Raw genomic sequence first — 53,851 nt, 5'->3', positions numbered from 1 at the left:
CTTGGGGAAGAAGGGCACGAGACCATGACCACCGCACAGCCGGCGCCCGTGCAGGGCGCCCTCTTCGACGTCGAGACCGACCACACCGATCCGCAGATCGGTTACCGCGGGCCGACCGTTTGCCAGATCGCGCAGATCACCTACCGACAGCTGGACTACTGGACCAGGACTGGTCTGATCGAGGCCAGCGTCTCCGCGGCCGCCGGCAGCGGTTCCCAGAGGCTCTACAGCTTCCGGGACATCCTGCTGATCAAGATCATCCGCAGCCTGCTCGACGCGGGGATCTCCCTGCAGAACGTACGCAAAGCACTGACCTACCTCGTCGACCGCGGGGTGGAGGATCTGTCAGGGCTGACCCTGATGTCCGATGGGACGACCGTCTACGAGTGCCGGTCGGCCGACGAGATTGTGGATCTTCTCGCTGGCGGTCAGGGAGTGTTCGGCCTGGCCGTTCCCGGCTTGGTCGCCGAACTCGCAGGCAGTATCACTGCCTTCCCCTCACAGCGAGCCGGTGCACCCGCACCGGTCGATGAACTGGCCGCCCGACGGGCCGCCAGAGCCACCGCCTGAATCACTGGCGGTGCGCTGGTCAGAAGAACCAGCCGACCCATCCGCCAGAGATGATGTCGTTGAACAGCTGCTGACCTGCGTTGCGCTCGGCCGGGGATTGCTCGAAGCCGGCGAAGGCAGCGATGTCGAAGGCGCGGTCGATAAACCACTGTTCATAGGCCTGGTACGCGGCGACGGGGTTCATAGAGTCCTCTCGGGGTATACGTCGATGATTGTTCGGGATACTTATCGTATCCTGCCGGATACCATCACCGCACGAGTATCACTGGGCTCGACGGAACCAGTCACGCATGCCGAGGAACGGGAGAAGGTTCATCTCGTAGGAGGTTATCCACAGGCCACCGTGACAGAGCGGGCTGTGTCTGATCGCGGACGATGCCTATATACATGCTGTTCAGGCAGTTTTCCCTGACGTGGTGTCATTCCTAGACGGCCGATGACATGGTTGTGACCCCGGTGGTGTGGGGTGCATCGGTGCTTTAGACTTATCGACGGCGCGGTCAGATCGACCGCCCTCCTCACTGCTGCGTGGCCCCCTGGTGCTACCGCGCGAGAGGTCCACGCACATGTGTGGACCCGCTTAGTGGAGGGGAGGTGAACACAATGGTGCACGCTCGCGACAGTGACGATGACCACGGTGAGAGGCCCGGAGACGGAAAAGGAAAAGCCGCCGCCACAATCCCGGTATGGATTGGCGTGGCGGTCGGCTTGGTCCAAATCGTCTCCGAAGTGCTCAGCTGGTTTAACTAGCTGAACACACCAGAGCACGCTGGTGCTCGACAGCCTCCGGAGGGTCCAAGCTCTGGGGGCTGTTTTTATGATCAGAGCGACTACCGAGGGCACGGGGGTCTCCCTGACACCTATTACCCTACATCGGTTTCCGGAAATCCACATCAGTAAGAGCGTATATCAGCATGTCAGTGTATATTTTCTACTGATTGACGAGGGGCAAAGAGATGGCTGCCGCGGGGCTCGCTACCGCTAGGCCCCCTTGCCCTGGTGGTGATCTCTACCTGGTGAGCTCAGGTGGTTGCGGGAGGCCGGCTATCGCCGTCCGTCGGGGCTAGAAGGTGCTGTGGGGGTTACGTCAGGTCGCGACGATCTCTCCGTGCAGCCCGAAGGATTTCGTCGAGACGAGCCCGCAGTAGCTCAGTGTCCTCAGGGCCATCTTCTCGCTGCGGTAGCTCGCGTTGAGATGCCTGATCTATCTCTGGCGGACGCCCGTTGGCGGTGTGCTTCGCCCTACGTTCAGCGATTACTTCATCCAGGTTCTTGACCAGCTCATCGATGGTGTCGTTGTAGGCCGCGGCGGCGCCTCCGGCGGTAGTGGCGGTGGCGTCCAGGTGCTCGCTGGCTTCGACGGCGAGCCCCGTGATTTCCTCGTAGAACGACCAGATGATGTCGTCCCATCCGGTGGAAACCTCCAGGACGTCTTCCATTAAGAGGCTGAGCTCGTCGTGGACGCCGGCGGTGAAGCTCGTGAGTTCTTCACCCGTAGAGATCACTACCGGGGGGCCGGTCACAGCGACGTCGAGGTTCGTCTGACGGTGGCGGTACGCGAAGAATGCTCCGGTGGCCATGAGTGCGGCGAGCACACCCATGGTTACAGCCATTGCGGGGGTGCTGATCTGAATGATCGTGATGACGGTTAAGAGCCCTGCGCTCACGCCCATCATCTGGTGCGTCGGGAGATCAACGAAGCGAACAGGTGTGCCGCTGGTCCGTATTTCGTGGAAGAAGGACTCGGGGTTGAGTGGCTGGTCGATGCTGCCGGCCGTCGAGAGGAGTTCGGCATCACGACGGGTAACACCGAACAGGTCGAACACCTGTGGTCGGATGTGGGTGTGTCCAGATGGTGCTGTGGTGGCGATCTGCTCGATGTCGCGAGCTACCTCACGGTAATGATCGCTGGCTAACTCCTTACGGTCGCGGGAGGAGAGGTGGGGACCCTTGGCCAGGGACCGCAGTGCGTTGCGACCTGCGTCCCAGGTTTCGGACTGACGCTGATCGACCAGCTCCTTGGTGGAGTGCTCGTCAATGCTCTGAGGAATCCAGGTGATCTTGTCACCGTCGTTGGTGTTCATTGTCATGTGGATCGCTACTCTCCTCGGGCCCACTGGGCTACGGCGTCGAGTGTGCAGGTGTTGATGCTACGGGTGTTCTCGTCGATATGGTCGATGGTCCAGGACGCGCCGCGCACGATCGAGGTGATCTCGACGTCGGTGGCGATCAAGTGCTCGACGTCGAGGACGTAGACCGCGATCTCGCGCGGGTCGACCATGAGCTCGGCGGAGCTACCGTGCAGCTTCGCACGGGACTGGCAGACCGAGCGCAGGATCTTGCGGTATTCCTCGCTGAGGGCCGCATTGTCGATGATTCGGTCGCCCTCGGCGACGGGGATGTCCTCCCAGATGCTGTCGGTGGCTCGTACCGGATCTAGGTAGTCGATGCGTACGCAGTGTCGCACCGGGTAGATCGTCGCACGCCCACGGCGGCAGAGGCCGAGGGCTCTCATTCCGTCGTATCGTCCGATGTGACCGCTCGACCTGCAGGGGGCTGCGTAGAAACCGTCGCGGATCTCCTGCATGGCCATGTCGTCGGAGGTGGGGACCAGGGCGGTCGCGCCGCAAAGGTGGAGGGTGGGAATGGCGGTGGGTTCCCAAAAGACATCGCGGCGACCGCGTGCGTCCTCCACGTAGCCCAGCGGTTCTGTCACGGTGCCACGGTCAATGTGGGAGACCAGGGACTGTGCGGTCATGCCCATGCGGGCGGCCAGCTCGCGGGTGTTCGAATACTGCCTCATGATGGTTCCTCGTGTGATGTTTGGAGACGCTGTTCTAGTGACAGTCTAACAGACGATTCAATCCATGGTTGAACCGTTGCTGTGCTTGATTATTTGAGGATGTCACGCTGCGCAGTGTTGCGGATAACGATCGGTATCCGCAAGGCCTCCAGAGGAGACGGGCTGCCTGGTGGGAGCCTTGTGTAAACCCCTTGCGTAATACAATTGCGGTACCGTACTATATAGGCAAGGAGCACGAACACACGATCGACAACCCCGACCCGTGTCCGGGTGAAGCTCTAACGTGTGAGACCACACCCATTGAACCCAGGAGGTAGATCACTATGGCCACTGTTCCCAACGAAAACGTCCTTGAACGACTCGTCCAACACTCGAAGGGGGCCTATGCTCCGTGGCCGGCGCAGGTGGCGAGAGTCGCCTTGCTGTTCTCGATCATCGCCGTCGGTATGGTCGCCGGCTTATCCCTCACCGGCATGATCAGCATGTGGTGGGCGATACTGCCGGCAGTAGTGATCGTCGGCGCGGTTGTGATCAATGTGATTCCCGCCGGCACCTCTGCCACCGCACGATCCCCCCACGCATAGGAAGACATTCTCATGGCTGAAAACCCCCGCGCCAACGTCTATATCCGAGGACTGCTCGGCACCGTATTTCTCGCACTAGCAATCACCGCAATCATCGTATTCGGTGGCGCGAGTCCCTGGTTTATTGCTGTCCCCATCATCTTCTTGGTGGGAGTTACGCTCTTTGCCATGGTCGGTCCTCGTCGGGCCTTCGAATAGGGGCTCACGCGTGACATTCATCGTTGTTGCTCTCAATGCCCGACGGGAAGTAGTCCAGTGAAGGTTGGTTACGCCCGCTGCTCTACCGAGAAGCAGGATCTCCGGGCGCAGAAACAACAGCTCCAGACACTCGGAGTTGACGTAGACCGGATCTACGTCGACCACGGCTATACCGGCCGCAAACGTACCAGGCCAGGTCTCGACAACGCCTTGGCCGCGTGCCGGGCCGAAGACTTCTTGGTGGTTACGAAACTGGACCGCCTCGGCCGCTCCATCTCCGACCTCTCAGCGATCGGTGACTTTCTGACAGGAGGTGGTGTCGCGCTGCAGATAGGGTCGATGATCTACGACCCACACGACGCGGTTGGGCGGATGTTCTTCAACCAGCTCGCACTGTTCGCAGAGTTCGAGGCCGATCTGATTAGCCAGCGCACCAAAGAAGGTCTGGCTATCGCGAAGTCAGAAGGCAGAATGCCTGGTAAGCGAACTCGACTGACACCGTTTCAACAGCAGCACATGCGTGACATGCTCACTTCGGGGGATTTCTCCCAGGCGGACGTAGCTCGAACGATGGGCCTATCCCAGGCGTGGGTCTCACGACTCGCTAAAAAATGGCGTGCTGCCGGCTTGCTCGACCCTGCCCTCCCTCTACTGATCCCCGACGACGAGGAGGCCCCAGATGCTGACTGACGTCACCGATACGGCCATCCGCACAACACAGAACTGGAGTCAGCTCGCGATCCCCGGCGGGGCCGGTGAGGAGATTCGAATCGGTAACGTCGTCGCCGCCGGCGGACTGTCGACCGGCGAATACGCTCTGCTTGTCTGTCTCGCGGTTCTACTCGGCCGCCCGGAAGAAGCGCCAGGAGAATTCGCTGCTTCATACGAACAGCTTGACGCTGCCGACCAGCTCGGCATTGCGTCGGTCCTTACGGTAGTGGCGAAACAGACTCACCAGGACGAAGAGGCCGCCGCGGACATCATCCGGCGCCTCAAATGACCTATTTGATCGGCGCGGCCGCGTAGACCGTGCTGCGTGAAACCTTGGCCGCCAGAGCGACCTGCCGCCGGGGAACCCCGGCCGCTACCGCGGCACGGATCAGGTCATCACGCCGAGCGCGGACCTGTTCGATCTCCCCGGCTATCGCCTGGAGCTCCGCGAGAGCGCGTGCCCGATCATCCATCCTGGTCCTCCGTGTGTTGGTGTCCTGTCGGCCAGCCTAAAGCACGCCCCGCCGAAGGTCCACATGCTGAACATGTCCAGTTGTAAGACATGTACACTAGGCATACATATGGTGCCGCCGGGCAGTATCGACTCGCAGTACGGGGACCAGTCATGACACAACGATAGGAGCTGGAAGTGGACACGACCCTGACATCCCTCGCTGCAATGCTCGGCGACCGACTGACGCTCGACCGATCGATCGCCACCGAACTGATCATCGACCAAGTTCTCCTGCTCGACACAATGACCGGGTCGATCACCGACCCCACGGCCATTCCCATCGACCAGGGAAACACCCTGATCGCCGCAGCCGAGCTCGCCTACGAGCTCGCCGGAACGATCGCGCTGGGGGAGACCGCGACCGCCGGCACGATCACGATCGCGGCCTACGACGACCGCCACTAATCGACACCGCCTGGCGGCGGCGACAGTGAAAAGAACCTGTTTCCCGCCTGGCGGCGGGTGTGCCCTCCGACCGCCACCACCGGGCACTTCCACCCCGAGCGCAAGCGCTCGTGGCGGTGATCGACCGGACGGCTCCGCCGCCGGACTAGTTCACCCGCCGCCCATCTCGTCCTCGCTTCGCTGCGGCGAGCTGGTCGACGGGACTCGCGTTTTTCCCGAGAAGCCTTCGGCGATTGTAGGCCCGAGCCGCTACGCGCAAGGCCTTTCGCGGCATAATCCTCGCTGCGCTGCGGTTATTCCACGGTGCCTTGCACTTCGCTCTACTCGGACCATCGGCACTGCGTGCCTTCTCGGGCAAAAAACGAGGAGGAGGGCCAGGACTCCAACTGGTCACCGTCTTTCATTCCCCTCACCGTGAGGGGAGAACAGGAGCCACACCATGCACGACGAGACCATCACCATCGCCGGTATTGAGGCTTTGATCACCAGCCTGCCGGGCCTGCTGTCCTACGTGCCTGACAATCATCTCGTGTTGATCGTCCAGAGCGAGGCCGAGGACGCAAGCGTCCTGCGGGTGGGGCCGGTGGTCTCCATCGAGATCAATGAGGCCCTGAACACCTCCACTGCTCAGGCAATGGCCGCGATCATCGCTGACGCCCGCGAGTATGGCCGAACGATCATCGAGGTCAAGCCCATCGTGATCACCGACGACGTGCACCGACGCGCCCAGGCCGTCGAGTTCGTCGACGGATTCCTAGTCGGCCTGCCCATCATGCCCACGGTCCAAGCCGCTCACGTACACGCCGTGACCCCCGGGGCGGAGATCACCCAGGGCGGCAACGTCACGGGGCACGTAGGCGACTGGGCTGCCACAGCCGTAGCCGCTCAGACCGCCTACGAGGGCCGACAGATCCGCCAGTCCCAGGACCGCTGGCGGGCCGAGGGTGGCCTGGACGAGCGCGCCGACCAGAGACGCGCCTACCGTGAGCACATGGAGAACGAACGCAAGACCGACTAGTCACTAGCGCAGAGGGGCACTGGTCGAGACGACGCACTGCACCACCCGCCAGCAGCAACGAGAAAGGCCACCGTGGCAGTAGCATCACTGATCATTTCGATCATCGCCCTCGGATTCACCGGCTGGAACATGGCCTACCGGTGGCGAGCGGATCGACGAGAACGTTGGTGGGCACGCATCACCTGGGCACTCGACCGCTTCAACGCCGACAACGCCCGCCCCAGAGACCGAGAACTCGCCTGGAGTCTGTTGACGTTCTACATCACAGAGGCCCCCGTCAGCCGAGACGACGACGACCTGACCATGCTAGACGCCCTGGACACCTACCTCGCCGCCATTGAGAACGACGAGGCCAGCGCATACGATGAAGACAAACCCAAGGAGTGAGACCATCATGACCCAGAAGATCACCCCCGAAGAACAACAGCGCCGCCTACGCGAGATCGACCGCCAGGGAGCACGCAAGGCCCGCGAGGCCCTGCACAAGGTCATGAAGCGAAACGGCCACACCCCAATATCCAAGATCAAGCGCAACGCCGCCTGACCACACACCAACACCCCGGAGACCCAAGGTCTCCGGGGTGTTGTCGGCGAAAAAGCCGCCGACCAATCGACCACGGACGCCTGCCGGCGCCCGCGGACTCCCCTCAAACCCGCCTGGCGGCGGGTGTGCCCTCCGACCGCCACCACCGGGCACTTCCACCCCGAGCGCAAGCGCTCGTGGCGGTGATCGACCGGACGGCTCCGCCGCCGGACTAGTTCACCCGACGCCCATCTCGTCCTCGCTTCGCTGCGGCGAGCTGGTCGACGGGAACCTCATTTTTTTCCGAAGGAGCCTACGGCGATTATACGGCCGGTGACCCTCCACGAAAGTCTGGCGAAACACGTTTCGCCGGATTCATCCCGAAAACTTTTCCACGCGCTCGTTCCTCGCTTATTTCGCGGAAAACTTTGTCTCCTTTCTCCGGTTCCCAGACTTGCATTCCGGGCCCCCGTCCTAATCGGCACTACGTGCCTCCTTCGGCAAAAAACGAGGGGGGAGGGGCCAAGGATCGACCGGCCACCGGACATCAACCCCCTCACCATCGAGGGGAGAACAGGAGCATCAACATGACCGACAACCCCGCCGCCACCACCGTGGCCACGATCGCCGTCGACGGTCGGCGACTGGCCATCGAACAGTCCACATACACCGCCACGGGCTGTGTCGCCTTGCTCGCCTACAACGCTGTTAACGGTGAGTTCTACGGTGACATCTCCGTCAACCTGCCAGGACACCTCCCCAGCAGCCCAGCTCGATTCTTCGTCAAGGACACGACCGCTACCAGTGCCCTAGGAGTAGTTCTGCGCCGGAACAGCATCATCCAGCCAACGGGGAGGACCGCGACCTACGGGAACTTCAACAGCACTGCTGCCGAGTTCGAGATCACGACCGCCCTGTAGGCACACACCCCCGGACACTGGCACTGGTCGAGACGACGCACTGCCCCCCTCACTGAAAAGGACAGCACGCCATGGCAAACCACACCCTGCACATGTACCAGGAGCCCGACAACCAGGAAATCGTCGAAACGCTGACAGACGGTGGCATGTGGGAGTCCCTGGCAGGACACCTCACCGCCGGTGAAATCACCTGCCTGTGCATCCTGCTTCGCCGCACCGGAGCAGATGACACCGAACTGGCACAAATCTGGGAAGAATGGGAGCGCCAGGAACCCGACGCACAGGCCGAAACAGTCAACAATGCCACAGAAATTACCATGATCGACGAGGATTCATTGGCACGCATCACCCCGCCGCTCCCGCCTGTCGGAGTTATCAGGAATTACACGAAATAACCCCCGTAATTCCTTGCTACAACCGGACGCCATGGGTTAGAATGGAATTATACTAACAAGGGAAAGCAGAAACCTTGACGGTATCATTTTTCGCACAATCCCGGGATATATCCCGGGGGACCAGGAGCACATCATGACCCGCATTGCACTCACCTCAAAAGGCCGAACGGCATTGGCCTCCGACGAGGCCCGACGCTTCATCACCCCGAAAAAGGCCGCAGAACAGACCTGCCTGACCCGCCGGGACATCCACGACGCTATCGACCGTGAAGCAGTGTCGTGGGCATTCGACCGCTACGGCAACCTCGGCGTCGACGTCGAGGACATCAACCGTCTGATCCGGGAGAAGGAAGCCGACCGGCCTGCCCGCCGCCGCGCCATCGCAGTCTAACCAGCAGGTATCACCACACCCCGCGCACCATGCACGGGGAGAACAGGAGCACAACCCCATGAGCACCGCCACCAGCAGCGAGACCGGAACCCTCGCCCAGAAGATCGCCCTTCGCAGCCACGACCAGGCCAGCATCGCCGTGGCCACGGACCTCGGAGGCCCGCTGAGCTTCATCACCGACATCCTCACCACAGACGGCTTTAATCCCGCCGTCGACACCGTGCGCGTCGGCGACGCAGGCCGCAGCATCACCGCCACCTGGAGCTCCACCCACGGCGTCACCGCCGACGGTAAGACCTTCGCCATCCAGCTGGACATCACCCACGACAAGAACCGCAAGGTGTACACCGCCACCAGCAAGCTGGTGGCCTACGACGGAGCGATGATCCGCATGGTCATTGCCTTCGACCCGGAATCACCCTGGACCCCGCACAAGATCGCGGTGGAACCTGCCGCCCGCTTCAACCGAGCACGGTTCATCCGCTTCGCCACCGAAGTACTGGAATCCGTGACCGGGGGACAGTCAGCGTCGTTCCTGCACAACCTCGCCCTGGCTCCCCAGCTGGTCGGCACCAGAAACTAGCCGACACACGACGCACTGGCCGAGACGGCGCACTGCACCCACACGACCCCCAGGAGTGTCCCCTGGGGGAGAACAGGAGCACATGACACTATGGCCTACACCATCACCATCACCGACGAGATCGCGCGGAGCATCGAGGAGTACGACGCTGCCGTCACAGCCGCCGGTGACGCAGAGGAGAACGGCGACAGTTCCCGGTGGGCGGCCGCTGACGATGCCGCCCACGACCTGCTGCGCACCATCGCCAACCAGCCCCGGGCCGACGAAACCCCTGGACACCCCTTGCTCGTCGACGGCGACCACGACCAGAACAGTATCCGCCTCACCGTGACCGAGGAGACGGTCAACACCGTGCACCTGCACCCCGACCGCGCACCAGAGGGATACGACCTCACCGAGGACGCAGACGACCTGGTGACCGCAGCCGTGGCCGACGCCATCAGCTACAACCTGGGTGACACCTCCATCGTCGAACGATTCATCGACGGCCTGGACAAGGATCAGGCGTAACACCCTAGAAGCACTACCGCCTCCCGGGGGTCGGCAATAGCCCGGGCGCGTGGGGTGCCGCCGCGCCCACCCGACCTCCGGCCGGCTGCGGCCCCACCCCACGCACCGTCCGGGACGATCGCAAGCGATCGCCCCGGTGATCGACGCGGGCACGCCCGCGACAGTGTTTCCCACTGCCCACCCTCGTCCTCGCTCCGCTGCGGCGAGCTGGTCAGCGGGGATTTTCTCGTTTTGCCAAGAAGCCTTCGGCGATTGTAGGTCCGAGCCGCTACGCGCAAGGCCTTTCGCGGCATATCCTCGCTCCGCTCCGGTATTCCACGGTGCCTTGCACTTCGCTCTACTCGGACCATCGGCACTGCGTGCCTTCTCGGCAAAAAAACGAGGAGGGGATCAGGACACCACTGGTCACCGACCGTAGCCCCCGCACCACTGCAGGGGGAGAACAGGAGCCCAAGAACCATGACCACCGCAACAGCCACCCGGAGCACTGACAAGACCGCCAAGCGCCGCGAAGCCGCCGAGGCACTGCAGGCTGATCTCGTCGACCAGGTCGACCAGCTGCGCAACACCGACCAGTGGGCCCGCTACCTGGACTTCCTCCAGTCGTTCCACTCCTACAGCATCAACAACACTCTGTTGATCATGCGCCAGCTCCCCAGCGCCTCCCAGGTCACCGGCTACCGAAAGTGGCAGGCCGTCGGCCGCCAGGTGCGCAAGGGGGAAAAGGCACTGCGGATCTTCGGCTACTCCAGCAAGAAGATCACCGTCGAGGACCAGGCCACCGGCGAGGACGTCGAAAAGCGGATCACCACCTACCCGATTCTGCCGGTCTTCGACCTCTCCCAGACCGACCCCATCGAGGGCGCCGAGCCGGTCCCAGAGATCACCCACCCTCTGCAGGGCACCGACGACGCCGGAATCGGCGCCGCCGTGGCCGAGTGGCTGACCGCCCAGGGGTGGTCCGTCGAGGTCGAGGACATCACCGGTGCCGCCAACGGCTACACCCAGGGAGCCACCGGCCGCGTCGTCATCGACGCGAACCTCTCCGACGCCCAGCACGCAAAAACCATGATCCACGAGGCCGCCCACGTCATCCTGCACCACGACGACGACAAGAACCTCACCGTCGACTACGGCGGACATCGCGGAATCTGCGAGACCGAGGCCGAATCGGTGGCCTACGTCGTCGCCGGACTGCTGGGGCTGGACACCTCCGACTACTCCGTCGGCTACGTCGCCGGCTGGTCCGAGTGCGACACTGAGATGATCAAAGCCACCGCCGCCAACGTTCTACGCGGCGTCCACGTCCTCTGCGAGGCCCTGGACCCCACCGCCCAGACCGCCCAGGACTAAGCCCCCGAACACCCCCAGGCGCTGGCCGAGACGGCGAACCGCCCCGACCACCACAACCCCCGGACACACCGGGGGGAGAACAGGAGCCCAAGAACCATGACCCGGAAGAAGCCCGACAGCATCGACGAACTGTTCCCCGGCGACGGAACTGAGATCCCCAGTGACCAGGAATGGTGGCGAGCCGACAGCCTCGTCTCTGCTGAGCAGTGGCTAGCGCCTGCCGACCGCGCACCACTGCCGACCTCTAGCCCGGTGCCCGACAGCATCCGCACCAGGGCGAACAACCGAGCATGGCTGCGCTCACAACTGCGAAGGCGCTACCGGCGAGCTGGCCTCAGTCTCTAACCGCACCCACCAACCCCGTGCAGGGCTGGCGCGGTGGTCTGGGGGTGCCGCCGCGCCCACCCGAACTGCCGTTCGGGCGCGGCCCCACCCCAGACCACGACAAGGACCGGCCGGCTGCCGCCGGCCGGACTGTTCACCCCGTCGCCCATCTCATCTTCGCTACGCTGCGGTGAGCTGGGCGACGGGGACACTCGTTTTTATCCGAAGGAGCCTCCGGCGATTATACGTCCGGTGACCTTCCACGAAAGTCGTGGCGAAACACGTTTCGCCGGATTCATCCCGAAAACTTTTCCACGCGGTCGCAAGCTCCCTTATTTCGCGGAAAACTTTGTCTCCTTTCTCCGGTTCCCAGACTTGCGTTCCAGGCCCCCGGACTAATCGGCACTACGTGCCTCCTTCGGAGAAAGAACGAGGGGGGAGGGGCCAGCCAGACAAGGTGGTACCGCACACCAACCCCCTCACCGAGGGGGGAGAACAGGAGCCAGAGACCATGAGCACAACCACACTGACCACCATCACCGGGACCGTCACTCCATGCGCACCCAGCAAGCAGCCGAGGTATGCCGACGACTGCCCCAAGGTCGGTCACCGTGGCCACGACGACGCCACCGTCATCACCATCCGTGACCAGGACGGACGATTCCACGCCGTGCTGTACGTCGGCCTCGACGCCATCGGCATCTCTGATCCAGACCACGGTGTGCGTGGTGGCGACCGCCTGCGTGTCGAGGGGATCAGTGTTCCCCTGTCGCAGCTCTCACCTGCATGGTTCACGTTCTTCGAGTGCAAGAAGCTTGCCGACGTCCAGGCCATAGCTGTCGAGCTGGGGTTGGGTGAGGACGACACTGTCATCGTCTCCCACTACACCCGGTAGTCACCCAACCCCCACAGGGGGGAGGCCATCACCGCTGGGTGGGGGCGTCACCGGTGGGAGGTGGTCGAGGTTAGAGAGGTATCGGCTGGGGACGAGAGGGAAGGGGCAGCATCGAAGAACGGCCCAGTCTCCTCGGAAAGGGTGGCTGACAGTCCGGGTGGCAACGGCCATGATCAGGGCTACCGCCCCGATACCCCACACACTAACGTTGCATAATCCATTCCGGTACTCACAGTGAAACAACACCGCTGTATGTCATTACTTTCTAGCCGGTTTAGTCGGAAATGAATTGCCCAATCTTTCTTCGATTTAGTCTCGATAAACTGTTGACGGACCCTGATATGACTGCTAGAATGAATAGTATCAACAAGGGAAAAGGAGTAAGACAATGAACACCAACACCACCGCAATCACCGTCTACACCAAGCCCGCTTGCGTGCAGTGCACCGGCACCAAGAGGGCCCTCGACAAGGCAGGTGTCGCCTACAACCTGGTCGACATCACCGTCGACGACGAGGCCCGTGACTACGTCATCGAGCTGGGCCACCAGCAGGCACCGGTCGTGGTGACCGAGGATGCCCACTGGTCAGGCTTCCGCCCCGACCGCATCAAGGATCTCGCCCGCACCGCCGCGGCCGCCTGAACTACCACCGAGGAGCCAGAGCGATGATCACTACTGACACCATGTGCAGCTGCGGAACCCGAGGTTGCGCCCGAATGATCGACCCGGACGTCGACGAGGTTTCCCCTCAGATCTTCGAGCAGCTTGAAGCGCTGGAGACTGAGCGTGCGACCGCTGAGATGAACGCTGAACGCCTCGATGACGCAGATGAGGGCTGGGGTGACGGCCAGCGCGAGCGGGTCGCGAAACTCACCGCGGAGATCGACAAGCTGATGAGCGACAACCACCTGCTCGACCCGTACGCCGTCGAGTACTAGCCACACCGCCCCGCCACTAGGGACAGAACAGGAGCACCCACCATGAGCACTCTGCGAGCAGTCAACAGTCAGCCCGATGACTCCCCGGCCGCCGAGGTCACCACTCCGGATGTGGAGCTGGACAACCGGGAGGTCTACGACCCCCGCATTGACCCCGAGGCGAAACTGCTGTGTGCCCTGATGTGGTGTGACGCGCCCGCCGGCCGGATCGCCCAGGTGCTGGAGTTCCTGGCCCCCGAGGACTTCCGCCACTACGCGCACGCCAGGTTGTTCTCCCTGATCGTGGAGCAGTACCAGGCAGGTGCACCTCTGGACGGCACCTTGATCGCCTCGAAGTGCGACGCCGCCGGCGCCGAAGGCCGGGAAGGTTGGCCCGCTGGCAAAACCCCGCAGCAGTTCATCGTGGAGATCTCCTCGTTGGATGCCCGCCCGATGCAGATCACCTACCTGGCCGAGAGCATCGTCGGAGCCAGCTACCGCCGCCAGTTCCGCAGCATGGCCCTGCACCTCACCCAGGCCGCCGAGGACATGCCCGAGGCCGACCTTTTCCCCCTCATGGTGGAGCAGGGCCGTCGCCAGCGCACCGCGAAAGCCCGGCTCGATGCCTTCCGTCGCACCATCCTCGGACACGACGACCAGAACATCATCGACGGCGAGGTCATTGACGAAAACCAGAGCACTGCCGGTGAACTCACCGGAGAATAGGGGCACAACCATGACCACCAACACGATCAGGACACATGCCATGACCCAGGACATCGACCCCCATACCGAACGGAATTACCCCTGGATTCCCGACGTTCCCAGTCGCCCTCTGTCGTCGGCACTGCAGCAGAACAACAACGGCGATGAACGCACAGCGCTCTACCCGACAACGCGCCTGGCAGCCCAGTTTTTGCAGTCATCCAGCGGGGACATCCGTTCCCGCTGGGAACGGGTCGGCGAGTGGGTTGGGGAACTCGGGAAGACTATTGGTGTTGTGGGCCTGCCGATATTCGGGGGGTGGCAGGGGTGGGGACTGTTGGATGAAATTAGCAATGGGATATTCCCCCTGGCTTTTATCTTTGGCGTGGTGGCACTGGGTCCGATTGGCATGTTTCTTGGGGGCATACCCGGGTTCATCATTCGGGACCGTGCCAAGACCCAGCGTCTCGAACAGGAGGAAGCACACCTGCGCGTCGGTGAGAATGAAGCACTCTCGAAGATCTCGGATCTGGTCACCAAGAATGCCACCGGTAGCGGTGATGTGCTGTGGGACATGTGGGAAGACCTCACAGAGCTAGCCGACGAAGCCGCCGACGCCCGCCAGGACGCCGGTCCGGCACAACTGACGGTGTACAACGACAACATTGCGGGCCTGGCGAACAGGATCGCGCGGAGCGTCGAGCAACGCCAGGCCCTCAAGGTCGACGCCCAGCAGATCCAGACCGAGCTGGAGTCGAGCAGCGACACCGAACTTGCCGAACTGCTTAATGAGCGCCTTACACAGAAGAGCCAGATGTGGGATCGCCTTGCGCCCATCGACAACAAGGAGCAGGGCCGATGAGACAGACAACTCGATACACACTGGTGACCCTGGTCGCTACCACTGCGGTTGCCTTCGCCGGGTGCACGGGAACCATCATCAACCCGGTGGGTGCCACCGAATACACCCAGCCCGGGGATCTGTGCGGTGAAGGCGCCTGCGAGACCGCCACGGTCGACCGAGTCATCGACGGCGACACCCTCGACATCACCGGCACTGAAGGTGAGATCCAGCGCGTGCGCGTGCTGGGCATCGACACCCCGGAGACTGTTCACCCGGAGCGCGATGTGGAGTGCATGGGCCCGGAGGCCTCCGCCGCCACCGGGGGACTCGCGACCGCCGGTAGTGCGGTGACCATCGTCAGTGATCCCCGAGCGGACAGCGAGGATGACTACGGCCGGCGACTGGCCCACGTCGTCGCCACCGACGGGACCAACCTCGGAGAGAACCTACTGGAGCGTGGCCTGGCCACCACAACGACCTTCCCGCACTCCCTGACCGATCACTACACCGCGACCGAGGACACCGCTCGTAGTAACGCTGCGGGCATCTGGTCAGAATGCTGAAACGACGAAAGGAGAACAGATGACCTCCCAGGTTGACTACCGAAAACGCGCGAAGACTGCCTTCGAGCTCTCCTCAACGACACTGACCACCGTCCTGGTCTCTATGCTCGTCTTCCCCTATGGCGAGACATTCAGCCGGGCAGCGTGGGTAGTTGCAGTGATATTCACGCTGGCAATCATCCCCGGCGTAATGAGCTTCGTCATGATCCTGTATTTAGTGTTGACGGCGGATGGCCGCCGAATACTCGTACCGAGAGAGAGGTACTGGATCAAATTCACCCTCGTATCTCAGGTGACGGTTATCATCCTCGGAGCTGTCCTTATCCGGCACCTCGGTGACCTCGATATCTGGATAGTGGGTACTGGCTTGACCGTCTTGTTCCTGATGACTTCCTTCTGGACGAACCGCATCATTGTCCTCGACAGTGACGTCCGAGACGACACTCCCAGGAGGCGTAGATCCATGACCGACATCACCGCTATCGCCCAGGAGGACTGACCCTATGAGCGCCAACGACATTTCCGCAATCCGACGAGTGCTCACCGCGGACATCGCCCGCATGAAGATGGCCGATCAGGATGCGGCCGCGACGCGGGAGAAGCTGGCCGAGACCCAGAATGATCCTGTTGCATCGGATCGCTTGTACACCGAACTTCTCACTCACCTGGCGATCGCCAGCGAGGCCCGGCAGTCTTTCTCGGCTCGCACCGAGTTACTGCAGCACCTCGACCTCGGCGACACCACCACCGACGCGATGATCGACTCATCAGTCAACGCCCCCGGCGGTGCCGGCGGAATCAACGGTGACGGCGGATCCCCGGCTGCAGGTGCAGATCCTGACCCGGAAGTCACCCGCCCCCCTCAGAACAGCCACCCAGTCGGTGACCGCTGACGTGGAAATGGTCACTGTTCAGCTAGATGAGTGGACCCGCCTCAACGACCTCACCGCCGAGCTCAGGAAGACTGCAGAGAGCAGGGGGCGAGTGATCGACAGCTTCAAACCGACTTACCGAAAAACCCCACAGACATTCGCCCAGACCGTCACAGAAGCGGTCGCGAACATCCAGAGAAAGGCGCGTTAGACATGTCCCGCACACACCGAGAAATCGCAGACGCCCACGCGGAGTACGCAAAAGAGCTGTTGCACAATGCGCAGAATGAACAAGTAGTAGGAGTGCACGCGGCACTGGCATCGGAAGCGGCAGCAGAAGCATCCCTCGCGGTGTTCCACGAGCTCCGCGCTACCTACGTAGAGGGGAAGTAACCATGGCACAGGGAGACACCCCGATCACCGTCGTCGGAAATCTCGTCGCGGATCCCGAGCTGAGGTACACCCCCAGCGGTTCCGCCGTCGCGAACTTCCGTGTGGCGTCCACGCCGCGCCGGTTTGATTCCCAGTCGAATCAGTGGGTGGACGGCGAAGCACTGTTCCTTCAATGCAACGTGTGGCGGCAGGCGGCCGAGAACGTGGCGAACTCGCTCACCAAGGGTGACCGGGTTATTGTCACTGGTCGGCTGCGGCAGCGCTCCTTCGAGACCCGTGAGGGCGAGAAGCGCACCGTGTTCGAGGTCGAGGCCGACGAGGTCGGTCCGTCCCTGAAGTACGCCACGACCCAGGTCACCAAGACCCCCCGCCAGGGTGGGAACTTCGGTGGCCAGCAGGCCCCGCAGGGCGGCGGCCAGGCCGGCAACCAGGGAGGCTTCGGTGGTCGTAATGCGGCTTCGGACAATGACCCGTGGAACTCCGCTCCGCAGTCTGGTTTCGACGGCGGCGACGAACCGCCGTTCTGATAGGAGAGGCCACGATGACCAAAGCGAAGTTCACTAACACGAGCCTCCCTGCTGAGACAGCACAACGAGTCGATGATGCTCGCGCTGCTCTGGCACCACACTGGGGGAACCTCAGCCGTACCGAGTTCGTTAACGCCGCGGTGGAGCACTATCTTGCCGAGCTCGCAGACGACGGGTGGGACGTGGACGTGCCCGCCAGTCCGGACGCCATCGAAGCACTGGGCCGAGGGAAACTGCCGTGGCGACCACGGGCCGACTGGGCCCTGGTCGACAACACCCAGAACCCACCGGCAGTACAGCTCGCGATCGGCCGCGGACCCCGCGGTGTCGGCACCCTCCTGGTCGTCGCAGAGGTGCTGCCGTACATGGCCAGAACCAACTACGGCAGCGCGACGGAGATGCTTCGTGAAGCCGGCTACGCCGTCGACGAATCCAGAGAACAAGATTCCATGTCCGACGGACGTGACATGATACCCATACGCCCCTAGACACCCCTCACAGAAACCGAGGACACCATGCACACCATCGTTCAGATCGTCACCGTCATCACCGCCTGCGCAGGTATCGCCCTTCTCCTCTGGGGAGGCATCCGCACCAAGACCAACAGCCGGGGCACCGCCGTCGACTACATGCTCGCTGCCGCCGGCCCGAGCGTCGTCGTGCTGAGCACCGGTGTCCTCCTTCGCTACGGCCCGGCGATGGATGCCATCCAGACGATCACGTGGGTCACTCTCATCCTCGGATCAGTCTGGGGTGCAGTGAAGTTGGTCGGCATGATCCGTGCCTACGGCGCCGCGGCCGCACAGATCGCCCTCGACGACCTCCGCGGGATGTAGAAGGGAGCCACCAATGTCAGACTCAACTGTGTTCCTGCTCATCATGATCTACGGCAACCTCGCGATGCTCGCCGGCATCATCGTCGGAGTGAAGTCGCACTCATTCGTGTGGGGCTTCCTCGCCTGGCTGTTCGCGCCGCTGATTGTTCTGGTGCTGTTCTTCGGGCTCTTCGGTGGGGGGCGCACCTCCATGCCAAATCCTCAGCGATACGAGAACGACCCTTACCAGTACCACCGGCACTAACCATTAGGGGCACAGCCCCTAACACCCGCAACCCCCTAGAACAGCGTCGGCTGGTCTAGGGGGTTCTCTACTGGCCGCGCTGCATCGACATAAGCCTGCTCGTCCCACCCCAGACGAACAGCCTCACGTACATCGACAGAGCGTTGGTAGCGCCCACGCTCACCGGAATCGTGACCCGGCCGTGGGCCGCGCAGTCGACCGGCCGCGGAGGCGTACCACACGTTGGTTGCAGTGGTGGACGCGATCAGATGCTTCCCGCCGACCCGGACACACAACGGTTCGTTGCAACGGTGTTCCCCCACCATCTCAGAGTCGGTGATATCGACCCCAGAGATCCAGAGTGCAAAACGGTGGGCAGAGACCGTGAACTGCTGACCGTCAACGGTGAAGTTCACCCGCCCGTATCCGTCCGGATTGGAGATCGCACCAGTGAAGATCCAGCAACCATCATCCGGTGCTTTCACCACTTTCTTCCAGAACCTCCCGACCGCGCCCTCCGGCGGCCGAGACGGCAGGGATCGAGACATCAGCTAGGCGTAGCTCGGGGACGACTGGGAATCAGATGAACGATCCGAAGATCCGGAATCACCCTCCCGGTCCTGCGTCCCCTCAGCGGACGGTTCAGTCGACTCAGCATCCGCATCCTCAGCGCCCTCGTTGTCGACGTCTCCGTCCTCGTCGACGTCTTCGGGCCGGTACTCCTTGGCGGCCCGTAGGTAGCCCTGGAGCTCGCCCTTATTCAGGTCGAAGATCTCCATGACCTCCTCGCGAGAATCTCCACTGTCCAGAAGAGCCCGCAGGGCCTTACCAGCGGCCGCATGGACGGCATCAACCTGGTCGAGGGAAACGAAGGCCTCCTCCCTCGCCTTCGCCTTCTCCTTCAACTGTGCTTCAAGTCTGCGCTGTTCTGCCTCGCGGATCTCGAAGGACCGGCGCCGAGCTCTCTGTCGCTGCATTTGGGTAGCCATGAAACCCATCATACAGAGCCGAACCCTATGAAGACAGCGCCTAACATGTGCAAGCCCCGCGCGCTGACGAAACCACCGGCATCCCCGATCACCAGAAGCCTAGCACCACTGAACCCCCGTGTCTGTCGGACGCCACACTACCGGGTGGGACAGCCCATGAACACTCGCAACAGGACTCCATGTTTCCTGACACAGCAGCGATCACAAACAGACCAACAGATCGAGCACCAACGGCCAGACCGAAGATCAACTGCGAGCTCACGAGTACACCACGATCGAGAGACTGAACCGACGCAGTTCCTCCCTCCCAAGTCGATCGAAACTGAAGAGAAAAAGACAGGCACACCTCTGGCAGATGTATCTGCAACTTTTTGGGGATGGCTTGTCTGTGCCGCTTACCAGCGGCGATGTACGAGCGCCCAGAGGGCGCTCGCGGCAGGTCCTCTGACCGTCTACTATCAGTGACCATGATGTCGGGACACGTGCTTCACGCAGGCGAGGGATACGCCTACCTGATGCGCAGTGTCGCCACCAACGATGAGCCCACGTCGGTCAAGACCGGACTGTTCGACTACTACGAATCCCACGGCACCCCTCCCGGCACATGGTGGGGCACTGGCCTGCAGGCTCTGAACTCCGAATCAGCAGTCGCAGGAGCCACAGTCACCGAGGATCAGATGGCTGCCCTATTCGGTGAAGGCCTGCACCCGGACTCCGACGAGATGATCTCCCGCGGTGCGACGATGAAAGACGTCCAACTCGGACGAGCGTTCCCCCTGTACTCCGGCAAAGACCCCGTGGTTGCCAAGCTCAACAAAGCCGAGAAGGCAGCAGTTGCCGACCTCGGTCGTCGACTGACCAAAGACGAGCGCACCGACATCGCCGTTGCCACAGTCCGCGACGACTACCACGACGCCACCGGAGAGACCAACCCGCACCCCAAGGACGTCGCAGCGTGGGCGAACAAACGCAAACAGGACGTCAAGCAAGCCACCTCCGGCTTCGACTTCACCTTCTCCCCACCCAAGAGTGTGTCCATGCTCTGGGCCCTCGGCGACAACGAAACCCGCAAGGCGATCGAGGATATCCACCACCAGACCGTCAACCACACACTGAACTGGTTCGAGAACAACGCTCTCTACACCCGTGACAGCACACGGGGCGGCGGTGGACTGGTCCGGACATCCGGGATGCTGGCAGCACAGTTCGACCACTTCGACACCCGGGCAGGTGACCCCGACCTACACACACACGTCGCGATCGCCAACAAGGTCTACGACCCTGAGTCAGACAAGTGGAAGTCCATCGACTCCCGCTCCACTCTCCGCCACATCGTCACTGCCTCGGCACGCTACAACACCCTGCTGATGGACCAACTCTCGGCCAAGCTCGGCGTTGCCATCTCCGCTCGAGACATGGGCGAGGGCAAGCGCCCGGTCCACGAGATCGCCGGCATCCCCGAGGAGCTAATCACCGCAGGGTCAAAGCGCCGAGCCCAGGTCACCGAAGCCACCGAGAAGTTGGTCGAAGAGTACTTCGACAAGCACGGTCGGGCACCCTCCGCCAAGACCATGCACGAGCTCGCCCAGCAGGCCACACTGGCAACCCGGCCAGACAAGGCCGAGGCCCAGTCACTGGCACAGTTACGCGGTGGGTGGCGTGACGAGTTCGCCGCCGTCGTCGGCGGCCCGGAGCCCCTTGACGATCTACTAGCCGGCGTCCACGGTGAACACGCGACGACCGCCAGCCTCGACGCACGCCTTAACCTCCCCGAACCTGGTGACGAGCATTACCCTGGTGCCCTCGATGCTGTTGCCGATCAGGCCGTAGCCCTGGCCGCTGACCGACGCTCCCACTTCGCTGAACGTCACCTCGACTCCGCTGTCTCCGACATCCTGCGTGGCTACAAGACACCAGAGTCCATGAGCGTTGATGACCTTCACGATGCCGTGTACCTGCGGGCCGCACACCGTGCGGTGGAGCTCTCACCGCGTGAGGTGTGGAACCTGCCCGAAGCGATGACCCACCTCAACGGTCAGGCCATCGACCGTAACCCCGGCGACACCTACTTCACCTCACGCGCAGTCATGGCGATGGAAGACACCATCGTGGCCGCCGCAACCTCCCCGGTGGGCTTCATCGCCACCGAAGAGACCATCCAGTCTGCCATCGCCGACTACAACGCAGACTCCAAGTTCGATGTCAACGACGGCCAGGAGGCAATGATCCGCCACCTCGCCTCCTCCGGCACCCAGACCGCGGCCGCCGTCGGCCCGGCAGGTACCGGTAAGACCACCTCCATGAAGGTGCTCGCCGACATCTGGCGACGAGACGACCACAACGTCATCGCCCTGTCGACACAGCGCACCGCGGCCAAGGGCCTGGCCGACGAGATCGACGCCGACGGCTACACCCTCGACTCACTCACCCGCCCCTGGCGAGGCGAGTTCGACGGCACCGACGCCAAGGATCTCACCGGCCTGCCCGTCGCCCTCTCCCCCGGCGACATGCTCCTGGTCGATGAGGCCGGCATGGCCTCCACCGACAACCTCGCAGCCATCACCGAGATCGCCGAAGCCAGCGGGGCCGTCCTGCGCATGATCGGAGATCCCGCCCAGCTGTCCGCCGTCGGGCGCGGCGGTGCCTTCGACCACCTGTGCAAGGTCAGTGGAGCGACGGAACTCGACACCGTGGTGCGCATGGGAGCCGACAAAGAGCAGTCCGACAACACCCTCGCGCTACGTCACGGTGACACAAAGGGACTCGATCTGTACTTCGACCGAGGCTGGGTCCACGACGGCACACGAGCTGACATGCTCGACGAGGCTGTTAGCGATCACCTCGCAGACCGCGCTGCCGGACACCACGGCCTGCTGATCGCTCCCACCAACCAGGACGTCTCCGCAGCCAACCAACGCATCCGCGAAGCACTGATCGCCAACGGCACCGTATCCAACACCGACGTCACCGCCCGACTGACCGACTCCGAGGCCAGCTGTGGCGACACCATCCTCGCACGCAAGAACACCCGCTACATCGACCCGGCAAGCAACACTCGCGTCGAGGTCTCCAACGGCGAGATGTTCCGCCTGGACTGCGTCGGCCCCGACGGCTCGGTCATGGCCCACCGCCTCGACGGTAAAGGCCGCGCCGGCGAGTCGATCGTTCTTCCCAAGGACTACCTGGAGTCGCACTGCCAACTCGGCTACGCTTCCACGGTCCATCGCGCCCAGGGCGCGACCGTGGCCATCTGCCGAGCGATCATCGACGCCTTCCAGTCCCGTGAGCTCGCCTACGTCGCCACGACCCGCGGGGCCAAGCAGAACCACATCTACGCCGTCACCGACGACAAGCGCACTGCCGCCGAACTCGGCGACATCGTCGACCGTGACGGAGCCGAGGCGCACATGGCCGGCCACCGAGAGGACCTGGACGCCCGAGAACTGCTCACACACGTCCTCAACAACTCCCAGGCACCCGAATCCGCCTCCGGACTCCGGGACCGCCTGGCGGCCGAGGGAGAGTCGACAGACCGCGCCACGAAGCTGTACCGCACCGCGGCGAACAAGCTCACCGACTCCTGGGCACAGCACGCCGTCAGCGACGCCGTGGACCACCTGCCGGCACTGTTCGCCTCAGAGATCTCCGAGGCAGACCAGCACCGCATTGCCACTGCCCTGGCTGGTGCCGCCACCTCCGGCGCCGACGCCGAAACGGCTCTGCAGGAAGCCTTCGACCTTGACGGTAGTGAGCGCGACATCCCCGCGGTGATCACCCACCGGATCAAGAGCCACACCCTCGACACCGACCGTGACCACTCCCCCGTCCTGCCACCACGTTGGCTCGGCGAGGACACCCAACTGCGCATCTTCGCCGAGGACACCTCCCTACGCCTGGCAGGACTCGATGCTGGGCCTGTCGACGACATCGACGTCCTCAACCGTCAGTACGCCGAGACCTGGGTCGAACGCATCGCTGGACTCGCCGGCGACAAGGACCAGATCACCGACACCGACCGAGAACGACTGATCACCACGGCCGCGGCCGCCACCCGCTCGGGTGCCGACATCGACACCCTCCCCCCAGCCATCGGCGCACTCTACGCCGCCGGAATGAACGACGGACAGACCCTCGTCGAACTCGCGGCCACCCGCTTGGACTCCGAACGCCTATCCGGCTCGGACGACCACATCCCCGGCCCCCCAGACGGACAGGACATCGAGCTGCGCCGCAAGATCGCCGACGAACTCGGCATCACCCTCGACATCGTTGACCACGTCAACCACGTCGAGGACTCCCCCGACCCCTACGGCCTCGGGGATCTGTCCCTGCCGACCTTCGATCCCCACCAGGACAATGCGCCAGCACCGTGGGCGCAACCCGACCCGGGAAACGACCTGGGGCTGTAGGCCTCCACCCTGATTGACGGGGGGTGTCTACCGGGAGATAGCTCGTGACAGGTGCCTCATCTGTGCAGAGGTGGACTCGATGACTCTTGTCCGAAATATACTCACAGCATTTTCCAACATGTCGGCATCATCAATATTGTCAATATCGGTGGAGTGAGGAGGGAGGAGTTCATGTAATACCTCGGTGTATGATTTTAATGTCCCCCCTTTTGGTGAAACGAGACCGGCCATGCCATATCTGGAGAACTCTTCGGTCACCATTTCTTCGTATTGATATGTACCATTAACCGCTGCTTCAACATCTCTTTTTAGCTCGGCGTGAAGATTTGACAATGATCCGATCGTCTCAAGTCCTAGCGTTATCCTATCGATCAAGCTCGACATTGATCTTGTTCTTCTATTGAGTTGCCCGAATTGCTCTTCTGCGGCGATAGCAATTCTTTCTGATGATTTCTCTAGTTCTTCATTGTTAAATGTTTCTTTCATGTCCGCGATAGCGTAGTTTATTTCCGTGAGTTTATTTAACACCTCCTCCTTTCTCTTGATTTTCCTGTCTTTATCCGTTGCCCAGTAGGTTGTCATTGAACCCACAATGACACCCACCAGCGACCCTGTTGTGGGTATGATGATCTCTGCGATAGCCATGTCGGTCTCTCCTTGAGTCCTGGTAGATGTCCTACTAATGAACATAGAACGCCCTCGACGCCGAACGGAAGGCATCGAGGGCATAAACGGACAATTCGCTGTTGATCACTCCATCTCGCGACCGCCGTTCGCCGCCATGGCATCCTCCTGCTGGGGAGACTCGGCATGTTCAACCGAGTTAGTCGACCACTGTCCCTCCGACAGATCGAGGTTGGCCCCCTGGATGATCTCGTCAGTGCTCGGAATCTCCACCTTGTCGGGCACCTGCTCGCCCCACCCCTCGGTCTCCAGCTCCACCGACCGGGCGATCAACTCCGGGCAGAAGGTGTTTCCTTCACCGACATCCAGCGCCGCCGACAGAATAGCCTGCCCCTTCGGCGTCAGCATCTCCTGTGAGTCAACCCACCCGTCGGCCCCATCAATCTGCCAGTACTGCATCTGCACCCCCGCGCCTTCTGGTCGAAGGTCATGGTGGGAAACACCGAAGGGCTCCGGCTCCTCCTCAGCGGTCCACTGCTCGGATTCCTCCAGATTCAGACCATGCCCGGAGGCCGCGGTCCGAACGGCGTGCTCCATGTCGTGCACCGCGGTCTGATATGTCGCTCCCGCCGAACCGTGGGTGTTCGCGTCCTCATTAACCTCGTAGAACTCGGGAGTGAACAACTCCCCCGGGTCTACAGCCCCCTCGACCTCGGTGGGCATGGCGGACAGTGCAGTGGTGTTCTCAACTGTCGTTTCCAGATCTTCCGCCGCCGTGGGTTCAGCTTCCGGCTCACCGGTCACCGTCGGATCGAACGCCCGCGTCGGATCCGGATCTACCGACACCTCCGGCGCCTGCTCACGCTCCGCCTCAACCGACGGCTCGCCGACGTCGGGGCCCTCGGCCGGACCGGACATCTCGACAGCGGATTCGCTGATCCCCAAGGATGCAGCGACTGACTCATCGACCAGGTCCACCACCCTCAACGACTCGAACGTCGTCTCCCCGACCTCATTCACCCCGGTCTGGAAACTCACCGTCATATCCGGGCCCTGGCCGTGGATATGACTGCTGTTCTGCCAGTCGACCTCCTGGCCGAACGCCGATGCCACGATCAGCTCCTCAACCTCAGCCATCGCCGAGGCCTCGTTGTGAGCGGCATCCTGAAACCGTCGGAAATGCTCGGTCACCAGGTCATCAGGAACAAGCCCACTGCCCGCCTCTGGGGCCGTCGTGCTGCCCTGCTCCTGTATTGAAGCATCAACACTGCCCTGACCCAGAAGCATCTCCTGGCCCCGGTCGGTGACCAGATCCTCCAGACGCTCCTGCCGGTAGACCGCCGTGGTACCCACCTCCGGAGCCAGCCACGACAACTGCTCACCCGTCGACGGACCATCGGTGAACTCCGAGACCTGCTCCGGGTTCTCGATCGACTCCTGCAAAGCCACCTGCACGCGCTCAGCGAGCTCCACCCGGGATGCCGCCGAGGTCCGGTGCGCCAGCAGCGTCTCAGTCCCCAGAGACCCGACCAGTGTCTCGCGTGGGTTGAAGGTGGCCCCTTCGCCCACGGCCAACGACTCGTTGAACAGTGCCTGACCGGCCGGGGTCAACAGATCGCTGGTGTCATGCACAAACGGCTCACGGTCGGGCCGGCCAAACCGGATCTGTGCTCCCGCACGCTCGCCGGGACTGATCGGCCCCAACTCGTAGCGGTCACCGTCTGGAGTGAATGCCTGAAACCCGTTGGTGCCATTTCCCAGTGCCGCGGCCGCCACCATCGTGTGCAGGCCACGCATCGCGGCCTGCTCCGCTGCCGTTCCGGCGGCGACACGCTGGTGCCACTGTTCGCTGAACAGGTTGTTGAAGCCTTTGATCGGTGCCATGGTGATTCTCCTTGCCGTTGGTGGTGATAGTGGTTGTGCTGTGGTGGATCTGTGCGACCGCTATGCCTCAGCGGTCGCCGGTTCAGCCGTTTCAGCTGGTGCTGCCTCGGCCTGGTTCTCCTGGGTGGTCTCAGCGGTGGCCTCGGCGCCGGCACCTGGTGACGTCTGCTCGTCAGCCATCGCCTGTCCCAGATCACCGACCACCGCCTGCGAGCCGAACTCGGCCGACTCAACAGCCTCAGGCTCCGCGCCCTCCTCGGCCAGGTCTGCACCCTGCCCCGCAGTGGATTCCAGATCAGTGCCCTGATCGGCGCCGGTATCCACCCCCAGCTGCTCGACTCGCTCGTCGACCACCGTCGACAACAGCTCTGCACCTGCTGCACCCACGGCGATCGCCGCCATCGCCGACGAGATATCCGCCGACATCGACGGCGCCTGCTGATTGGCCTGAGCCTGTGCACCCTGATGCTCGGCCTGCCTCTGCTGAGCACTGACCTGCTGGACACTCTGCTGGCGTTCCAACTCGGCCTGTGCAGCCTGCAGATGCTCGCCTTGACCGTTGAGATGATCCTGACGCACCAGCGCCAGGTTCTCCCACGCCTGCTTCTGCCCGACCAGGCCACGCCGACCCAGCTCGGAGGAGATCCGGGAGGTCTCCCCCGTGACCTGCTGGCCATTCATGCCCCGGGTATGGGTCTTCCACATGTAGCTGGTCAACTGCCCCTGGCTCATCCTGCGCAGCTGCCGGGCCGTCGGAGCCTTGGTCTGCCGCAATCGGCGCGATTGCCGGTTCGGATCGGTCTGCCGTGAACCTCCTTTGTGCGCCACCATCAGCCCCGCAGCACCGAAGCTACGGGTCAGTGTCGTCATTTCCTGGTCGAGATCCCGAAACGGATCGCCGCTTCCACTCATCAGTTCACTCCTTGCTCATCAAGTACGGGTGTCTCCGCCGCATCAGCGGACGGTTCAGCCGGATCGTTCAGCACCATCGGCGCGCTCGGCAGCGCCGGCGCCGGACGGTGCTTGTCCTCCTTGCAGTTCACAAACGGACTGTTGGGGCCGGTCAGCCACCGGAAGTGATAGTCGCCGACATACCGGGCCCACACCTCCTCACCGGTGGCCGGGTTCTCCGCCCGGTGGGTCTCCCACGACGCCCACGCCATCGTCAGCCGGCGGACGGCGGCCGGATGCGCCCACCACCGTGCACACCAGCGCACGTCGTTGGACAGCTGGGCCGGGTAGAGCTCCAGGAAGACCTCGTCGACAAACTCGTAGACGTCCCGGTAGCGCGTCTTGACCGGCAGGCCCAGCTCCGCGGTCTCATACCGCAGTGCCTGCCTGGCCATCTCCCGGTCGATCGCCGGGCCGATCGCCGGATTCGCGATGAACTTCGCCGTCACCTTCTGCACACGGGCTTCCACCGTCGTTTTCAGCACGCTGCTGAACGCGGCATCAATAACCTTCGCGAGATACCCCATCACGCCACCGCCTGATCCACAGACTCTTCGACCGCAAGGGCCTCAGCACGCTTCTGCGCCCTTCCGAGCACACGATCAGCGTTGCGCATCTGTTCACGCAGCGGGCGCTCCCAGAACGGCACCGCCTCCACGATCATCGGCGCCGACTTCTGCGGGATCACCAGCATCAGGTGCGCGTCCAACCCACGCAGATCCGCCGCGGTGAGAATCGCCCGATCACGCTCGGAGGCCGAGGTCGAGGTGTTGAACGACGAGGAATCCGTCGACACCGAGAACTGCTGGTGCTGGTACTCACCGACGAAACTCACCGCCTCCTCCAGGAACGCCTTGTCCTTGATGCCGCCACCGATGATCAGCGTCGCGTTGGTCATCATGTCGTGGGCGTTGTCCTCGCCGTAGATCCGCTTGGGCTGGCGGAACGACTGGAAGATCGACGAGATCAGAATCCCCTTCGAGCCGAAGTGGCTGTACACCTCGGCGAGCTGACCCCACTTGACCACGTTCGCGGCCTCATCCAACGGCATCACCAGCGGGATCCGCAGGCGCCCGCCGTTGCGCCGCGAGGCATCCTCGGCCTCCTCAGTGATCCACACAACCAGGGCAAGCACCAGCAGGCTGGCAGACCCCGCACTGCGCGGGTCCGACAGCAGGTACAACGTCGGCGACTTCCCCGCCTCATGATCGGCGATGAAGTCGGTCGGGTTGAACCGGCGAACCCCAGGCTGCGGGGTGACCCACCGCTGCATCGACTTCTTCGCCAGCGGGGCGACCATGTACTGGATCGAGAAGAAGATGCCCGACCGGGTCTTCTCGGTCAGGTCGTAGGTGCCCTTGGCCTGCATCGCGATCGACGGGAAACCGTGGTCGCGGAGGATGTCGATGACCTCCCGGTCCGACTCGTCGTAGACCCAGTCCAGGATCTCGGTCACCTGCCGGCCGGTCAGCGTCGCCGCGAGCAGGAAGCAGCTCAGCAGCTGCGCGCCCGAGGTGCGCCACTCCTCACCCTGACCACCCGAACCGATGTCGACACCGGCGTTGTTGGCGAACAACACCGCCAGATCCACCGACGCCGAATCCCACTCGTCGGCCGGCCGGCGGCGGATGAAGTCGAGTAGGTCGACGGTGAAGTCCGGGGCCTGATCCTTGGCCATCCAGATCCGCTGCGGATCACACACCAGGCAGTCACCCACCGCACTGCGTGCGGCGATCGAATCCTCCACGAGGTCAGGCTTGTTTCCAGTGCCCACCACCCCGCCCGGGGCAGACAGGAACTGCGGCAGCACCCGGCCGGTCGTCTTTCCGTACCGAGCCGCCCACATATCCACCGTCAACGTCTCGTAGTCCAACCAGACCTCCTTACCAGTGCCCAGCTCCCGACCGATCAACTGGCCAGGCTCCACCGAATCCGGCAGATCCGGGTTGGTGCGTGCGGCCGACTCGGTGACGGCCTTGCGAGACATCGAGGAGATCTGCCGCTTGGTCGCCATGTGCTTGGTGGCGTGCACGATGTTGGCACCCTTACGGGTCGCCTTCTTCTTCGCCCGCAGCCCCATGATCACCGTGATCACCACGACCAGCAGGGCGAACAGCACCAGGGAGACGACCAGGCCACCGGTGGACACAGCCACCTCGGTGCCCGGGGTGAGCGCATCCTGGAACAGGGCCACAGGGTTGAACGACACCCCCGGCCCCACGATCGCCTGGCCAGCCCAGAACAGGGTCCAGCCGCCGGCTACGATGCCGGCGAGGAAGACCCAGAACCACATCGGATCCGCCGGGGCTTTCGATGCTCCACGGGGGTTACTCATTGCCCTCACGTCCTTCCATGATTGTTGACTTCCAGAGCACGGCACCGATCTCGTGGAAACGGAGTGACCTGGACTTGGGTAAATCTCGAAATGGTGTGATCTCCCATGGGCGCAGGGCCTCCCACTGCCAGAGGGTCGTTCCCCACGCTGATACCGCTCCGATGACCGTCACCTGGTCGACGTCCTCGAACAGCAGATCGCTCAGTACCTCGTTGTCCTGGCGACGGGAGATCTCCAGGAGCTTGTTGTACGACCCCGACCGGCCCAGTCCGACAGCCGACTCAACGACGATGAGGGCTTCATCGCCGATCGGCCAGGCGTACACCGTGCAGGTACCGTCCTTGTCGAGGTATCGGTCAGGATCAGGACCTGACCAGGTGAAGTTCAATGGTGCCGGCCCCAGTGCCTCTTCCGAATAGTGCTCCTGGAGAGCCAGCCGACGTAGGCCGGTGAGAAACCGCAGGTTCACCGGCGTGCTCTGTAGCTCCAGCCGACCAGCCGTGAAATCGTCGAAGGTGGTGGCGGCCGCGTCCAGGATCATGTTCGCCAGCTCCGGGGTCTCTTTCTCCGTGTCGGGGTCGGGGTGGTCCCACATGATCGGCAGTTCCCACTCCGGCCGGACTGACCACACACCGGTCAGCCGGTGGCGACCGTTACGCACTCCCCAGTTCTTCCCGGCCGAGAAGTCAGCCAGCGCCGCCGGCGGGCCGCGCAGCCAGTCACGAACCATCCGCGTCTCCTCGACACCCAGATCCGCAGTCACCGCGGCGACGGCCGCGCCGGTCGGCTCCCCCTGAGGATCGGCGCCCTCGACAACACCGTCCAGGCAGAACAGTCGCCGCACGGCGATGCCCACCGCTTCCCAGTCCGGGATCGGTTTGTCCTCGTGCCGCCGCTCAGATGAGGGGTTCTCGACCGTGGCACCGTGCCTGGAGAGCCCCGCAGCAGACGTGCTGAACCACAACCTACTCATCAGCGCCCTCATCCTCGGCGGGGTCATCCTCGTCCTCGGATTCGGTCTCGACCAGGGCGGTCAGCTCCTCGGTGGTGACGTTTTTCAAGTTGCGGTAGCCCGGGGCCTCCGCCATGCGCACCGCGGACTCATCCTCGTCGTCGACGGTGATATCCACCGCCACACCCAGCCGGGCTCCGGAGGTCTTCAACGCGGCCTCGTCGAGTTCCGGGCAGGTCGTCGTCAGCCACAGGCTGATCTCCTCGAGCCCCGCGGCCTCACGCACCTTCGAGGCGGCGTAGACGGCCTTGTCGGCGGCGGACTGCTCAGCACTGATCAGGTCGCCGGCCTTACGGATCTTCTCGAATCGGGTGGAGAAACCGCCGTACCAGATCGCCGTTCCATCGGCGTCGACGATGCCGTACGCCCCGGAGGCGTCCTGCTCGTTCTCCACCGCACCTGACCACAGGCGCACGAACGGCAGATCATCGGCACGCTCGGCCATGGCCTCGGCCTTGTCAGCCAGACCCGCACGCCGCTGCGCGGCATCCGCCTTGGCCATCGCCGGGAAATCCACGCCGATGATCTTCAACTTGTAGATGAACTTGCCCATGTCCTTGCTGTCATCGGAGGTGTCGACCCCCAGCTCTTCGGCGATGGTGCGCAGCTCGTCGGCAGTCTCTGCCGCGACCAGACGCTCCTTGTTTGCCGGGGTGGTGACCAGGGCCTCGATTTCGTTGAACCGATCGTTGTCGGCTTCGCTGGTCTTGGACTTCTTGGTGGTCGTGCTCATGATGAGTGCTCCTGTACGTGAATGATGTTGATGAGTGCTGTGGTGATTCGTTCGGCCGGTGGATCGGTCACTGCGTTGTCCCCTCCTCTGTGTCGTCGACGGCGTCGAGCATGTCTTCGTAGTCCTGGGCGTAGATCATCAGCGCCCCGTCGGGGGTGCCGGTCTCGGTGACCGCGAACATCATCGCGTCAGGATCTTTGAGCTCCTGGCTGTCCATCAGCCGTGCGACATGGACGTCCAGGCAGCTGGGGTGCTGACAGTCGCGGTGGGCGATGTGAGCGGCTTCGACCCAGACACCGTCGTCACCAGGTGATCGGGTGGTCTTGAACCACAGGTCGTCGCGGGGAACCACGTTGGTGCGCAGCCCTGCCTGCTGTTCCCAGGTGATGTCCAACGTCCTGTTGTTGATGTCGGGGACACACCACCCATCAGGGTTGTCGACCAGGTGCTTGGCATGGTCGGTGAGTGCGACTTGGATCTCGGACATGTCTTCTCCTTCTTCACGTTCAGGCAGATAGTGGGTGGTCACGCAGCGAGGGTGTGTTCGCCCATGCGCGACAAGGTGATGCTGTTCTTCGTGCACAGCGCCAGGAATGCATCGATGACCGGCTGGTCGATCGTCTTTCGGACGTTGTTGTTGAATCGGCCGGCGATCTCGTCCAGCAGGCCCTGGTCGGTGTCCACGTCGTAGACGATGTGGAAGTTCGCCACCGGTGTGCCCGCCTCGTCGACGAGCGCGCCCAGTAGGTCTGTATCCAGGGCGTTGTCGTACAACGAGATGCAGTTGCTCATCGCCACCGCCCACCGCGACAGTGTCTCGGGGTTGTCCGCTACCGAGACCGTGTAGCCGCCGGTCAGGCGCACCCCGTCGAGCTGCGGGGTCACCCTGTCCAACCAGGTCTGCGTCTTCGTCGCGGCGATCTTAAGCTGGCGACGCTGTTCTTCGATCTGCCGGGCCCTTTCGGCGTCTTCGAACCGGTTGAGCTCGGCGATGTAGTGGGGCGTGTTGGCCACCCACTGATCGCGGCTGACCGACTCTGCCTCGGGCAGGTAGCCGTTGAGGGTGGCGCGGGCCTGCTCGAAGTACCGCTCATCCCGCAGGACTTTGCCCGTGGCGGCCGCCCGTGAATCCCTGGAGCTCCGGGTGCGCTCCGGCAGCTTCAGGACCAGCTGCTCCAGATCCTTGATGTCCCGGATGTTGCGCTGACGCCGGGCTGCAATGGCTTCCGACAGCAGCGTCACGTTCCGGCCAGAGCGAGCCATATGGGACCACGTCCTGGCGACGGGATTCGGATCGCAGCAGGTCTGCGCCAACAGACGGCGAAGAACCGGTGCGGGCACCTGGCGCAGAATGCTCCGGATTTTCCGCCTCTCAAAGGAATCCATATGGAAGGGGTAGCCGAACATGTAGGTGTCCGCGGTTTCTGCGGTGAAATGGCCCCGCATGTCGTTGATGGTGTCGATGATCCAGTCGATCGGGACCAGCCCCCGATAGGCCCACAGGTGATCGAGAGCCCAGATACGCCGGTCGAACTCAGCGGTACCTGCGGTGTGCTGGGTGCAGGGCGCGAGTAGTTCGGTGATCGCCCGGGTCAGCGACTTGCGGTAGCGGCTGGTCCCGAACAGGTTCCGGGTCGCCTCGGCCCAGGACTGCGCGTCGCACAAGGCGATACGCACCGGCGGAGGGGACTCCTCGAACAAGGTATGTGTGGTGGTGTCCTCGCCCATGTCCTGGGCCATCTGGGCCAGCATCGGGAATCGCTCGTCGATGTCCGGGAACTCGCCGCAGTGTGTGGCAACCTCCCGGGCGATCACACGCCGCAGCTGGCGGAGGTGCGCGGTGGCCTTCTGGTCATCGTCGGGGTTCACCAGCAGTCGCACCGCGGTGGAGAGGTCTTTCGCGCTGAACAGGTAGCGACTGTGGGGTACCCCGGCCCGGCCACGCTCACGGCACAAGATCAGTCCTGAGGCAGTGGTCGTGATCGAGAGGGACCAATGAATCGACCAGAACGCGAAGACTTTCCCGGAGGCTCGCCGCTGAGCGAGGCGGTAGTTGGTGGTCGCGGTCACCGTCGATGTCGAGGGGGTGACGTTGACGGTGTAGCGGATTCGATCCAGGACTACTGAGGTGTGCTCGTCAAGGATGCTGGGCACGTCGTTGTCATCTGTGACCGTGTCATCATCGCGGTTGTCGAACCGTAGAATGCACGTCTTGTCTGGGGCAGTGGCTGTAGACATCAGAAGTCTCCTTGGCGTTTACCAGATGGGAACGTTCAGTGACACGAAAGAGAACACCAGCGCCGCGACAGAGCAGCCCGCCAGCGGAGCAGCCGACGCTCGCCGCCCGAAGCTCAGAACACCGCCGGCGATGATGGTCGAGAAGGTGGTCATGCAAGTGACCAGCCACACCACGCTGCCGACCCCGGCGGTGGTGATCTCCCCGACCTCGATGAGATCGGGGTAGACGAATCGCAACGGGGCCCACACGACAACGATCATGATCGCCAGGGCAAACCCGGCGTAGATTCCCGACTGTCGCAGGAACTGCTTTGACGGCAGAAAACGTGATGGCTGAGAGGGAAGTGCGGCAGTGCTCATCAGGGATCTCCTTGTTTGAAGTGGAAGGTGACGACGTCACCAAAGTCATGTCCAGCATATCGACATGTACACTTGGTGTACATGCCTGATAGGTAGACATTCTGCGGGGGCATCAGCGAACCCTCGCGGCGTCGATACGACTCGGCGCCGCATACGCCGCAATGGCGGTGCACACGATCGCCGCGAGCACCGGAATCGTCGACCAGTCACCGTCAAGCAGACCGCCGAAAACGACCCACGCAGCCGCGGCCGCGACAGCCACGGCAAGGATGGCGACACCGAACAGATTCTCGTTGCCGGTGTCCACGACCGGGAGGTACAACAGCCCCGCAGCGATACCGATCACCACGGTGATGATCGCGGTCACGACGATGTCACTGACCGCCTGCGGCACACTGTCGGTCATCCTGCCGAGCACCTGGTCGACCACGATGATCACCGCGAAGGTGATCACCCCGGCCAACCCGGCGAGAATCGCCAGGTTCTGCACGGTGCGCTTGGTGTCGAACTTGCCGGCGATCAGGGCCGGGCCCTGCTGTTCGGCACGCGGGGAGGCACCCTGCACTCCCCTGCTTGACGGGACCGGCTGACTGGTCGACGTCGACGACGCAGTCGTTGACAGGTACCGGGTGTCATTGTCGTTGGCCCAGTACGGCTTCTGATTACTCATGGCTCATCGTCCTCCTGCTCTAGGTCGCCACCGACGCGGCCGCGTCGGTGATCTCAGTGATCTGCGCCCGGACGCCGTGAGGATCAACCTCGGCGTCGACGTCGACCAGGCCCTCATCGCGGGTGTAACGCTCCCCCACCAGGGACACACTCAGTGCGATGTCATCGACAGAGCCCTCGACACCCTCGTCGGCCAGCTGCTCTGCGATGTCGTAGGCCTCGCACAGCTCGGCCGCCGTCGCCTGCGTGCCGGCTTCCAGGTCCACCCGGTCGTCGAGCTCACCGGTACCGAACGTGGCCCACTTCTCCGGGTACATCCCCGAGTAGCCGGCACCACCGTGGGCATCACTGAAACCAGCGTCGTAGCCACTGGTGGCAGCGATCTTCCCGACCACCAGCTCTGTACTGACCTGCGGGCACTGCTCGGAGGAAGTCTCAGCGGCAGCCCACGCGCCGTCGGGCAGGCTCACCTGGCCTCCGGCCACCTCAATCGCCGACGGGTGGAACGTCGGTTCGGAGGCACTGGTGTCCTCGGTGCTGCACCCAGCAAGGGCCACCACGGCCACAGCCACGGCAGAGAGGGTGAGGGAACGGGTTGTGCGGGTCATGACTTCTCCTTCATCGTGGTTGCTTTCCAGCGACCGTCCTCGGCCACCAGGTCGATCTCGTAGTCAGTGGTTTTCCACGTTGACCCCCCACCGTCGGGGTAGGACAAGTCCTGCCGGACCGTGGTCACCACGGTGGTTGCGCTGTCCGACTCCTCGGTGACCTCGGTCTCCAGCACGAATGCCTTGACTGTCGCCCCGGCGGTGGCCCACCCGTCCCACTGCGACGGGCGATCCCTCCTCGCCTCCGCCGACGACGGATCGCTGGCCTTGTCGGCCAGCTCCCCGGTCATCGAGGACGACAGCACCGTGGTGGGGATGTCCCATGGTGAGGATTGCTCGGCCGCCGTCCAGCTCAGCGCCGTGACTGCCACCGACGTCGCAGCGATCGCCGGATCTTGGGCGACCGGGTCGATGTGCTCATGATCATCACTGCCGGTGTGCTCGTGGCCGTCGTGATCGTCGTCTGAACCACAGCCAGCCAGCGCCAGGGCACCGGCCGTGGCCACCGCCAGCACCGTTGTCGACCACCGCCGCGATCGGCCCCTGCTGGCGATCATGACCGATCCCCCAGCACCGTGTCGCGCACATCGAACGAGTCGATGCGCCACCCCTGCTCTGACTTGTGCACCCGGGCCTGACCGATCACCATCATCACGTGATCACCGGCACCCGAGTCGGACTCACTACCGGTGTTCAGGTCGATGGTCACCACACGGGAGAAATCCGTGTCCGTGTCCTCGGGATGCTGCTCGTTGGTCAGCTTGACCTCGGGGTAGAAGATCTTCCCCGCATCACCCCACGCGGTCCAGTCAGCCAGCGACATCGGGATCAGCGTGGTCAGCCGCGTCTCCTGACTGCGCAGGTAGGAGTTGTTGAACGCCGACGACGCCCGCACGAACGCGTCGAACTGGCCTGAATCTGTCCCCGGCCGCCAGGCGAACGCGGAGGTCAGGCCGCGCTCCAGCACATCAGCGGGATCATCCCCGTCGACCTCGGAGGTGTCCGACCCGGTACGCAGGGCCTGCTGATCCAGCTCGACGTAATCGGCGTCAGCCAACCCAGTGCCCGAGCCGACCTGCGGGGCCTGCGTCGGGTCCGGCTCGGAACTCCCGGTGGTCGGTGCCGGAGCTTGCTCGGTGGTCTGCTCCTCGGCGGGCTCGTCACCGCCGCAGGCCACCAGTGACAGGGCGGTGGCCATAGCCACCGTCCCGGCCGCGGCGCGGCGTGCGGTGATCATCGTGTGCTTATTCAGCTGCTTCATTGGGGATCTCCTTGACTCGTCGGATAGCGGAGGCCTGCTCACCGAACTCGGCGATCGGCTGCTCCTTGATCACGTCACCGGACTGCGGAGCGTGAATCATCGTGGTTGCACTCGTGGCCAGGGCCACGTGGTGGGGATCGGCCCCACCGAAGAACAGAAGGTCGCCCTTGGCGATGTCAGCCTGGTCCACCTCTTCCATCACCGGATCGTTCTGCTGACTGGTGGTGTAGTGCGGGATCTTGATGCTCATGCCGCTGGCCTGCGCGTAGGCGTACATCGTCAGCCCACTGCAGTCGAAGCCGACCCGGTTGTAGTCGCCGTAGGAGTCGGCCACGCCACCGTCGGGCACGCCCTTGGTCGGCCCGTTCCAGTCGCCGCCGCCCCAGGAGTACTGCATGCCCATGTATTCACGGGCGTATTCGACAGCCTTGTCGGCGAACTCCTTCAGGTTGGCCGGCACCTCACCGTCGCCGCCACCACCGCCGCCGGGGCCGCAGTCACTGCCGGCAGATGGGGAGATGTTGCCCTCGGACTCCAACAGGATGTCCGCGGTCTCCTCCCACTCCATGTACTTGCCACGCAAATCCTCCCTCGGCCTCTCGACATTCGCGGCGATCTCGCCGGGGTGCTGGTCCGGGGACGCCAGTTGGTCGGCGGTGTCGTAGAACCATGCGATGTGCTTGGTCCTGTCCATCGCGTCGGCCACCGGCATATTCATCGGCGTCTGGATCTGGTAGATCCCCACACTGGTGGCGTCACCAGGGGTGATGCCGTCATTCGGGTAGGTCAGCGACTCCGGCACTGCCCGGCTGGCGAGCATGCGGTACCCGGATTCAGGCCCGGCGGCCATGAGAGCGCCCTTGATGACGTTGTCGGAGGCCCCGCGGTCTTTCCCAATCTGGATGATCGCCCGGACGTTGTCGAGCTGTCGTTCATCGAACGTGTTTGGATCGTTGGTGACCCCCAGCGAGACGTCCTGGCCCTCGTCGGTGTTCCCCCCGGAGGTCGGCGGCAGATCACCCTGTGTTGAGCCCTCTGCGGGAGACTCGGCCGGAGCCTCTGCCTCGCTGGTGTCGGAATCGGAATCATCGTCACCACTGGAGCGATCCCCGTGACCACCGCTGTTCTTGACGTCCTCGACCATCGAATGAGGATCGACGGGAGTACCACCGGACAGTTTCAGCCCGTCATACCACTCGAAGTGCAGGTGAGGGCCCGTAGAGTACCCCTCCTCGCCGATACCGGCGATCTGCTGACCCGCCTTCACCGTGTCACCGGTGGACACCGTGATCGAGTCGCCAGGCATGTGCCCATAAACACTGGAATGCTCTTCGCCGTCAACATTGTGATCAATAACGACCCAGTGACCGAATCCACTAGCGGTGCCGGCGGCGGCGACCGTGCCGTCAGCGAATGCATAGATCGGGGTTCCCAAGGGGCCGGCGTAATCGACACCGTTGTGCGGCTCTCCCCACCGCTCTCCGAAACCAGAGGTGAACTGAGTGGCCTCGGGGTCCGTCGGGAACGCAAACCCGTCAGTGTTGACCAGCCCACTGCCGGTCCCGCCGACACCTCCCGAATCACCCGGGGTGCACTGGGTCTCCTCCTCGACGGTCGACGACATCATCAACACGACGAGAATCACCAGGCCCAGCACTGCCGCCAACAGCAGTGAAATGACCTTGCCACCAGCTCCACGCATCAGGGTTCACCTCCTTGTCCATCTCAGTCGTCTCGAAAGCTCGATGGTCCCGTTTCCCCAGGACCGCAGGGTGCGGTGTCCTACACACCGACAGGCTGGAGAGGCAGAATCCGGTTGTCGTCGTAGGCGGCGTTGGTGTTGTGCACCTCAGCCAGCTGCTCGGCCATCGTGATCGGCATGTAGAAGCTGATCCCGGTACCGCGCTCACCGACCTTCGCCATGAAATGCCCCGTCCCCGGCGGCGGCGGAGCCTTCTCCCCGGGCCGCACACCTTCGCCGACGATGCCCGGGGGCTTCGACCACGTCGTCAGCCGGTGAGCCTCATCATCGGAGAGCTCCACGACCTCACGGAGTCGACCGATCTCCTTGGCCGGAACCGCGCCGATGATCTTCACCCGGGCACGCTCGACCAGACCGTCGGCCTCGGCGACAGCCTGCTCGGAATCCACCGCAGAGAAGTCCGCGATGGAGTGGGTGATCATGATCAACTCGGTAGCCGTCTGGCGATTCAAACGGCTGAGCTGGTTCACCTTGCTGACCATCGACTTGTCGGCCTGCAGCACCTGCCACAGCTCGTCCATGATCACCTGGGTCTCCACACGCGGGCCCAGACCCACCTTCGCCAGCCGGCCGGCGGCCTCCACCGCACCGAAACCGTCACCCCAGCACGCCATCAGCACCGCCGCACGCAACGGGGACGCCTCCGAGTGCGGAATGTTGGACACATCCACACAGATCGCCGGCATCGACAGATCCAGCCGCTCAGTGGTCGGCCCGTTGAAGATCTCGCCGAACTCGCCACGGATCAGCGCCCGCAAGGAGCGACGCAGCGGCTTGATGTCATTGAGGTATTCCGCCGCCGCCGACAGCTGGTGGGTCACCGGGTCAGCAACACGCCCGGGCTGAATACCGGCATCCTCAATCAGCCGGTCAGTCGGCCGGCAGATGAACGCGTAGAGATCCTGCAGCAACGGCGGGGAATCCTCACGGAATACCGTACGGTTGCCCTGGTCATCGACCAGGCCCTCGTCGTACAGCCCCATGATCGCCGAGGAGATCATCGTCTCCTCGAAGTCGGAGACCTTTCCGCGGCGCACCAGCTGCACCAGCGAGGCCACCATCATCGACTGGCGCATCCGCACATCCAGGCGCACCTCCCGGGCTTCACGACGCAACCGCTCGATGAACGTGGAACGTTGCCACTGATTCGACGTCGACCACTCATCGCCCAGCCGGGTGCCGAACCGGGCGTACACCCGGTCCAGGTTCGCCTGATCGGTGGTGTCGAAGCAGGCCTCCAACAGATCCGCCGAGTCACGCATGGTGACCACCGCATCACCCAGGGCGCCGACGTCGAGGGGGTTGATCCGGCCATGGTCGTGGCCGACCTGGATGACCTGCCCGCCGAACTTCTCGGTCTGCGTGCGGAAATCCGGTTTACAGTCGCCCAGCACCATGCTGCAGCGCCCGTGGGCCACCGCACCGGTCTGCAACCGGCGCACCAGCGAGGACTTTCCGTAGCCGTTGAGCGCCAGCACCAGGGCGATCGGGCTGGTGATCAGCCCACCGCGGCGCATCCAGTCGGTCAGGTCGATGTGCACCGGTTCACCGGTGTCCAGGTGCGTTCCCACCGGCGTGCCGATCAGCGGGGAGCCGGCACCGACAGTCCAGGGGTAGATCCCCTCGACCTTGTCGGTGGTACCCCGGGCCTCGACCATCGACCCGACGACGGTGTCCGGCCCACCAAACGCCGCGTTGTAGCCCCGCGGTCCCTGCTTGACCGCCGAGCGCCACGCCTCACCGTCAGCATCACCGGTCGCGGCGCTACCGAGGATCTGCCGGCGTTTCAGGTTCTCGCGCTGCAGCCGCAGCGAATGCATCTTGGCCAGCGGTCCACCCTGAGCGACTTTCGTCGTCAGCGCTTCGAGCTGGTCCTCGGTCATCAAGGATGCCTGTGGATCTTTGGTCTTCGTCCTGGCCATCGCTACGGTCCTTCGTTGCTGGTGAACTGTGTGGTGGATAATCCGGCCGGCTACGCCTGCGACTGGGCCTTGGCCGCGCCGGTGACATGCTCCGGAATGCTGACGCCGACGCCCAGGGACGCGGCGAAACTGAGCTGTTGGGAGGCGTATCTGTTGCGGATCTGCAGGCGTGCGCGCTGGCTCAGCGACTTCATCACCGCCTCAGCGTTCGGCAGTTTCGACTCCGTCATCTCCCCGGCCGGGGTCAGCGCAGGGGCGGGCTCAGTGATGGTGATCAGCATCCCGAAGCGCACCAGCCCGTGGCCCATCGCCTCGGCGTACCGGGCGTCGTTGGCGGCTACCGCATCCTGCTCGGACTTCGCCGAGGCGAACTTCTTGCGCTGACGCTGCTGCTTGACGGCCTCGGCTTTGTTGTTGGCGTCCTGATCGACCAGCTTCGCCGCCTCAGCACCACCGTGGGGCCGGTAGCATACCGCCACCCGCTTGACCGCGCAGTCCTCGTTCTTGCGCATCAGCGCGTTGAGCACCGTGTGCGGCACATACCCACGCGGCGGGGCCTTCATCTCCCACGTCGACGACACCGCACCGTCATGCACATAGCTGGTCAGATTCTCCTCGGCCGACTCCGGGCCAGCATCCAACCAGCTCACCCCGTGGCCACCGGCCTCAGTCGCGGCGAGCTCCATGTCCACCTGCGACGACGAGGAGTACGCACGCTTGACGAAGCTCACGATCTCAGGTTCCTGCATCGCCTGCGCCTCCATCCCACACTCGCGCAGCGCGCGCATCATCTGCGGGACACGCCGCCCGAGATCCCGGGCGGCAATCTCCCAGTCACGCTTCTTGGCCTCGGTGTCTGCCTTGATCGTGATCGCCACCCGAGCCTCCATGTCGATGCTCTGGCGCGACTGCAGCTCTGCAGCCTCGACCATGATCTCCTGCGCCAACCGCGGCGCATCAGCACTGGTAATCCGTGCGACCTCGTTACGGACCTTCATCCCCGACGACCGGAACGTCTCGACGACCACGGTGGCCGCGACAATGTCGTTGTCGTCACCCCACCCGGTGAGTACGGCTCCCCACTGGTCGACCCAGCCGTTGACGGTGTCCATATCCACCCCGCCCAGGCCCTGCGGCCAGACGCGGAAGATAACCGTGTACTCGTCCATATCCGGGTAGTGCAGCATCGCGAACTCCTGGGCACCCGAAGTCTCCGCGGCGTGCACCTCAAACCGAGACAACACACCGGGCAGCTCGTAATGCCCGCCGGCACGCCGGGAAAACGGCCCCGAGGAGTACTTGGTCAGGCCCTTCTTCTTTTTCTTCTGAAATCCCACGGTCAGTCCAATCCATTCCACGAGGGTCCGGCCCTCGATTTTCAGCATCATTCCCAGGGCCACCAGCAGGCCCACCACCAGCCACAAGCCGGCGAGACCCCAGCTGATCTGCGGCAGGATGATCATTCCCAGCAGCCAGGGGAACAGTGCGATGGTCATGCCCGTGGACATGCCCAGCAGGCCCTCACTGCGAGGAACCGTCCAGCCTCCGTAGGTACGAATCGTGGCCATCACTGCTCTCCTGTCTGTGTGCTGTCGTCGGTCGAGGTGTATCTGTCAGCGGTCCCGGTGCTCATCGCGGCACCCCGGAGGGAACCTGTGGTGGGCGCTGTCGAAGCTGGTTCACCGGAGGCGGTTTCGGGGAACTCGGCTTCGGCCCGTTGAACCCGCGAGGGTTGGGCTGCTGCTGGCCAGACGCACTGGCCGCCAGTGAGGCGCCCGTGGCCTTGGCCGCGGCCCCGTGACTGAACCCGCCGCCCGACGGGGAACCAGACTCACCACCGCCGCCACCGCCGGCACTTCCGGCGGGGGACCCTGCCGGAGGCGTGGCGCCACCCGGGCTACCTGCGGGACCACCGGGGGAGGATTCACCCTCGCCCTCAGACCCACCACCGGGCATCGGCGGGGTGACAGAGCCACCCTCCTCGCCACCGGACGGGCCGGCCGGCTGGCCGCCGACGTCGCCGCCAGGCGAGGAAGCTCCCGCACCAGCACCGCCGGTCTCACCGCCGCCACTACCGCCGGAGGCACCGCCGAACGAACCAGCGGAACCGCCCGACGAGTCGGACTCCCCGCCACCGCCTCCGCCACCGGAGCCACCGGAACCGCCAGGCATCGGCGAACCACCGCCGCCACCTTCACCGCCGCCGCCTCCCCCACCGGAACCACCACCAGCAGGACCAGCAGCACCCGAGGGGCTGGCACCAGCAGCAGCCTTTGAACCACCACCACCGAATGCGCCGCCGGCACCACCAGCAATCGCACCAGCAGCGGCAGCGGTACCAATCGCACCGGCAACCTTCATTCCCGAACCACCCGACGGGGCCACACCAGCTTGCGGTGCAACCAGGGAGATCAGCGACGGCAGCACGAGCACAGCCATACCGAAGATCACCAGGATGCCCATCACCCCGATGCTGTCGTCCTCGCCGATCTCACCGACAGCCAGGAACGCAATCGCATAGACCAGGGCGGCAGCCGGGGGGAACAGCAGCAGGGCGATCGTCCAGCCCTTGACCTTGCCCCACGCCTCCCGGCCGGACTCCAACCCACTGGCGTAGGCCACCATCGGCACCACCGCGCACAGGATGACCAGCATCCCCTCTCGCATGAACGAGAACAGGATCTGGATCACCGAGGTGACAATCGACACGATCGACGCGATCAGGATCATCGCCGTGGTTCCCGACCCGCCGCCTGTGCTCCAGGCCGTCGCGATCTTCCAGCCCTCCGGGAACTCCGCATCGGTGAGGAAGGCCTTCATGCCCTCCTCGGCCGTCGCCGAGGACTCGGTGATGATCCACTGCGCCAACCCATCAGACATCCGGGTGCACAGCATGATCAGCGGCACCCAGATGATCGACGTCACCAGAATCCGGCCGAGAGTCATCAGGAAATCGGTGATGGAGTCCTCGAAGTCCGACCACCGGGTCATCGCGAAACGCACCGCGATCGCCATGATCGACAACACGCCGAACAGTCCCTGCAACCAGGTCGTATACTGCCCAACCTGGCTGATGAGGTTGCCACTGTTCTTCGGAGTGCCGTCATCGTTGACGTCTCCTGCGCCCAGCACAATGTTCGACGGCTTATCCAGCCAGAACGTCATCGTCCACATGATGCCGCGCAGAGCACCGGCACCGATCGAAGCCACGATCTCCTGCCACTTACCGTCGATCTTCTCCTCGACGACATCCTTGGCGTCCTCGGCGACTAGCGCTGCCTCCTGAGCACCGGCGACAGGGTTCGTAATACCCCGGGCGCAGTTGTTCGCGGACTCCAAGGTATCTAGTCCCAGATCCAAGTTGCGCAGATCAGATAATGCTTGCCCGCAATTACTCACGCGCTCCTGGGGCTCCTCATCATCCTGCGCGGCCGCAGCCGACATGGAGACAGCCCCGACCAAGGCAGCGACGATCAGACTCAGAAGGCCGCGACGGAACAGCTGTGTCAGCGCCATATCGACACCCCTTGCGGCATAGCGTCCAGGACACTCAGCTCGCTGGTCTCGTCGCCCTTCCACATGCCGTCGACCCACCGCAGATCCATCGTCACCTGACCCACCTCATCGTGGTTATCGCGGACGAAAAGGTTGACCCGGGCGTAGTCGCCGTCGAAGGTGACGACGTCGTACGCGGTGTTCGCAAAACCAACGATGTCGTCACCGGCATCGAAGTACTGCTCATTGTCTGCAACCCGCTTTCGTGCTTCGGACAACTCCTCGGTGGTCGGGTCGGTGGTGGCCTTCTCGATGTACTCCGCGTAGCTCGGAGGGTTGTACATCTGGGTGATGTACGCCGCGGCCGCCAGCGAAGCGCCTGCCGCCGACTGGCTATAGCCCACCGGGACCATGCCGTCGAACCCTGTCGGACCGTCGGTGGTAGAGAACGGGATCGGCAGCCGGCCGGAGAAGTCCGTCGCCTGGAACACAACACCCTCGGCCCGGGATTCCCGGGCCTCGGTCGACGTCGGAGACTCGTACTCACGGGTCGTCTCCGACAGGATCTGCCCCAGAGAATCCTCCGCGGCGTAGACCATCTGCCCGAAGAAGTCGGCTTCCTTGTGCCGCCACTCGTACTCGTCAGCCAGTGACTGGCCCCCCTGCTGGGTCGAGGAACCCGACCCAGCCGAGGAACTGTCGTCGCCGCCATTGCGGTTCACAATGAACAGCGCCGCAGCGGCGACCACCAGCACCGCGAGGAAACCCGCGGCGATCATCCGGCGGGTCGACCAAGCCGACTTCCCTTCGTCATACTCCTGCTCACTCATCACTTGCTCACCTCCACCATGTCGCCCGGGAGCTCATCAACGCTGGACACATCACCGGGAAGATCGACCTTCCAGTCCTCCCCCAGCCACCGCAGGTCGTAGGTCGTCGACCCCAGCGAGTCATCGCTATAGCCCGAGAACACCGTCACCGTCGCCGCCGACTCGTCCTCGGCGTAGTCGTCGATGGTCCAGCCCCGCAGTGTCGGGATGAACTCCTCCTGCACCTCCCCGGTGGACTCCACCGCCGCCCGGTTGGTCAGCAGCTCGTCCCGTGCTTCACTCGGGGCGATCGCGGCCTTGACCGCGTCCTGCCAACCGTTTTCCGGGGCGTACGCGACGCGCAGCGGCCCGTTCATTGCCGCCAGACCAGCGCCCACAGGTGAGTGGTCAAACTCGGAGGCATCCTTGTAGGTACCGATGCTCTTGGGCCCTTCGTCAGCGACGGGGACCATCACATCAGCGGTGTTCGACAACGACGACCAGGTCACGTTCGTCGGAGGGGCGGTGAGATCCGGTGCAGCGTCAGTGTCGGAAGCGTCATCGCTACCGCAGGCGACCATCAGCATCGTGGCTGACAGTGCGCCGGCGAGGACACCAAGGCGGCGCCGGTGGGTTGTGGTCGTCATGTCAATTACGTCCTTTTCGTGTCAGAGAGCGGAAGGGGAGTCAGCCGTTTTGCAGGAAATCGACCCAGACCCCGGCCGACGTGCACAGCACGCCGGCGGTGATCGTCAGGAAGATCTCCCGAGGGGTGTGATCAAACGTCTCAGTGCTGATCTTGGTCAGCCCCCACTTGGCGCCGAGGAACATCAGCCGGCCGACGCACAGCGCGGCGATGAACCACGCGCACCAGCCGATGATGGTGTTCGCCGGGTTCGTGACCTCCTCGGGAGGGTCCAGGGCCAGCACGGTGATTGCGTCAAGCATTGCGGGGGTGTCTCCTGTCGATCGGGGGCTTAGGAAACGCCCCAGCCGAACTGCATGATTGCGCCAGCGGAACTGGCGACGATGCCACCAGCCACCGCGGCGGCGATCTTCTTCGGCGACTGAACTTCACCGTGGGCGAAGAACTTCTCGTAGCCGAACATCGCGCCGGCGAGCATCAGGGCGGCGACACCAGCTGCGATGCAGAACCACTTGAGGATGCCGAGCAGGGAGCTGAACCGGTCAGCTGCAGGCGGGTTGACGGTGTTGACGTCGAACTGGGCCAGGATGTGCGGCGCGTCAGTGGCGGCCGCGGCGAGAATGTCGATCATTGTGATCGGTTCCTTTCAAGAAATGGAGGGGTTAGAAAAGGTCAGGAGAGCAAGAGAATGATGAGGCCAGTGACGACAGACGCCCCACCACCAACCCCGAGGACGACCGGGATAAAGAGAGGATGGTTGTCATCAGGGGGTGTAGCGGTGGCGGAACTGGCGTCCGAGGTCACCGGACCATCCCGGGACCCCGCACGATTTGCGAGGAGGCCGAACCCCAGGAACAGCAAAAACAATGTCCCAAAGATGATGAATGTCAGCGCCCACACACCTGGGCGTTCACTGAAACTCGGCACGGTCGCCGGGTAGCAGCCCAAGCAGCCGTCATTGGCGTTGAGAGTGGTCAACATCAGTCGTCCTTGTCGATCCTGTCGAGGCCAAGTGGCACGACTGTCCCGCCAGCCAGCTCAACGGCGGCTGTGAAATCCGGCACCCCATCACGGTCTGCCTGTGCAGCCTTAGCAGCCATGATCCGGCGGACCAGCGTCGCTTTTCCGTTGCCGTATCGCTGGAAACTCTCCGCAGCCCAGGCGGCAGCATCGAAACGGATCTCCACCCGCGTTCCCGCCGCCAGATCAGTGGCGCGATAGCCAAGCACAGGCGCGTTGTTCACACTCGACATCAGTTGTCCTCCTCGTCAGTGTCTTTACTGGTGTCATTCCCGGTGGTGGTGCTCGGGGCACTGGATTCAGCGGCCGCGGCCAACAACGTCGCTGCAGCCTGGGTGACCCCACGGCTTGCCAGAGACATCTTGTTCTTCGCCGCTTTGGCCTGGGCTTTGTCGTCCATCCCCAGCCATTCGACGACCTCCGCCGGCGACAGCGCTTCACGCTCATCGGCGGTGGTGATCGCCAGCTCGTCGTCCCAGCCCAGCCGGATAACCTGATCCACCAGGACTGGGTCGGACAGCAGAGCCAGACGATTGCGGATCGGCTTAGGCAGCTTCTTGCCCTCCCACCCCGGACGCGTCGGACGAGTGACCACCGCCAGCAGGTGGGTATCGCCACCCAGGCCGTTGAGGTGCTGGAGCACCAGGTGGTGGGCGGCGATGATCCCCGACAGGGTCTCCTCGGCACAGATCACGATGTGATCTTCACCGGGGTGCTCCCCAGACGGGAACCGGTTGCCGGCATCAGCGATGAAACCGATCCGACTGGCAAGAGCTTGCGCCCCAGCACCACCGTGGGCTGAAACAGCCCAGATCAGTGGAGCGTCCGCGTCCTGGGGACTCACCGGGGTCTCCCACACCGCCGCACGATTCTCGACGGCCGGCGGCGGGTAGCCCACCAGATCATCGGAGCTACGCGTCGACGATTCGCCATCGGTGGCGGTGTTCTGCTCGGTGAACTTGCGAACTGCTGACATCGTCTCCTCCTTCTCCTGCGCGTTGGTGGCTTGGGTGTCGTTGGGTGTGTTACTGGTCACTGTCAGATTCGGCATCGGTGTCCTCTGCCGGCTCTACCGGCTCACTCGTCGCAGTCGACGAGGTCGCCCCCGACTCCTGCGCCGAGCTCGGCGTCGTACTCGACGACGGTGAGCTCGCCGACTCCGACTCCTCGGTGGGTTCGGCACCGTCAGCACTGTCGCTGTCTTCCGTGGCCGTGGAGCTGGCCGACTCCGACGAGGTCACCGGAACTGCGGTGGCATCGATATCGTCGACGTCCTTGTCCGCCGCCGACAGGCCCATGATCCAAGCGGAGACGTAGTCGGTCGGGGTAGTTCCATCAGCGGTGATCGGGGTGGACCCGTAGGCTGTGTGGTTCTGCCAGTGACGCCAGTAGGTCACATCCGTGGCCATCTGGATCAGTCCCTGGTTGTCCTCAACCTCCGCGGTGGCGTAGTCGAACACAGCCTCCGCAGCCTGCATGCCCACCGGGGCAAGAACCTCGGTCGCCGTGGCACCGACCTTCGCGCCCAGCACAGCCAACCCGGCGGCCGGATTGGCCAGGCCCACCGCGGCAACCTGAGCGATGGTCTCCGGGGTGATTGACTTCTTCGCGATCGTCACCGCAGAGTTCATGCCCAGCACGCCGAGCTTGGTGATCGCCGACATCGCGTCCTGCGCGGTGGCCTGCACATTCTCCGCAGCACCGGCAGCATCCAGGCCCTGCCCGACGGCGTCGCCAGCCATATCTCCGAGTCCACCGACAAGATCGCCGGCGATTGACTCGTCGACACCAGGCAGGGTGCCGGTGGCCTCCCGGCTGGTATCAGGCACCGTCTCGGTCTCGGACGGTGCAGTGGAGCTGCTGTCGCTGTCGTCCTGCGCAGCGTCATTGCTGTCGATCGGGTCCGCAGTGGCGTCCTCCAGGCGCTGGCTGATCGACTTCTTCGGCTCGATGCGAACCGTCTCCAGGCTCTCGCCCTCCAGATCCTCGTTGATGACATCAGCAGCCGCCTGGATCGGAGACAGCGCGAATGCGTCACCCAGATCCCCGAGGACCTTGAACGGGTCACCCGAGGAGACATCCACGTCGGTGGCGACCTTGCTCACCGTGCGGGCGATCGAGGAGTCGGCCGGCATATCGCACACCAGGTCACCGGTGATGCAGAACTGACCGACCCGACCGCCCAGCGCACCGTAGCCGGTGACATGCTCAGCCTCGGGAAGCAGACCAGCTCCCTCCGCCGGCGGGGAGGTGATCTCGGGCAGGTGTGACACCGCCTCGTCATCGAAGCCCTGCGGCGCAGACGGAGTGGACCCTCCACCAGGGATCAGCTCCATCCCCTGGGCCCGCCGCGGTGAACCGAACACCGCGCCTGCGGCCACGGCGTCGGCCGGCACCGGCGAGGAGCCGGCACCGACCTCGTAGAGGAACCGGTCGACGACATCAGCACCCTGGGAGTAGCCCACAGGCACCAACCGGGTCGACGGGCACTCCTCCAGGATCTCTGTCGCCCGGGCCGTCAGCTCATCGACCCCGCCGCCGACCGAATCGTCGTAGGACGTCGACTTCTTCGGAGTCATCCCGTTGACACCGACCCCACCCATCGAGGATTCGTAGGGGATGTACTCACGATCGAAGGTGGTGACCTCGGTAACACCGTCCTTGTTCAAGGTGGCGTTGATGCTGGTGAACACCTGGCCGAGGAAGCCGGTGTCCATGTCGCGAGGTGCATCCGAGGATGACTGGCCAGTGCCCTGCACCGCCAGGCCGAACACGTCGACGCACGAGGTGTCGGCATCCTCAGCCGCGCTGGTCTCCTGTGCCCCGGCCGGAACCGCTGTCCCGGCCACCAGGCCTACCGTGGCGATCACCGTGGTGATCCCGGTCAATGCCCTTGATTTCATCATTGTCCTCATCTCGTGTGAATAGCTCCCCGTGCACAGGGGGCCAATGTGTTAGTTGGTGTCGGTCTCGACCGGAAGCATTTCCTTGACCCGCCACCGGCCGTCATCACCGCGCTCACCGATCACTCGCGAGCGAAAGACCTGATCAGCCTCCCCCGGCACGCTCATACGCACCGTGGAGGTGATGCTGGTGGCCTCCTGGGGAGGCATGGTCAGGCAGTACGAGGCGTCAGCCGGGATCTCATTGAGCACCTTGTCCCAGTCCTGATCCCGCCACTCCTTGTTCTGCTGGCTGATCGTCGCCTTCAAGGCGTCGACGTTCTTGGTGAAGTAGTTGGCCTGGAAATCGGCCACCACGCTGCGCAAGCTCTTGCCTGACGGGGTGATCCGCTCCTGGTCGGAGGACGGTTCACAGTCACCGGAGACCACCTCGACGTCGTCGGGTGGCAGCCCCCGGTTCGACACCGACGCTGCCGAGGTCTGCGGCGGTGCCGGTGTCTCACTGGGAGGGGTGACCTTGCTCTCGGTCGACGACGCGGTGACCGGGGTCTGATCCCCCATCACCGAGCGCCCACCGATGACCGCCACAGCGACGACCGCCAGGACACCCACACCGGCGATCGAGCCCTTCACCACCGGGTTCATCGGCTCACGAGGAGCCCATGAGCTCCGACCTGTCCGGGTATCTCGGCTAGGGCGACGAGCGGCGGCAGGCGCCTGCGGGGTCCGCTTCACCGGGCCGGCAACATCCGCCGCCGGCGAATCCTCGGTGGTGTCCTCGGCCGCGCTGGTGGAAGCGGCCTTCTTGGCTGCCTTACGCTGCTTGCGCGTCGACTTCTTCGGCTCCGGCACCGGTGCGGTCTCCTCTGCCGGATTGCGCAGGCTGTTGAACACATCGCCCCAGGTAGATGCTGGGCTCTGCTCTGGCTCAGAGGCGTTCAGATCACCGTCGGTGTCGGACACCGCGCGCAGCTCGGCACGGTTGTCGTCAGGCTCATCGGTGGATTTCACAGCGTTTTCCCTTCTGAGGTGTGTCGAGCGGGATAGCTTGGTGGTGACTCACACGTCCTGGCAGGCGTCTCGTATGCTCTGGCAGTCGTCGTGCGCTCAATCTGGGCCATCACCCCCAGATCAGCGTGATCAGCAGATCCACCGGAAAGGGGACGGTGTCGACTGGCGTGTGAGTCACCGCCAAACCACCCCGGTCAATGACCGGGTGGTCGGGGTGATTAGACCGGCAGCAAATCGCTGACGTTGGGAATGGTGTCGAAGGACGGTGCCTGGTCCTGGGCCTCCAGGACGAAGTCGTTGACCTGCTCCTGGGCATTGTCGATCGTCTGGTTGACCTGCTGGACCGGCGCCGGGAGCTCCTGCGGGATCTCCGGAACCTCGGGTGCGGCGTGCCGCGGCTCGGTATCCGTCTCCGGTGCCGGGGTGGTGTCCTCGGCAGCATGGCGGCCATCCTGCTGCGCAGCGGCCAACGTGGTGTCATCCACGTTGCGGGTCTCGGTGGACTCCTCGGCGGGAATCTCACCGGGAAGACCGGAAGGCTTGTCCCCGACCAGGCCCCTGAACCCGTTATCCTCACGCAGGTCGAACTCGGTGTCGTGAGCAGTGTCAGCCACCAGGTCCTGCACCGCCTCGGTGCCACCGGGCACCAGGGAGGCTGCACCTGCAGCCCCGAGAGCAGCACCGGTAGCCGAGCCGGCGACGAGACCGGCACCAGCGCCTGCAGCGCCACCGACAGCCGCTCCACCGGCAGCGCCGGTGGCAGCAGCTGTGACGACACAGGTGACCCCGCCAGCGATCGGAACGAGGACGGCGCCGATCGCGCACAGAGGAGCGGTGGCCAGTGGTGCAGCGGCCGCACCGGCGAGGCCACCAGCGACGGCCCCGGTGACACCGGTACCCAGTGCGCCGACGGTACCGCCGACGATAGCTCCGCCGGCCGCACCTGCGCCCGCGGCGGCGGCCGTGGTGTTCAGCGTGTTCCTGGTGCCCTGGTCGTAGGCGAAGTAGTTGCCGACAGCGTTGTCGGCAACCTTCTCCGGTCGGATCTGGTTCTGGTACTCCGGATCGAGGAGCAGCAGCGTCCCGTTCTCCTCGACGACCTGGACCTCACGGTCCACGACACGGTCGACGTACTGGATCTGGGGCTCACCCTGCACGTAGACAATCTCCGGCTCGGAGACGACCTGCGGGCCAGCCTGCTGCAGCGGCTGGGCGACCTGGTTGAGGCCCGGGACAGCCTGGCTGGCGTAGGACGGGACCTCTCCCCCAGCGGGAGCGGGAGCCGGCGCAGGCGCGGGGGCAGGAGCCGGTGCCGGTGCGGGCTCCGGGGTCGCCGTTCCAGGCTGAGTCGTGTTGGTGGGGGTGGTCGTTCCCGGCTGAACCGGGGCACCGTGGGCGAGCGGTGTGGCGATGATTGCCGTGGCAACCCCCACCGCCACCGCGGTGGAGCTGAACGCTTTACGAGACATTGATGCTTCCTCTGAGGGTCTGATGCCGCGATGCGCGGCGATGGGTGTCAAGGACCGTGACCGAAGCGAAGTGGTGTTACGCTCCGTATCGGTATCTTTACGATAGATGATGACTGGTTCGACAGCAAGAGTTGAAGTACCCTCGTGATACGATAAATCGTAAAGAGGGAGCTCATGGACGATCCGGTAACGTCAACCCAAGAGGGGACTATCTCCGCTGCTATGCTGTTCGGCATGGATGGATCAGACTCTGATCGCCGGAGTACGTTCGCGCGTGTGCTCACGGCGCGACGCAATGCACTTGGCCTCACGCAGCGCGATGTATACGCAGCAGGTGGCCCCACCCCTGCGACTCTGATCCGATGGGAGCGCGGCGCTGATTCTGACGTTCCCCCTCCACGGCCGACGGCCCTTGAACGGCTGGATGGGCCTCTCCGCTGGGATCCTGGAACAGCACTCAAGCTGTACAAGGGGGAAATCAACGCCGAAGAAACGCTGTACCGGACTCCGGTACCAGATGACTCGTCATCTGAATCGGCGATCTTCCAGGCTCTCGACCTGTCGTATATTGTTATGAATCAGACAGGTCTAATCATTCAATATATAAGTGCAACGCTCGGAATCGAGGGGATCGATCCCGCTCTCAAAGAACGTGGTAGCGAGCTTAAGGAGGAGGTTCTTGAGCTATACACAACCTTGATGCTGCACCACTTTGGAGGTCCTGGGCAGACACTCCCTAATAACATTGGTCCTCTACTCACTCCAGCTTTGGACGCCGAGGAACCTCCAAAAGGAACCCCTGAGCACCATCGATGGGCTTACCGGCGCTGGCTAGCCGGTGAGCCTTTTGGCAGTGATGGCGAGGAAGAGGTCTTCAGGAAGTACTGGGAGTCAACGAAATATGGAAGGATCTGATGTCATGTCTCGCACGTACCCGTACGGTGCACTTCGTGTACTCAGTGAACAACGCTATCCAGACCTTCAAACAGCTGTGACTCGACTCGCAGACGAGACCTCTGGACCTCCACTCGGTGCCCACAGTGTGCGACTTCAACTCGAAGGTATAGCCGAACTCACTGACGAGCTGCTTGATCGCATAGCCGAGGACACCGAAACCAGTGATGACATCACCGGCCTCCGAAAGCTCCTCACTGAAACCGCTGACGCAGAGAACGGCTACATCGCCGGGCTGGAGAACCTGAGGGAAGACATCATTGCCGGTGCCACCTTCCGCAACATCCGATGATCACCATCGGGGATGACGCACGGCAGCGTGTCACTGCGCAGTACGACGCGCTGTGTTCATCAGCCGGAACACACAAAGCATCTACCGTCCTAAAGCATCTCGCTGGTCAACTGCCCTATCCAGTCGAAGTTCACGACAAGCCAGCAGAAGAGATCCATCAGTGCACCGTCACAGGGCAGGCCAGCACAGATGACGTGGCAGGTCTGCATCACATCACCCTAGCCAGTCAACTACGCGGCAGTGTCCGTACTCATACGATGGCGCACGAGCTCTACCACCTAGCTTTCCATCGCATAGACCAGGTCGATGTCGATGAGGTCCTGGATTATTACCTCACGCTCCCCCAATTCGCGTCACTGTCGCGAACCATGGCCAGGGCAGTTCTCCTCGATGCGCTATCCACACCCCGAAACCGCGACGGCGAAGCCAGTCTCTGGGAGCAGGAGGCCGAGTGCTTTGCATCGCTGATCGTATCGAACAGCGCCCTCATTACTCCCCCCAAGCCACGAACTGCCCTATTCAAAGCTCTAGGAGAATTTCGCCGTGTTCCTTAGCTCACTGTCCGCGCTGGGCACCTTCGTGATCAGCTTGCCGGCCTACGTTCTGCTGTCACGCCGTCACTACACATGGACCTACCGCCTCCTATGCTTCGCCGTGGTCTTCCTAGGCCTGGCGAAACTATGCAGATTCCGTCCTGTGGCCGATCCGTACATTGAACCCTGGCTCAACGACCTCACGGGCGTACACAACCTACCTATTGGTATGGCTGCGACGTGCGCCATCACTGCATACACCGCAGTGCTTCTAGCCGCAGTCGCAAAGACATCAACAAGGTTGCGCATCATGATCGTGGTTGGCTCGGTCACACTGCTGTTCTGGGTAAGCTTTTCCATCGGCTATGGCACATCCGCCTCAGG

General features: G+C 63.5%; 66 protein-coding genes. 33 read left to right on the top strand and 33 right to left on the bottom strand.

Translation table 11 applies throughout. From position 1 onward, the window contains the following. Positions 1–24: 24 nt before the first annotated feature. Complete coding sequence (locus tag ACT3SZ_RS15115) at positions 25–570, top strand: MerR family transcriptional regulator (RefSeq protein WP_444620000.1); 546 nt, start codon at positions 25–27, stop codon at positions 568–570. A 19-nt stretch (positions 571–589) separates the two neighbouring features. Here the strand turns inward: ACT3SZ_RS15115 and ACT3SZ_RS15110 are convergent, their stop codons facing one another. The 3 genes from ACT3SZ_RS15110 to ACT3SZ_RS15100 form a co-directional block, all read right to left on the bottom strand. Next, positions 590–754: a hypothetical protein gene (locus ACT3SZ_RS15110; RefSeq protein ID WP_444619999.1), complete on the bottom strand. Its 165-nt coding sequence runs from the start codon at positions 752–754 to the stop codon at positions 590–592. A gap of 898 nt (positions 755–1,652) precedes the next feature. After that, on the bottom strand, positions 1,653–2,660 hold the full coding sequence (locus ACT3SZ_RS15105) for a hypothetical protein (RefSeq protein ID WP_444619997.1): 1,008 nt from the start codon (positions 2,658–2,660) through the stop codon (positions 1,653–1,655). A gap of 8 nt (positions 2,661–2,668) precedes the next feature. Continuing rightward, on the bottom strand, positions 2,669–3,373 hold the full coding sequence (locus tag ACT3SZ_RS15100) for a hypothetical protein (RefSeq protein ID WP_444619996.1): 705 nt from the start codon (positions 3,371–3,373) through the stop codon (positions 2,669–2,671). Positions 3,374–3,696: 323 nt separating this feature from the next. On the opposite strand from ACT3SZ_RS15100, the gene ACT3SZ_RS15095 reads away from it, so the two are divergent. The 27 genes from ACT3SZ_RS15095 (at position 3,697) to ACT3SZ_RS14965 (ending at position 18,599) form a co-directional block, all read left to right on the top strand. Then, positions 3,697–3,957, top strand: coding sequence for a hypothetical protein (locus tag ACT3SZ_RS15095; protein WP_444619994.1), 261 nt, complete (start codon positions 3,697–3,699; stop codon positions 3,955–3,957). 12 nt (positions 3,958–3,969) lie between these two features. Further along, complete coding sequence (locus ACT3SZ_RS15090; RefSeq protein WP_444619992.1) at positions 3,970–4,155, top strand: hypothetical protein; 186 nt, start codon at positions 3,970–3,972, stop codon at positions 4,153–4,155. Positions 4,156–4,212: 57 nt separating this feature from the next. Next, on the top strand, positions 4,213–4,845 hold the full coding sequence (locus ACT3SZ_RS15085) for a recombinase family protein (RefSeq protein WP_444619991.1): 633 nt from the start codon (positions 4,213–4,215) through the stop codon (positions 4,843–4,845). After that, complete coding sequence (locus ACT3SZ_RS15080; RefSeq protein WP_444619989.1) at positions 4,835–5,155, top strand: hypothetical protein; 321 nt, start codon at positions 4,835–4,837, stop codon at positions 5,153–5,155. The genes ACT3SZ_RS15085 and ACT3SZ_RS15080 overlap by 11 nt, the downstream gene beginning before the upstream one ends. Positions 5,156–5,515: 360 nt before the next feature. Next, positions 5,516–5,785, top strand: a complete 270-nt coding sequence (locus ACT3SZ_RS15075) for a hypothetical protein (protein ID WP_444619987.1) — start codon at positions 5,516–5,518, stop codon at positions 5,783–5,785. A gap of 439 nt (positions 5,786–6,224) precedes the next feature. Then, entirely contained in the window at positions 6,225–6,803 is a 579-nt protein-coding gene (locus tag ACT3SZ_RS15070; RefSeq protein WP_444619985.1) for a DUF4192 family protein, read from the top strand. A 72-nt stretch (positions 6,804–6,875) separates the two neighbouring features. Beyond that, positions 6,876–7,190 (top strand): hypothetical protein, encoded by a 315-nt coding sequence (locus ACT3SZ_RS15065; RefSeq protein ID WP_444619983.1) that lies wholly within the window; start codon positions 6,876–6,878, stop codon positions 7,188–7,190. Between the two features lie 7 nt (positions 7,191–7,197). Further along, the gene (locus tag ACT3SZ_RS15060) at positions 7,198–7,347 is read left to right on the top strand and encodes a hypothetical protein (RefSeq protein WP_444619981.1); all 150 of its coding nucleotides are present in this window, start codon (positions 7,198–7,200) and stop codon (positions 7,345–7,347) included. A 566-nt stretch (positions 7,348–7,913) separates the two neighbouring features. Next, on the top strand, positions 7,914–8,246 hold the full coding sequence (locus ACT3SZ_RS15055) for a hypothetical protein (RefSeq protein ID WP_444619979.1): 333 nt from the start codon (positions 7,914–7,916) through the stop codon (positions 8,244–8,246). 71 nt (positions 8,247–8,317) lie between these two features. Further along, positions 8,318–8,641 carry a hypothetical protein gene (locus tag ACT3SZ_RS15050; RefSeq protein ID WP_444619978.1) on the top strand — a complete coding sequence of 108 codons (324 nt, stop codon included), beginning with the start codon at positions 8,318–8,320 and terminating at the stop codon, positions 8,639–8,641. 133 nt (positions 8,642–8,774) lie between these two features. After that, complete coding sequence (locus ACT3SZ_RS15045) at positions 8,775–9,032, top strand: hypothetical protein (protein ID WP_444619976.1); 258 nt, start codon at positions 8,775–8,777, stop codon at positions 9,030–9,032. Positions 9,033–9,090: 58 nt separating this feature from the next. Beyond that, positions 9,091–9,615 (top strand): hypothetical protein, encoded by a 525-nt coding sequence (locus ACT3SZ_RS15040; protein WP_444619972.1) that lies wholly within the window; start codon positions 9,091–9,093, stop codon positions 9,613–9,615. A gap of 90 nt (positions 9,616–9,705) precedes the next feature. Continuing rightward, the gene (locus ACT3SZ_RS15035; RefSeq protein WP_444619970.1) at positions 9,706–10,125 is read left to right on the top strand and encodes a hypothetical protein; all 420 of its coding nucleotides are present in this window, start codon (positions 9,706–9,708) and stop codon (positions 10,123–10,125) included. A gap of 459 nt (positions 10,126–10,584) precedes the next feature. Further along, positions 10,585–11,478, top strand: coding sequence for an ArdC-like ssDNA-binding domain-containing protein (locus ACT3SZ_RS15030; RefSeq protein ID WP_444619968.1), 894 nt, complete (start codon positions 10,585–10,587; stop codon positions 11,476–11,478). A 96-nt stretch (positions 11,479–11,574) separates the two neighbouring features. Further along, positions 11,575–11,823 carry a hypothetical protein gene (locus tag ACT3SZ_RS15025; RefSeq protein ID WP_444619966.1) on the top strand — a complete coding sequence of 83 codons (249 nt, stop codon included), beginning with the start codon at positions 11,575–11,577 and terminating at the stop codon, positions 11,821–11,823. A gap of 490 nt (positions 11,824–12,313) precedes the next feature. Further along, a complete protein-coding gene (locus ACT3SZ_RS15020) occupies positions 12,314–12,697 on the top strand; it encodes a hypothetical protein (protein WP_444619964.1) in 384 nt (127 codons plus the stop codon). 388 nt (positions 12,698–13,085) lie between these two features. Next, positions 13,086–13,340: a glutaredoxin-like protein NrdH gene (nrdH, locus tag ACT3SZ_RS15015; protein WP_444619962.1), complete on the top strand. Its 255-nt coding sequence runs from the start codon at positions 13,086–13,088 to the stop codon at positions 13,338–13,340. Positions 13,341–13,414: 74 nt separating this feature from the next. Beyond that, entirely contained in the window at positions 13,415–13,636 is a 222-nt protein-coding gene (locus tag ACT3SZ_RS15010; RefSeq protein ID WP_444619961.1) for a hypothetical protein, read from the top strand. 42 nt (positions 13,637–13,678) lie between these two features. After that, positions 13,679–14,341, top strand: coding sequence for a DnaB-like helicase N-terminal domain-containing protein (locus ACT3SZ_RS15005; protein ID WP_444619959.1), 663 nt, complete (start codon positions 13,679–13,681; stop codon positions 14,339–14,341). A gap of 10 nt (positions 14,342–14,351) precedes the next feature. Next, positions 14,352–15,182 (top strand): hypothetical protein, encoded by an 831-nt coding sequence (locus tag ACT3SZ_RS15000; protein WP_444619957.1) that lies wholly within the window; start codon positions 14,352–14,354, stop codon positions 15,180–15,182. Beyond that, positions 15,179–15,727, top strand: coding sequence for a thermonuclease family protein (locus tag ACT3SZ_RS14995; RefSeq protein ID WP_444619955.1), 549 nt, complete (start codon positions 15,179–15,181; stop codon positions 15,725–15,727). The genes ACT3SZ_RS15000 and ACT3SZ_RS14995 overlap by 4 nt, the downstream gene beginning before the upstream one ends. Positions 15,728–15,746: 19 nt before the next feature. Next, the gene (locus tag ACT3SZ_RS14990; RefSeq protein WP_444619953.1) at positions 15,747–16,226 is read left to right on the top strand and encodes a hypothetical protein; all 480 of its coding nucleotides are present in this window, start codon (positions 15,747–15,749) and stop codon (positions 16,224–16,226) included. Positions 16,227–16,230: 4 nt separating this feature from the next. Continuing rightward, on the top strand, positions 16,231–16,620 hold the full coding sequence (locus ACT3SZ_RS14985; RefSeq protein WP_444619951.1) for a hypothetical protein: 390 nt from the start codon (positions 16,231–16,233) through the stop codon (positions 16,618–16,620). A gap of 374 nt (positions 16,621–16,994) precedes the next feature. After that, on the top strand, positions 16,995–17,519 hold the full coding sequence (locus ACT3SZ_RS14980) for a single-stranded DNA-binding protein (protein WP_444619949.1): 525 nt from the start codon (positions 16,995–16,997) through the stop codon (positions 17,517–17,519). Positions 17,520–17,533: 14 nt separating this feature from the next. Further along, positions 17,534–18,007 carry a hypothetical protein gene (locus ACT3SZ_RS14975; protein ID WP_444619947.1) on the top strand — a complete coding sequence of 158 codons (474 nt, stop codon included), beginning with the start codon at positions 17,534–17,536 and terminating at the stop codon, positions 18,005–18,007. A gap of 27 nt (positions 18,008–18,034) precedes the next feature. Then, a complete protein-coding gene (locus ACT3SZ_RS14970; protein ID WP_444619945.1) occupies positions 18,035–18,355 on the top strand; it encodes a hypothetical protein in 321 nt (106 codons plus the stop codon). 13 nt (positions 18,356–18,368) lie between these two features. After that, positions 18,369–18,599 carry a hypothetical protein gene (locus ACT3SZ_RS14965; RefSeq protein WP_444619943.1) on the top strand — a complete coding sequence of 77 codons (231 nt, stop codon included), beginning with the start codon at positions 18,369–18,371 and terminating at the stop codon, positions 18,597–18,599. 35 nt (positions 18,600–18,634) lie between these two features. Here ACT3SZ_RS14965 and ACT3SZ_RS14960 read toward each other — a convergent pair whose 3' ends face one another. Both ACT3SZ_RS14960 and ACT3SZ_RS14955 read right to left on the bottom strand, forming a co-directional pair. Then, entirely contained in the window at positions 18,635–19,126 is a 492-nt protein-coding gene (locus ACT3SZ_RS14960) for an HNH endonuclease (protein WP_444619941.1), read from the bottom strand. Positions 19,127–19,129: 3 nt separating this feature from the next. Continuing rightward, positions 19,130–19,567, bottom strand: coding sequence for a hypothetical protein (locus tag ACT3SZ_RS14955; RefSeq protein WP_444619940.1), 438 nt, complete (start codon positions 19,565–19,567; stop codon positions 19,130–19,132). A gap of 467 nt (positions 19,568–20,034) precedes the next feature. On the opposite strand from ACT3SZ_RS14955, the gene mobF reads away from it, so the two are divergent. Next, positions 20,035–23,976 (top strand): MobF family relaxase, encoded by a 3,942-nt coding sequence (mobF, locus tag ACT3SZ_RS14950; protein ID WP_444619938.1) that lies wholly within the window; start codon positions 20,035–20,037, stop codon positions 23,974–23,976. Between the two features lie 27 nt (positions 23,977–24,003). On the opposite strand, the gene ACT3SZ_RS14945 is transcribed toward mobF, so the two are convergent. From ACT3SZ_RS14945 to ACT3SZ_RS14810, 28 genes are all read right to left on the bottom strand, one after another. After that, positions 24,004–24,621, bottom strand: a complete 618-nt coding sequence (locus ACT3SZ_RS14945) for a hypothetical protein (RefSeq protein ID WP_444619936.1) — start codon at positions 24,619–24,621, stop codon at positions 24,004–24,006. Positions 24,622–24,726: 105 nt separating this feature from the next. Then, entirely contained in the window at positions 24,727–26,484 is a 1,758-nt protein-coding gene (locus ACT3SZ_RS14940) for a hypothetical protein (protein WP_444619934.1), read from the bottom strand. Positions 26,485–26,544: 60 nt separating this feature from the next. Then, a complete protein-coding gene (locus ACT3SZ_RS14935) occupies positions 26,545–27,396 on the bottom strand; it encodes a hypothetical protein (RefSeq protein ID WP_444619933.1) in 852 nt (283 codons plus the stop codon). After that, positions 27,396–27,962 carry a DUF4913 domain-containing protein gene (locus ACT3SZ_RS14930; protein ID WP_444620033.1) on the bottom strand — a complete coding sequence of 189 codons (567 nt, stop codon included), beginning with the start codon at positions 27,960–27,962 and terminating at the stop codon, positions 27,396–27,398. Before ACT3SZ_RS14930 ends, ACT3SZ_RS14935 begins: the two co-directional genes overlap by 1 nt. Further along, on the bottom strand, positions 27,962–29,770 hold the full coding sequence (locus ACT3SZ_RS14925; protein WP_444619932.1) for a type IV secretory system conjugative DNA transfer family protein: 1,809 nt from the start codon (positions 29,768–29,770) through the stop codon (positions 27,962–27,964). The genes ACT3SZ_RS14930 and ACT3SZ_RS14925 overlap by 1 nt, the downstream gene beginning before the upstream one ends. Then, positions 29,763–30,743 carry a hypothetical protein gene (locus ACT3SZ_RS14920; protein ID WP_444619930.1) on the bottom strand — a complete coding sequence of 327 codons (981 nt, stop codon included), beginning with the start codon at positions 30,741–30,743 and terminating at the stop codon, positions 29,763–29,765. Before ACT3SZ_RS14920 ends, ACT3SZ_RS14925 begins: the two co-directional genes overlap by 8 nt. Continuing rightward, on the bottom strand, positions 30,736–31,515 hold the full coding sequence (locus tag ACT3SZ_RS14915; protein ID WP_444619929.1) for a hypothetical protein: 780 nt from the start codon (positions 31,513–31,515) through the stop codon (positions 30,736–30,738). Before ACT3SZ_RS14915 ends, ACT3SZ_RS14920 begins: the two co-directional genes overlap by 8 nt. A 67-nt stretch (positions 31,516–31,582) precedes the next feature. Then, on the bottom strand, positions 31,583–32,002 hold the full coding sequence (locus ACT3SZ_RS14910; protein WP_444619927.1) for a hypothetical protein: 420 nt from the start codon (positions 32,000–32,002) through the stop codon (positions 31,583–31,585). 38 nt (positions 32,003–32,040) lie between these two features. Then, on the bottom strand, positions 32,041–33,753 hold the full coding sequence (locus ACT3SZ_RS14905) for a hypothetical protein (RefSeq protein ID WP_444619925.1): 1,713 nt from the start codon (positions 33,751–33,753) through the stop codon (positions 32,041–32,043). A gap of 18 nt (positions 33,754–33,771) precedes the next feature. Continuing rightward, complete coding sequence (locus tag ACT3SZ_RS14900; protein WP_444619923.1) at positions 33,772–34,113, bottom strand: hypothetical protein; 342 nt, start codon at positions 34,111–34,113, stop codon at positions 33,772–33,774. A gap of 112 nt (positions 34,114–34,225) precedes the next feature. Beyond that, positions 34,226–34,783 (bottom strand): hypothetical protein, encoded by a 558-nt coding sequence (locus ACT3SZ_RS14895; protein ID WP_444619921.1) that lies wholly within the window; start codon positions 34,781–34,783, stop codon positions 34,226–34,228. Positions 34,784–34,802: 19 nt separating this feature from the next. Then, entirely contained in the window at positions 34,803–35,390 is a 588-nt protein-coding gene (locus ACT3SZ_RS14890) for a hypothetical protein (protein ID WP_444619919.1), read from the bottom strand. After that, positions 35,387–35,947 (bottom strand): hypothetical protein, encoded by a 561-nt coding sequence (locus ACT3SZ_RS14885; protein WP_444619917.1) that lies wholly within the window; start codon positions 35,945–35,947, stop codon positions 35,387–35,389. The genes ACT3SZ_RS14890 and ACT3SZ_RS14885 overlap by 4 nt, the downstream gene beginning before the upstream one ends. Next, positions 35,944–36,651: a hypothetical protein gene (locus tag ACT3SZ_RS14880; RefSeq protein WP_444619915.1), complete on the bottom strand. Its 708-nt coding sequence runs from the start codon at positions 36,649–36,651 to the stop codon at positions 35,944–35,946. Before ACT3SZ_RS14880 ends, ACT3SZ_RS14885 begins: the two co-directional genes overlap by 4 nt. Continuing rightward, entirely contained in the window at positions 36,635–38,353 is a 1,719-nt protein-coding gene (locus ACT3SZ_RS14875) for a peptidoglycan DD-metalloendopeptidase family protein (protein ID WP_444619913.1), read from the bottom strand. The genes ACT3SZ_RS14880 and ACT3SZ_RS14875 overlap by 17 nt, the downstream gene beginning before the upstream one ends. A gap of 80 nt (positions 38,354–38,433) precedes the next feature. Continuing rightward, positions 38,434–40,335, bottom strand: coding sequence for a hypothetical protein (locus ACT3SZ_RS14870; RefSeq protein WP_444619911.1), 1,902 nt, complete (start codon positions 40,333–40,335; stop codon positions 38,434–38,436). Between the two features lie 50 nt (positions 40,336–40,385). Beyond that, the gene (locus ACT3SZ_RS14865; protein ID WP_444619909.1) at positions 40,386–41,903 is read right to left on the bottom strand and encodes an SCO6880 family protein; all 1,518 of its coding nucleotides are present in this window, start codon (positions 41,901–41,903) and stop codon (positions 40,386–40,388) included. Positions 41,904–41,964: 61 nt separating this feature from the next. Continuing rightward, complete coding sequence (locus ACT3SZ_RS14860) at positions 41,965–43,851, bottom strand: hypothetical protein (protein ID WP_444619907.1); 1,887 nt, start codon at positions 43,849–43,851, stop codon at positions 41,965–41,967. Continuing rightward, a complete protein-coding gene (locus tag ACT3SZ_RS14855) occupies positions 43,842–44,660 on the bottom strand; it encodes a hypothetical protein (protein WP_444619905.1) in 819 nt (272 codons plus the stop codon). The genes ACT3SZ_RS14860 and ACT3SZ_RS14855 overlap by 10 nt, the downstream gene beginning before the upstream one ends. Continuing rightward, complete coding sequence (locus tag ACT3SZ_RS14850) at positions 44,660–45,286, bottom strand: hypothetical protein (protein ID WP_444619903.1); 627 nt, start codon at positions 45,284–45,286, stop codon at positions 44,660–44,662. The genes ACT3SZ_RS14855 and ACT3SZ_RS14850 overlap by 1 nt, the downstream gene beginning before the upstream one ends. Before the next feature lie 40 nt (positions 45,287–45,326). Next, entirely contained in the window at positions 45,327–45,587 is a 261-nt protein-coding gene (locus tag ACT3SZ_RS14845) for a hypothetical protein (RefSeq protein ID WP_444619901.1), read from the bottom strand. Between the two features lie 29 nt (positions 45,588–45,616). Further along, a complete protein-coding gene (locus ACT3SZ_RS14840; protein WP_444619900.1) occupies positions 45,617–45,916 on the bottom strand; it encodes a hypothetical protein in 300 nt (99 codons plus the stop codon). A 41-nt stretch (positions 45,917–45,957) separates the two neighbouring features. Continuing rightward, a complete protein-coding gene (locus ACT3SZ_RS14835) occupies positions 45,958–46,266 on the bottom strand; it encodes a hypothetical protein (protein ID WP_444619898.1) in 309 nt (102 codons plus the stop codon). Next, a complete protein-coding gene (locus ACT3SZ_RS14830) occupies positions 46,266–46,538 on the bottom strand; it encodes a hypothetical protein (RefSeq protein WP_444619896.1) in 273 nt (90 codons plus the stop codon). Before ACT3SZ_RS14830 ends, ACT3SZ_RS14835 begins: the two co-directional genes overlap by 1 nt. Beyond that, the gene (locus ACT3SZ_RS14825) at positions 46,538–47,356 is read right to left on the bottom strand and encodes a hypothetical protein (protein WP_444619894.1); all 819 of its coding nucleotides are present in this window, start codon (positions 47,354–47,356) and stop codon (positions 46,538–46,540) included. The genes ACT3SZ_RS14830 and ACT3SZ_RS14825 overlap by 1 nt, the downstream gene beginning before the upstream one ends. Continuing rightward, on the bottom strand, positions 47,331–49,211 hold the full coding sequence (locus tag ACT3SZ_RS14820) for a cutinase family protein (protein WP_444619892.1): 1,881 nt from the start codon (positions 49,209–49,211) through the stop codon (positions 47,331–47,333). The genes ACT3SZ_RS14825 and ACT3SZ_RS14820 overlap by 26 nt, the downstream gene beginning before the upstream one ends. Positions 49,212–49,259: 48 nt before the next feature. After that, positions 49,260–50,219 carry a hypothetical protein gene (locus tag ACT3SZ_RS14815; protein ID WP_444619890.1) on the bottom strand — a complete coding sequence of 320 codons (960 nt, stop codon included), beginning with the start codon at positions 50,217–50,219 and terminating at the stop codon, positions 49,260–49,262. Positions 50,220–50,437: 218 nt separating this feature from the next. Then, positions 50,438–51,688 carry a hypothetical protein gene (locus ACT3SZ_RS14810; protein WP_444619888.1) on the bottom strand — a complete coding sequence of 417 codons (1,251 nt, stop codon included), beginning with the start codon at positions 51,686–51,688 and terminating at the stop codon, positions 50,438–50,440. 234 nt (positions 51,689–51,922) lie between these two features. Here ACT3SZ_RS14810 and ACT3SZ_RS14805 point away from each other — a divergent pair, with 234 nt between their 5' ends. The 4 genes from ACT3SZ_RS14805 to ACT3SZ_RS14790 form a co-directional block, all read left to right on the top strand. Next, positions 51,923–52,603 carry a helix-turn-helix domain-containing protein gene (locus tag ACT3SZ_RS14805; protein WP_444619886.1) on the top strand — a complete coding sequence of 227 codons (681 nt, stop codon included), beginning with the start codon at positions 51,923–51,925 and terminating at the stop codon, positions 52,601–52,603. Between the two features lie 4 nt (positions 52,604–52,607). Continuing rightward, on the top strand, positions 52,608–52,934 hold the full coding sequence (locus tag ACT3SZ_RS14800) for a hypothetical protein (protein WP_444619884.1): 327 nt from the start codon (positions 52,608–52,610) through the stop codon (positions 52,932–52,934). Beyond that, positions 52,931–53,488 (top strand): hypothetical protein, encoded by a 558-nt coding sequence (locus ACT3SZ_RS14795; protein WP_444619882.1) that lies wholly within the window; start codon positions 52,931–52,933, stop codon positions 53,486–53,488. Before ACT3SZ_RS14800 ends, ACT3SZ_RS14795 begins: the two co-directional genes overlap by 4 nt. Beyond that, the coding region (locus ACT3SZ_RS14790) for a hypothetical protein (protein WP_444619880.1) at positions 53,478–53,851 on the top strand (374 nt) is incomplete at its 3' end. The genes ACT3SZ_RS14795 and ACT3SZ_RS14790, both read left to right, overlap by 11 nt.

Origin of the sequence: Corynebacterium sp. AOP40-9SA-29, assembly GCF_052377405.1 — a bacterium.
Lineage (GTDB): Bacteria > Actinomycetota > Actinomycetes > Mycobacteriales > Mycobacteriaceae > Corynebacterium.
The sequence above is the reverse complement of the archived record's forward strand: the minus strand, read 5'-3'. Positions and strand labels throughout refer to the sequence as shown.

Excerpts from the sequence above, each read along its gene's own strand:
- ACT3SZ_RS15050 (WP_444619978.1), top strand. The coding sequence starts at position 8,318 with ATGGCAAACCACACCCTGCACATGTACCAGGAGCCCGACAACCAGGAA.
- ACT3SZ_RS15020 (WP_444619964.1), top strand. The coding sequence starts at position 12,314 with ATGAGCACAACCACACTGACCACCATCACCGGGACCGTCACTCCATGC.
- ACT3SZ_RS14915 (WP_444619929.1), bottom strand. The coding sequence starts at position 31,515 with ATGAGCACGACCACCAAGAAGTCCAAGACCAGCGAAGCCGACAACGAT.
- ACT3SZ_RS14805 (WP_444619886.1), top strand. The coding sequence starts at position 51,923 with ATGGATGGATCAGACTCTGATCGCCGGAGTACGTTCGCGCGTGTGCTC.
- ACT3SZ_RS14920 (WP_444619930.1), bottom strand. The coding sequence starts at position 30,743 with ATGAGTAGGTTGTGGTTCAGCACGTCTGCTGCGGGGCTCTCCAGGCAC.
- ACT3SZ_RS14845 (WP_444619901.1), bottom strand. The coding sequence starts at position 45,587 with ATGCTTGACGCAATCACCGTGCTGGCCCTGGACCCTCCCGAGGAGGTC.
- ACT3SZ_RS14900 (WP_444619923.1), bottom strand. The coding sequence starts at position 34,113 with ATGAGCACTGCCGCACTTCCCTCTCAGCCATCACGTTTTCTGCCGTCA.
- ACT3SZ_RS15100 (WP_444619996.1), bottom strand. The coding sequence starts at position 3,373 with ATGAGGCAGTATTCGAACACCCGCGAGCTGGCCGCCCGCATGGGCATG.
- nrdH (WP_444619962.1), top strand. The coding sequence starts at position 13,086 with ATGAACACCAACACCACCGCAATCACCGTCTACACCAAGCCCGCTTGC.
- ACT3SZ_RS14895 (WP_444619921.1), bottom strand. The coding sequence starts at position 34,783 with ATGAGTAATCAGAAGCCGTACTGGGCCAACGACAATGACACCCGGTAC.
- ACT3SZ_RS15095 (WP_444619994.1), top strand. The coding sequence starts at position 3,697 with ATGGCCACTGTTCCCAACGAAAACGTCCTTGAACGACTCGTCCAACAC.
- ACT3SZ_RS14795 (WP_444619882.1), top strand. The coding sequence starts at position 52,931 with ATGATCACCATCGGGGATGACGCACGGCAGCGTGTCACTGCGCAGTAC.
- ACT3SZ_RS14960 (WP_444619941.1), bottom strand. The coding sequence starts at position 19,126 with ATGTCTCGATCCCTGCCGTCTCGGCCGCCGGAGGGCGCGGTCGGGAGG.
- ACT3SZ_RS14865 (WP_444619909.1), bottom strand. The coding sequence starts at position 41,903 with ATGGCCACGATTCGTACCTACGGAGGCTGGACGGTTCCTCGCAGTGAG.
- ACT3SZ_RS15040 (WP_444619972.1), top strand. The coding sequence starts at position 9,091 with ATGAGCACCGCCACCAGCAGCGAGACCGGAACCCTCGCCCAGAAGATC.
- ACT3SZ_RS15010 (WP_444619961.1), top strand. The coding sequence starts at position 13,415 with ATGATCGACCCGGACGTCGACGAGGTTTCCCCTCAGATCTTCGAGCAG.
- ACT3SZ_RS15035 (WP_444619970.1), top strand. The coding sequence starts at position 9,706 with ATGGCCTACACCATCACCATCACCGACGAGATCGCGCGGAGCATCGAG.
- ACT3SZ_RS14970 (WP_444619945.1), top strand. The coding sequence starts at position 18,035 with ATGCACACCATCGTTCAGATCGTCACCGTCATCACCGCCTGCGCAGGT.
- ACT3SZ_RS15115 (WP_444620000.1), top strand. The coding sequence starts at position 25 with ATGACCACCGCACAGCCGGCGCCCGTGCAGGGCGCCCTCTTCGACGTC.
- ACT3SZ_RS15070 (WP_444619985.1), top strand. The coding sequence starts at position 6,225 with ATGCACGACGAGACCATCACCATCGCCGGTATTGAGGCTTTGATCACC.
- ACT3SZ_RS14850 (WP_444619903.1), bottom strand. The coding sequence starts at position 45,286 with ATGACGACCACAACCCACCGGCGCCGCCTTGGTGTCCTCGCCGGCGCA.
- ACT3SZ_RS14985 (WP_444619951.1), top strand. The coding sequence starts at position 16,231 with ATGAGCGCCAACGACATTTCCGCAATCCGACGAGTGCTCACCGCGGAC.
- ACT3SZ_RS14945 (WP_444619936.1), bottom strand. The coding sequence starts at position 24,621 with ATGGCTATCGCAGAGATCATCATACCCACAACAGGGTCGCTGGTGGGT.
- ACT3SZ_RS14810 (WP_444619888.1), bottom strand. The coding sequence starts at position 51,688 with ATGTCTCGTAAAGCGTTCAGCTCCACCGCGGTGGCGGTGGGGGTTGCC.
- ACT3SZ_RS15080 (WP_444619989.1), top strand. The coding sequence starts at position 4,835 with ATGCTGACTGACGTCACCGATACGGCCATCCGCACAACACAGAACTGG.
- ACT3SZ_RS14800 (WP_444619884.1), top strand. The coding sequence starts at position 52,608 with ATGTCTCGCACGTACCCGTACGGTGCACTTCGTGTACTCAGTGAACAA.
- ACT3SZ_RS15060 (WP_444619981.1), top strand. The coding sequence starts at position 7,198 with ATGACCCAGAAGATCACCCCCGAAGAACAACAGCGCCGCCTACGCGAG.
- ACT3SZ_RS14825 (WP_444619894.1), bottom strand. The coding sequence starts at position 47,356 with ATGCCGAATCTGACAGTGACCAGTAACACACCCAACGACACCCAAGCC.
- ACT3SZ_RS14940 (WP_444619934.1), bottom strand. The coding sequence starts at position 26,484 with ATGGCACCGATCAAAGGCTTCAACAACCTGTTCAGCGAACAGTGGCAC.
- ACT3SZ_RS14990 (WP_444619953.1), top strand. The coding sequence starts at position 15,747 with ATGACCTCCCAGGTTGACTACCGAAAACGCGCGAAGACTGCCTTCGAG.
- ACT3SZ_RS14860 (WP_444619907.1), bottom strand. The coding sequence starts at position 43,851 with ATGGCGCTGACACAGCTGTTCCGTCGCGGCCTTCTGAGTCTGATCGTC.
- ACT3SZ_RS14820 (WP_444619892.1), bottom strand. The coding sequence starts at position 49,211 with ATGATGAAATCAAGGGCATTGACCGGGATCACCACGGTGATCGCCACG.
- ACT3SZ_RS14875 (WP_444619913.1), bottom strand. The coding sequence starts at position 38,353 with ATGCGTGGAGCTGGTGGCAAGGTCATTTCACTGCTGTTGGCGGCAGTG.
- ACT3SZ_RS14880 (WP_444619915.1), bottom strand. The coding sequence starts at position 36,651 with ATGAAGCAGCTGAATAAGCACACGATGATCACCGCACGCCGCGCCGCG.
- mobF (WP_444619938.1), top strand. The coding sequence starts at position 20,035 with ATGATGTCGGGACACGTGCTTCACGCAGGCGAGGGATACGCCTACCTG.
- ACT3SZ_RS14955 (WP_444619940.1), bottom strand. The coding sequence starts at position 19,567 with ATGGCTACCCAAATGCAGCGACAGAGAGCTCGGCGCCGGTCCTTCGAG.
- ACT3SZ_RS14855 (WP_444619905.1), bottom strand. The coding sequence starts at position 44,660 with ATGAGTGAGCAGGAGTATGACGAAGGGAAGTCGGCTTGGTCGACCCGC.
- ACT3SZ_RS15025 (WP_444619966.1), top strand. The coding sequence starts at position 11,575 with ATGACCCGGAAGAAGCCCGACAGCATCGACGAACTGTTCCCCGGCGAC.
- ACT3SZ_RS14890 (WP_444619919.1), bottom strand. The coding sequence starts at position 35,390 with ATGACCCGCACAACCCGTTCCCTCACCCTCTCTGCCGTGGCTGTGGCC.
- ACT3SZ_RS15000 (WP_444619957.1), top strand. The coding sequence starts at position 14,352 with ATGACCACCAACACGATCAGGACACATGCCATGACCCAGGACATCGAC.
- ACT3SZ_RS14885 (WP_444619917.1), bottom strand. The coding sequence starts at position 35,947 with ATGATCGCCAGCAGGGGCCGATCGCGGCGGTGGTCGACAACGGTGCTG.
- ACT3SZ_RS15105 (WP_444619997.1), bottom strand. The coding sequence starts at position 2,660 with ATGACAATGAACACCAACGACGGTGACAAGATCACCTGGATTCCTCAG.
- ACT3SZ_RS15110 (WP_444619999.1), bottom strand. The coding sequence starts at position 754 with ATGAACCCCGTCGCCGCGTACCAGGCCTATGAACAGTGGTTTATCGAC.
- ACT3SZ_RS14930 (WP_444620033.1), bottom strand. The coding sequence starts at position 27,962 with ATGGGGTATCTCGCGAAGGTTATTGATGCCGCGTTCAGCAGCGTGCTG.
- ACT3SZ_RS14980 (WP_444619949.1), top strand. The coding sequence starts at position 16,995 with ATGGCACAGGGAGACACCCCGATCACCGTCGTCGGAAATCTCGTCGCG.
- ACT3SZ_RS14975 (WP_444619947.1), top strand. The coding sequence starts at position 17,534 with ATGACCAAAGCGAAGTTCACTAACACGAGCCTCCCTGCTGAGACAGCA.
- ACT3SZ_RS14965 (WP_444619943.1), top strand. The coding sequence starts at position 18,369 with ATGTCAGACTCAACTGTGTTCCTGCTCATCATGATCTACGGCAACCTC.
- ACT3SZ_RS14870 (WP_444619911.1), bottom strand. The coding sequence starts at position 40,335 with ATGGCCAGGACGAAGACCAAAGATCCACAGGCATCCTTGATGACCGAG.
- ACT3SZ_RS14925 (WP_444619932.1), bottom strand. The coding sequence starts at position 29,770 with ATGAGTAACCCCCGTGGAGCATCGAAAGCCCCGGCGGATCCGATGTGG.
- ACT3SZ_RS14995 (WP_444619955.1), top strand. The coding sequence starts at position 15,179 with ATGAGACAGACAACTCGATACACACTGGTGACCCTGGTCGCTACCACT.
- ACT3SZ_RS14905 (WP_444619925.1), bottom strand. The coding sequence starts at position 33,753 with ATGTCTACAGCCACTGCCCCAGACAAGACGTGCATTCTACGGTTCGAC.
- ACT3SZ_RS15055 (WP_444619979.1), top strand. The coding sequence starts at position 7,914 with ATGACCGACAACCCCGCCGCCACCACCGTGGCCACGATCGCCGTCGAC.
- ACT3SZ_RS15030 (WP_444619968.1), top strand. The coding sequence starts at position 10,585 with ATGACCACCGCAACAGCCACCCGGAGCACTGACAAGACCGCCAAGCGC.
- ACT3SZ_RS14840 (WP_444619900.1), bottom strand. The coding sequence starts at position 45,916 with ATGATCGACATTCTCGCCGCGGCCGCCACTGACGCGCCGCACATCCTG.
- ACT3SZ_RS14910 (WP_444619927.1), bottom strand. The coding sequence starts at position 32,002 with ATGTCCGAGATCCAAGTCGCACTCACCGACCATGCCAAGCACCTGGTC.
- ACT3SZ_RS15005 (WP_444619959.1), top strand. The coding sequence starts at position 13,679 with ATGAGCACTCTGCGAGCAGTCAACAGTCAGCCCGATGACTCCCCGGCC.
- ACT3SZ_RS14835 (WP_444619898.1), bottom strand. The coding sequence starts at position 46,266 with ATGTTGACCACTCTCAACGCCAATGACGGCTGCTTGGGCTGCTACCCG.
- ACT3SZ_RS15090 (WP_444619992.1), top strand. The coding sequence starts at position 3,970 with ATGGCTGAAAACCCCCGCGCCAACGTCTATATCCGAGGACTGCTCGGC.
- ACT3SZ_RS14830 (WP_444619896.1), bottom strand. The coding sequence starts at position 46,538 with ATGTCGAGTGTGAACAACGCGCCTGTGCTTGGCTATCGCGCCACTGAT.
- ACT3SZ_RS15045 (WP_444619976.1), top strand. The coding sequence starts at position 8,775 with ATGACCCGCATTGCACTCACCTCAAAAGGCCGAACGGCATTGGCCTCC.
- ACT3SZ_RS14935 (WP_444619933.1), bottom strand. The coding sequence starts at position 27,396 with ATGAGTGGAAGCGGCGATCCGTTTCGGGATCTCGACCAGGAAATGACG.